Genomic DNA, 55933 nt, shown 5'->3' with positions numbered 1-55933 from the left:
TTTTTGAGATTGCTATAAATGCAGAAATAAAAGCGAAGGAAGCGTATGAGAAAATGGCATCTCTTGTAAAGAGTGACATAATAAAAGATGAACTTCTTTTTTTGGCAAAGGAGGAAGATAAACATAGGCAGATAGTAGAAAAAATGGCTGAAAAGTTTAAGGAAAGTGGAGGGAGACCAAAGAAGATTGAAATTGAAGTTATGGGCGAGTTTAAGGTTATTGCTGAGAAAATGGCCGAAGCGATTGAAAAACCAGAAATAAATCTTGATGAAGTTTATGAAATAGCCATGCAGGCTGAATTGGTGAGTGAGAAGCTTTACACCCAGCTTGCTGAGTATGCTGCGAATGAAAGAACGAGAGTCATTTTGAACATGCTAGCAGATATGGAGAAGCACCACTTTAACATTATCAAAAAGCAGTATGAGTATCTCATGCAGTATCCTGATGTATATAAGGAAGAGCTCTACGATCAGCTTATGAAGGATATAAACTTCAACTTTTGATATTATTTAGGTGAATCCTTACTTTTTTATCTTTTAGGTAAGACATGCTCTATAGCATGGAGGGATTTGGATGAAAAAGTTTGTTGTATTGACCGTTTGGTTGATTTTTGTAGTTTTTGTCAGCGGATGCACTGGAGGGTATGAAACAACTTCCACGTCTTCTGAAACCTCAAGCAGATCTCCTACGGAACTTGAAGAGTGGAAGGCAGATGGAGTTATTGGAGAAAAAGAATATGCGCATAATGTTTCCCTTGCGGGCGGGAAATTAGTGGTATACTGGAGGAATGATGAAGAATTTCTTTATGTAGCCCTAAAGGGACAAACCCTTGGGTGGGTTGCTATAGGATTTGAGCCAACAGATAAAATGAAAGATGCTGACATGGTTTTTGGGTGGGTCGAAAATGGAGAAGTGAAACTAATTGATGCCTATTCTACAGGTACTACTGGGCCTCATCCCCCAGATGAACAATTAGGTGGAAGTAATGATATTTTAGAGTTCGGGGGAAGAGAAGAAAATGGATACACAGTAATTGAGTTTAAACGAAAGCTCAATACCAATGATGAGTATGATAAAGTCCTCACTCCGGGACAAAAGGTTAAATTTATCTTTGCACTTGCCGATGTTGATGAGTTCACAACTAGGCACAACATAGCAAGAGGGTACGGTGAATTAATCCTTGATTGAGAGGGATAGGTATGGAGCCATTTCAGTTGCATGCGATAGTCCAGATATCTGCATTGCTTAGTTTTATACTAGCCATTTATTATGCTAGAATGCATAGACTACAAACGCATCATCGATTTATTTACATGGGAGTTGCTCTCCTAACTGTAGGCATTGCTTACATGGTATACAACGTGAGAGGATTTCCTTCGATCCATGGGAAAGTAGGCTTTTTTGTTTACTTTTATGTTCTTTTTACAGCATTAAGTGGGAGGCTTTTCTTTGCAAAGAAAATAACTAGAAACCAGCACAAATTCTTGGCTATCACAGCAGTGACCTTGCTTGTACTTCAAATCCTCTTTGCGCTTTACAATTTTGTTTTTTGATTGCTCTTTTTATATCTAATTTTGGGATAAAGTTTATCAAATTAGAGAACGTAGTTATTTTGAGGGACGTCAATGCCAGAGGTTAAACATATAAAGATTGGGGAGGATAAATTTAAAATTACAGAAGAGGAAATTGCCAGAAGAGAGCTTAAGGTGACAAAGATAGGTGATGAGGTTATTCAAGTACAAGAAGAGGTTCATGGTATAATAGCAGTAGTTGGAGCAGTTAGTAGTGTGAACATAAAGAAAGATGAACTGAAAGAACTGATAAAGGTGGTAAAAGAGGAATTTGGGTGGACTGATATCTGTTGAATCCTTTTATTTTTAGTTAAAGTGGTATCATTCGGAGTGATATATTTTACAGTAGTAAAATTTTATAAGCTCGAAAATGAACGTATTATTGGTGATGAGATATGGCGATTGGTGAAAAAATAACCATTAGTGTGATAAAAGCAGACATTGGAGGATGGCCAGGCCATTGCAAGGTTCATCCAGACCTTATAGAGAAGGCTAACGAACTTTTAAAACAGGCAAAAGAAGAAGGCATAATACTCGATTTCTATGCAACTTATTGTGGAGACGATCTTCAGCTTATTATGACACATAACCATGGAGTAGATAGTGAGAAAATTCATAGCTTGGCTTGGCACATCTTTAAAGAAGCTACAGAGATAGCTAAAGAACTTGGCCTTTATGGTGCTGGGCAGGATCTACTTAAGGACGCATTTAGTGGGAACATCAGAGGAATGGGTCCTGGAGTGGCTGAGATGGAAATCACCCTAAGAAAGAGCGAACCGATAGTCACATTCCATATGGACAAAACTGAACCTGGAGCATTTAATTTACCAATCTTCAGGATGTTTGGGGATCCTTTCAACACAGCAGGCCTTGTTATTGATCCTAACATGCACATGGGCTTTAGGTTTGAGGTTTGGGATATCAAAGAACATAAAAAAGTTATACTCAATTCACCTGAGGAGCTGTATGATATCTTAGCATTAATTGGTGCGAAATCAAGATACGTTATAAAGCGTGTTTATCCAAAGAAAGGTCACAAACTTCCAGAAGATGAGCCGGTTGCAGTTATAAGCACTGAGAAGCTTTATGAAATTGCGGGAGAATACGTAGGAAAAGATGATCCAGTGGCAATAGTTAGAGCCCAAAGTGGCCTACCAGCTCTTGGAGAAGTTTTGGAGCCGTTTGCATTCCCACATCTCGTGAGTGGCTGGATGAGAGGAAGTCACAACGGTCCAATAATGCCTGTTCCCCTTAAGTATGCAACCCCATCAAGATTTGATGGGCCTCCAAGAGTTGTAGCTTTAGGATGGCAGATCAACAAAGATGGTAAGTTAATAGGTCCTGTTGACCTATTTGAAGACGTGGCCTTTGAACATGCAAGGAACAAGGCTTTAGAAGTTGCTGATTACTTAAGAAGGCATGGACCATTTGAACCACACCGTCTCCCACTAGAGGATATGGAATACACAACCTTACCCAGTGTTCTAGAAAAGCTTAGGGATAGATTTGAGCCAGTGTGAAATTCTTTCTTCCTTTTTTAAGAAATCTTCTTTTTTGAGTAAGTAGTTTGTAGTCTTTTCAGCCTAAAGGACGAAGCTTGAGAAAAAGTCACATTTCTGTACCCAAAAATCTTAAATAATTTGCCCTTTTACATAACACTCAGAGTGGTATGGAGGGGGGTTAGCATGGAATTTTCAGTCCTTAAGATCAACCTAGACGGAAAAAATGTAGAAATTGAAAAGTTCGAGCGAGAAGATGTTTATGGTATCATTGATTACGCACTATATCTTCATGATGAGGTTTATAGAACTTATAAATTCGATGATCCATACGACCCTAATAATGTCATGGTCTTTGGAAAGGGCCCATTCGCTGGATCTATTCTTCCTGGGACTCATAGACTAGTTTTCGTTTATAAATCACCTCTCTATGGGGGTTTATTTCCATCTACAATGGGTGGAGCTGCTTATCAGTTCCAAAAAGTAGGAGTTGATTTTGTAGTTATTGAAGGAAAGGGAGAAAAGCCTACAGTAATACTCCTTACCAATGATGGGGAAAGGTTGGGAGTTGAGTTTCATGAAATAGAACTTGAGAAACTCATTGAAATTTGGAGAGGTTACAAAGAGGAAGAAGGGGTTTATGCATTCACTCAATATTTGATTGATAATTTTGCGGATAAGTTTAATGGGATGGAATATAGAATCGCCTGTGTTGGACCTGCTTCTCTAAATAGCAATATGGGGGCTGTGTTCTCTCAAACTCTCAGAAAAGGGGAAAGAGTCGTAGGTAGTGATGATTGGGCAGCTAGAGGAGGTACAGGCAGTGTTTTAATGAGGGCGCATAATGTAGCTGCTATAATGTTTGGAGGAAAAGCTAAGAAAAAATTTCCAAAGGAAGATATAGGAAGTATAAAAGTCACAAAACAAATAGTTGAGGGCGTACATAAAAAACCCATGAATGAAGTTATATCGGAGAAAACAGTCAAGTACAAGTATAATCCAAAACTTAAGACTGGTGGGACTTTTGGAGGAAACTATCCAGCAGAGGGGGATTTTGTCCCCGTTTTAAACTGGCAGATGCCGTATATTCCAAAAGAGGACCGTATTAAGATACATGAGAATATTATGAAGTACTATTGGGAACCCTTTAACAAAGAAGCCATTGAAACTAAAAACTGGACCAATTGTGGAGAACCATGTCCTGTAGTATGTAAGAAGTTTAGAAAAGGCCATCATGTAGAATATGAGCCTTATGAGGCTAATGGTCCACTAAGCGGAAGCATAGCTATTTATGCAAGTGATATAAGTGTTCACGCGGTTGATGCTATGGGATTTGATGCTATAAGCTTTGGAGGTACTGCGGCTTGGGTCTTAGAGCTTGTTTACAAAGGCTTGTTACAGCCTGAAGAGGTTGGATTGAGTGATAAGCCAGATTTTGACAAAGAATCCTTACTGCTAAAACCAGTTGAAGCTAGTGAAAAGAACGCAAAGCTTGTAGCAGAGCTGGCTCATAGAGTGGCTTTTGCTGAGACAGAGGTGGCAAAGATAATTGGAGAAGGAATAAGAAGAGCCGGCGAAGTGTTTGATGAAAGATTCAAAGACCGACTTGGCTATGGAGAGAGCTTTAAGGATTATGGGGTTTATACTCCACTTGGATCTAATGGAGAAATTGTGCCAACCATGTACTGGGCCATAGGAAACTATATACCACTGCCAATTCAAGGTAGATACTGGACGTTTTATCAATTTGGAGTTTTCCTTGAACCAGAGGAACTGGCAAATAAAATTGTGGCAAGTGCTCTTTATGAATACTGGTATGACAATATAGGCTGGTGTAGATTCCACCGTGGTTGGGCAAAGCCAGTATTAAAAGCCCTTTTTATGGAAGCTTACGGAAAAAATGTCGAAATGGAGGAGCATGCTAAGAAAATGATACGAAAGCTCATAAACTTTGCAAAGAAGGCTGGATATGAACCAGTTTTCTGGGATTCAATGAGGGTTATAGACTTGATTGCAAAGGGTGCAGAGGAGTTTGGAAACGAAAGATGGGCCGAACGCTTCAAGAAAGAGAAAGTCGCAACGGCAAAAGAGTACCTAAGAAGAGTTCTTAGAGAATACAGCAGACTCTTAAGTGTTGATTGGGTGGTTTGATTTTTTAATTATCTGATTTAGAATTTAAGAGGTGGTTGTAGATGTTGAAGGAACCAATTATTGCCATAAATTTTAAGACTTATATTGAGGCCACGGGCGAAAGGGCATTAAAAATAGCTAAGGCAGCTGAGAAAGTTTATAAAGAAACTGGAATAACAATCGTAGTTGCCCCCCAATTGGCTGATCTATATAGGATTGCTCAAGAGGTTGAAATTCCTGTTTTTGCCCAACATATAGATCCTGTGAAACCAGGTAGTCACACTGGGCATGTTTTACCGGAATCCATTAAAGAAGCTGGGGCTGTTGGAACTCTATTGAACCATTCGGAGAATAGGATGATCTTAGCCGATCTTGAAGCAGCAATAAGGAGAGCTGAAGAAGTTGGTCTTCTCACAATGGTGTGTAGCAATAATCCAAAGGTTTCTGCAGCAGTTGCAGCTTTAGATCCCCATTATGTTGCAGTAGAGCCTCCTGAACTTATAGGAACTGGGATTCCAGTAAGTAAAGCTAAGCCTGAAGTTATCACTGACACTGTGGAGCTTGTGAAAAAAGTTAATCCCAGTGTTAAGGTTCTAACTGGAGCAGGAATTTCAACAGGAGAAGATGTAAAGAAAGCTTTGGAACTTGGAACAGTCGGGGTTCTTCTAGCTAGTGGTGTCACAAAGGCTAAAGATCCAGAAAGAGCAGTAAGAGACTTAGTTTCGTTAATAATTTAGCCTTTAAGGATCATTAAATCTGCTTCGATATCCTCAAGGGAGGCGTTCCATCCTCCAATTACATACCTTTCCCCATTTTCTGTTTCAATAGTAATATTTGAGATAACTTTTCCTTCGCTTTCAAAGAAATCTACTATTCTTCCAGTTAGTTCAACTGGTTTTCTACTTTTTACAAATTTTCCTACTATCTTGATTTCCCTACCGAGGAGATTATATTCCCTTATGTCCTCTACGACGGAACGAATATGTATGTAACTTTTTGGGAATTTTACTTTTCCCCGTTTTTTGTAAATTGGATTTCCAGTGGGCCAAAGGGCATGGTAAAAATACCTGTCTAACATAAAAAGGAGATTTTTGTCTCGTATTATTAGGGCATATCCCTTTATAGTCTGCACTTTTGATTTGAAGGCTTCTGGGGGAGCGTAAATACCAAGGTTCTTATCTTGTATCACAATTATTGGATCTTCGACTTCTCTGCTTCTTATTTTATCAGCTACTTTGGGGATTTGACCTGTGCCATAAACAAAAAGATCGATTGTGGCTTCTTTACTTTTTGTCTTTAGCATGGTGGCTATTTTTTTCACTAACAAACTGGGGATAGCTAGGGAAAGATGATATTTTGTATTTGTTATTGCTTCTTTTATATAATTTTCTAATGTCGTTTTGTTTTTTACAACGACAACTTCTCTATGGCTTTCATAGGGGGTATACATTGCTTTAAGCTCTTTTTTTGCCATCTCTACTTTTTTTAGGTAGTTTTGCTCCATAGCTCCGAGAACTTCTTCTGGATCAATGGGGACCACTTTTTTCGGGCGTTCGCTTGTAATTGCGACGAATCCTTTACTCATAAGACTTCTCACAATATCGTATATTCGAGGTTGAGGGACTTTGGAGAGGGAGGCGAGCTCACCTGCCGTGAGAGGCCCTTGTTTGATTAGAGTAATGTAAGCATTTACCTCGTATTTGTTAAGTCCCAGCTCCTTTAATAGCGCTTTGAGCTCGCCTTCCTCCATCTTAACGTCCCTCAAATTATGGCTTTTTCAGTATTTTTATCAAACACATGAATGTTTTCTAAATCAATTACTATTTTAACTTTGCTACCAATCTCTAATGGTATATGGCCAGGAAGTTTTACTTTTATGAGATTCCCTTCTCCTATGTTGGCGTGAACTATGGTGTCAGTTCCTAATGCCTCAACAAAGTCTACAAGACCTTCTATTGTAGTGATCTTTTTAACATGTTCAAGGGTTGAAACACCTTCAACTGTCATGTGCTCGGGCCTTATCCCAAAGAGAACGGTTTTGTCTATATAATCTTTAAGAAGTTCTCTAAAGTCCTCAGAAAGAGGTATTTCAAACCCTTCTCCTTCAAGGACGAGGTTTCTATCTTTTTCCTTAATACTTACTTCAAGTAGATTCATTTCTGGGGCTCCTATAAAAGTGCCCACAAATACTGAATTTGGTTTCAGATAAACTTCTGTTGGAGGTCCTACTTGTAAAATCTTGCCCTGATTCATTACTGCTATCCTGTCTCCCATTGTCATTGCCTCTACCTGGTCATGAGTGACGTATATTGTTGTTACCTTGAGTTTTGTTTGGAGTTTTTTAATTTCAGCTCTCATAGCAACTCTAAGCTTTGCATCTAAATTTGAGAGGGGCTCATCCATTAGTAAAACGGCTGGTTCAACTACTATTGCCCTGGCAACAGCTACTCTCTGTCTCTGTCCACCACTAAGCTGGGCTGGGTACCTATCGAGAAGAGTTTCTATTTGAAGCAGTTCTGCAACCCATTTTACTTTCTTATCTATCTCTGCTTTGGGATATTTCTTGATTTTTAATGGGAATGCTATGTTGTCATAAACTGTCATATGGGGCCATACTGCATAACTCTGAAAAACCATAGAGATGTTTCTGTCTTTGGGGGAGAAATAAGTCACATCCTTGTCTCCAAACCAGATTTTGCCACCAGTTGGGATTTCCAGACCAGCTATCATTCTAAGTGTCGTAGTTTTTCCACATCCACTTGGGCCAAGGAGTACAAGGAATTCTCCATCCTTTATAGTTAGGTCAATACCATCAACTGCTTTAACTTTCCCATTATCAAAATATTTCTTGAGATTTTCAAGCCTAACTTCCACCATCTTTCACACCTCATTTGAGTGTTATACCCCACATGGTGACCAAGTACTTTCTTGCAAAGAATATGAATGTGATAGCTGGGAGTATCATGATGAATGCAGCTGCGAACTTATAATAATCTGGTGCTGCTCCTCCGCTTGCTCCAGCCATTATGGATAATATCTGTGCGGGGAGAGTTCTCTGGGAGAGTGTTAAGATTGAAGCTACGAATACTTCATTCCAAGACATAACAAAGGTAAACATTGCTGCAGCAGCCAGTCCTGGTAAAGCTAAGGGTAAAGTAATCTTGAAAAATGAGCCCAGTCTTGTTAGTCCAAACACCATAGCGGCCTCTTCAAGTTCTTTTGACACTCCAGCAAAGATGCTTGAGGTTATCAATACTACAAATGGGAGTGCCATTGCTGTATGAGCTAAGGCTACTCCAAATAGTGTATCGATAAGGTTAAGCCGTATGTATAAAATCACCAGAGGGATTGCCATTACAGGAATTGGGAACATCCTTAGAGCTACTATTGAGAGTTTTATTGTATCTTTTCCTGGGAAGATGAACTTTGCAACTGCATATCCAGCGGGAATCCCAAGGATAAAGCTTATAGCGATCGTCATAACTGCCACAATAACGCTATTTTTTATGCCCTCCAGAGCCCCTAGTGTTATGAGGAGGGTTTTAACGTATTTAACTGTGAAGGTTGTTGGGAGTATCTTTTCAGGATTGTAGTAATCTTCCTTAATGGAAAATCCGTAGAGAGTCGAGATTATTATTGGAATAATTATCCATGCCACTACCGTGAAAATAAATGTATAAAATGTTATCCTTTTGAGCATAAATTTGGTTTCCTCGTTCATCTTTTCACCTCCAAGTATTCAGCTTTCATGAACTTAATATATAGTGCTCCAAGGAGAATTGACAGCCCGGCAATTACTAGGGCATAGATTGATGCTACATCATACTCTTTGAGCTCTGTTAGCCTATAAAATCCCTCTCCAGCCAGTATGGGGATATCCCTTCCTGCAAGTATCCATACAATACCAAAAATCTGCATTGCAAAAAGTGTTCTGATTATTAAAGCACTTTGAATGCTTGGTTTTAGGAGGGGTATTACTATCTTCTTTAGCCGTGTCCAATAGTCTGCTCCAAATACTTCTGCTGCTTCTAGGTACTCTCGACTTATCATTTGAAGTCCGGCAAGGATTATAACAAAGACTATTGAAGTTGCTCTCCAGAGTTCAGCTAAAACAATAGCCAGAAACTCCATATGTCTGTATTGATAACCGAAAAAATATATTGGGTTGTTGATAATGCCAATATTTAGAAGAAGTTTGTTTAAAAATCCGCTTGGAGAGAGCATAGAATACCATATCAAACCGGCAGCAACATCACTTATAGTAAGAGGGATTGTAAGAGCGTAGATTGTAAAATCCTTACCTTTAAACACTCTATTAACACCTAAAGCTAAAATTAAGGCCAATCCAACTTGGCTTGGGACAATCACACCCGCAAGAGCAATAGTATATTTTAGGGCCTCCCAGAAGTAGGGATCGGCAAAAGTTTTTCTAACAGTTGCAAGAGAAAGTTGTCCGTTTTGGGTAAATGCAATATACAAAGCTTGAACAAGAGGATACCCTACAAAAAACAATAGGTATGCAAATGCCGGTAAAACTAAAAAATAAGGAAGGTAGGATGATTTTATCTTCATGGCACCTCCCTCATGGTATTTCTTGTCCCATTTCTTCGAAGAGCTTGCGGACTTGTGGACCAAGTTCCTTCACGACCGCTTCTGGATCTTCGCCTTTAAGTACGATCCTCTCAAAGGCGGTTCTATAGGCGTTTGTGAACTGTCCTCCCTTTTCACCGAGGTTAGGTATCATAGCCACAACGGCATCGGGTGTGGCTGATTGTGCTGCAACACCCTCTGCGAGAATCTTAAGGGGTCCTGATGGGATCGCCCCAGTGGCTTCTTGAACTGTTGGGAAGAATCCAACGTTCTCGAGGATCTTCACCTGGGTTTCTGGTTTTGTGAGATAATCAATAAGCTTCCAAGCTTCATCAGCGTTTGGAGCACCTTTTGGAATTGCTAATCCAGCGACTACAAGGATAAATCCTCTTCCTTTTGGTCCCCTTGGAACTGGAACCACTACAAATTGGTCTGGATTAGTCTCGATTGCGTTCTTAATTCTTGCAGTGTGGTCCCATGCAATTAAAACTTCTCCTCTAAGGAGTGGTTCACCCATGGCATCCCATGTGGTGCTTGCTGGATTAACGTATTGCCAAAGATCTCTGAGATACTTCCACATTTCCACAGCCTCTGGACTGTCAAAGTTCTTTGCTTGGTATCCAGTAAAGCTTGGATAGATATATCCATGAAGGAATCTGTGTAAGAGCCCCTTTGGCCCAGCAGGGAAGCCAAGTTGTGGTTGTCCAGTGGCTTCTTTTAGGTTCTTAGCCCATTCAAGAAGAGCATCATATGTCCATTTCTCGGTTCCTTTCATTACATCTTCCTGGGTAAGGCCGTCTGGGAGGTATTCAAAAGCCTTTTTATTAACAACCATAACATAGGTAGCGCTCATCCATGGTATGTAAACCTTCTTTCCTCCAATTGTTGCATATTTCTCAAAGGTGCTTATGAAGGTTCTTCCTTCGAGAGTTTTTCCACTTAGGTCTTCAAGCCAACCTTTTGATGCAAAGAAGTCGAGTCCACCGTGGAGATCAGCGATAAGATTAATTGTGACTTCTCCAGTCTGTTCTTCAGCCTCAAGTCTTGTGGCCATATCGGAATAACTTATGGGTATAAAGTTTACCTCAATTCCAGTTTGATCTTTAAATTCTGTGAGCAACTGCTCTTGCACAAAAGCTCTCTCTTCTGGGGGGTTCAGTTGTGTTGAAAGCCAAGTTAATGTAACTTGCTCAGTAGTTGTTGGTGTAGTGGTCTTTTCTCCCCCAATGCATCCACTTACTATTGCTCCCAAAAGAACTAAAATTAAAACTCCTCCAAAACTCATCTTTCGGCTCATGGCCTATCACCTCTGAAGTGTTCACCATATTGTTGCTAACTCAAAATATATAAATCTTATGATATAAACCACTTTTTGTAGTTGCATCTAAAAAAGTTTGAATAGAGAAGTTATAATTTAATTGTTTTGCCGGTTCTTGATGATTCATATGCTGCTAAAACTATTTCTAAGTTTTTCTTGGCCATTTCTCCCGTTATGGGGGGCTCCTTATCCTTTATTATAGATTCCAAAAAGGAATCCACGATGGTGTTAACATCTGCTCTTTCCCAATAAATTTTCTCTGCTCTGTCTTGGTAGACTGTAAAATCTGGATAGGCGGTTCTAATATCTAGAAATCCTTCCTTTCCTAAGATATAATATTTAATTTCCAAGCCATAAGAATACCCTCTGGGGTTACCCCACCCAGCGTTGAGGACCGAAATAACTCCATTCTTGAATTCTAGGACTACAGTACCTATATCGTCCACAGGGAAACCATATATTTTTGAACCTATCTCGGCATATACTCTTTTTGGCTCACTTCTTGTGAGCCATAACAGGGAGTCTATCCCATGGGGTGCAGTGTCCATAAAGCCACCGCCACCAGCTTTATTTACATCTAGGAACCAGCTCATATCAAGTCCCTCTAAGAATGTTGGTGGTTTAACGTATTCTGAAATTGCATATATGTATTCAAGATCACCGATTTCCCCTGCCTCTATCATGTTTTTGGCTTTTCTAAGGGGAATTGTAAATCTCGGGTTAAAAGGTACCATTAGCTTTACATCCGCTTTCTTCGTTGCTTTAATGATATCATCGGCATCTTTCAAGGTCAAAGCAATGGGTTTTTCAAGAAGTATGTGTTTGCCTTCTTCTGCAGCCTTTATGGCAATTTCTTTGTGCCTGTAGGTCTCAATTGCTATATAAACTGCGTCAACTTTCTTATCTCTTAGGAGTTGTTCATGATTTGAGTAGAACTTTGCCTTGAGCTTCTCTGATTCGGCTTTTGCTACATCACTGTTCGAACCATCTCCAGAAATTGCATAAAGTCTTGACTTGGGATTAGAGGCAAATGTAGTGCCATATCTTAATGCGTGGGGGTGAGCATAACTAATTATCCCGATATTTATCATTCTACCACCCCCTTAAACTCTAAAGAGTCTCCTTTTTTTGCAGATTCTATTGCAGTTTCTGCCATTTGAAGTGCTATTAACGCATCATTTGCTGTTATCACGGGTTCTTCTTGGCCTATTATTACTCTAAAGAAATGCCTTAATTCTGTTTCAAATGCCTCTGGAAAAGCTGAGAGTAATGGTGAGAATCGTGGCATTTCAAAGTGACTTTTTACAACCCCTACTACAGGAGTGTCTAAAGGAGTATATCTTATCCTTCCGTTTTTTCCTAATACGTCTAGATGATGGTAGAAAACTCCATATCGAGCTGGATAAGAATATGCCCAGCTTACTTCTGCCAGTCCGGTCTTATTCCCTTCGAATTGTATCATCATCAGAAAGTGATCATATGTATTGTTTATTTTAGCTTCTTTTCTTATGGCTTTTCCAATTCCAAGAATCTTAATGGGTTCACTTTCAAAATACCAGCGGAGGAAATCTGTAACATGAACCCCTAAATCTATTGCCACCCCTCCACCTTTGTTGGGTTTCCAGTACCATGCAGTCTCAGGAAAAGGTAATCTCTGAACCTCTGCTTTCCTTATTTGCATTGGAAGAACGTTCCTTTTTTTAATGACTTCTTTTATTTGTATCCACCGTTTGTCGAAACGTCTTGTGTGTCCAACTAAAAGGTGTAGGTCTTCTTTTTCAGCAGTTTTAATCATCTTTTTTGCCTGTTTACTTGTGAGAGCAATTGGCTTTTCAACTATAACATGTTTTCCGCTTTTTAAGGCCTTTATAGCCAATTCTGCATGTGTATAAGTTGGGGTCAATATTTCAACTACATCCAAATTCAGATCAAGAAACTCATCTAGATTAGTATAAAACTTTGTGTTAAACTCTTTTGCAGCCTCTTTGGCTTTTTTCTCTTTGATATCCATGCATGCGGTTACTTTTATCTCTTTTAGATTTTTTAATGCATTTTTGTGGGCCAAATTAAAAATGTTCCCACATCCTATTATCCCGACTTTTAACTTTCCCATGGGGGACCCCTCATATCCATTACATACCAAAAGATATTTAAGCATTTTTCATTTTAAACCACTGTAAATGGTTGTATTTTGGTGATGAAATATGAAGGTCATCGTAGGAATCCCAAGTTATAACAACGCCGACACGATCCAGTATGTAGTTAAACAGGCCGCGGAAGGGTTAAAAAAGTACTTTGGTGGGGGTTTGATTGTCAATTCGGATGGTGGCAGTACTGATGGAACCAGAGAAGTTGTTATGAAGACTAGGGTTCCTGAGGGAGTAGAGGTAAGAAGTACTATTTATAAGTGGCCAATTCCCGGAAAAGGTAGTGCGATGAAGGAAGTACTTGAAATAGCAAAGGATGAGGGAGCAGATGCTATAGTATTTGTAGATAGTGATTTAAGAAGTATTACTCCAGAGTGGATTTATAAATTTGCTAAACCTCTGGAGGAGGGCTATCATTTTGTTGCTCCCCTTTATCTAAGGCATAAGTACGATGGGACAATCACAAACAATATAGCTTACCCAATGACAGCATCTCTCTATGGTTATAACGTTAGGCAACCAATAGGAGGAGACTTTGGAATCAGTGCGGAGATTATCGATGTTTATCTCAAAGATGAAGAAGTCTGGAAGAGGGATGTGGCAAAATTTGGAGTGGATATATTCTTAACAACTACCGCAATAGCAGAGGGATTTAGAATAATCCAAACTGCCTTGGGTGTTAAGATACATGATCCTAAAGATCCGGCAGCCTCTCTAGGCCCAATGTTTAATCAAGTTGTTGGGACACTTTTCATGTTGATGCAGAAGTATGAAGAGAAGTGGAAAAACGTAAAAGAGCTAAAGGAGGTCCCAGTTTTTGGTAAAATGGAGATTGTAGAGCCAGAACATGTTAACGTTACACTTGAACTTCTAGAAAAGAAATCAAGGGAACTTTTCGTGGAGAATGAGGAAATTCTAAAGAAGGCCCTTTCAGAGGAAACATTTAAAGAGGTTAAAAAGGCATTAGAGACCTTTGATTTCGATGATATTCTCTGGAGCCATGTTCTTTTTGATGGAGCAATAGCCTATAAAAATGGCATTCTACAAAATGTGGAGCCTTTAATGCCACTGTATTTTGCTAAAACTGCAGATTTCGTTAAGAAAACCAAAGACATGACAACGGAAGAAGCAGAAAAGCTTGTATTGAAGAGAGCAGAAATCTTCCTAAGAGAAAAGGACTATCTCCTAGAAAGATGGGGTCTGTCCGTCGTGAGTTTTTAGGGGGGAACGTGAGTGAACGTCCTCCCCCTTAAATCCACCCTCACGATGGACTTGGGCTTCATCAGCCTCAACTCCCCTCCGAGTTCATTGGAGAGTAAATCATCGACCTCACCCCCGCTTAGGGCGACCCCAAGTCCCGCACAAAAACATTGAACGCTCCGAGAAACTGCCTATCTGATTTAAAACCACACCTGCAAACCACCAGCCCGTTTCGGGACTCTAACTTACTCCCACACGTCGGGCAGGTGGAGGAAGTGTTAGCAGGATTCACAAACTCGATTGGAACACGGTAAGAGAGTTTTTGAGCGATTTTACTCCAAGTCGAGCGGGATAACTTTCGGTTGAACTTCCTGCCATTCCCGTTGAACATTTTAAACTTGTTCAAATCCTCGAAGACGAAAAGCGCATCGGGAAACTCTCTCGATAATTGGACTGTCAGCTTGTTGAGAAAATCCTCAATCCGGTTCCTCCTGCGGGTGTAGTATTTCTTTAAGAGTATTCCAATCCTCTTCGGAGCCTTCCGTTGAATACTCTTGAGTTTATCAATAATCCCATCGTAGGTTTCCGCAATCTTGTGGAGTTCGCTCAAGTCCACCTTAATCCAGCCACGTTCAGGGTGGTAAACGTCGAGACTCATCAGGTTACTATCAATCCCGATTTTAACCCGCCCGTTAAACTCCACTTCCTTTGAAAAGGTAAGGTAAACGTCATTCTCCCTTATTATCAACTCTCCAACTTTCCAGTCCTTAATCCTCTCATAGAACCACTCGCCAGAATAATCGAGTTTGAGGTATTCTTCCCTTGGTCTAACCGTTATTCTGATTTTTGAACCTTCAACTCTCATCAGGGTAGTTTTAACTCGCACGAACTTCCTCTTAACTACTGGTTTCCTTCTCTTCCTCCTTCCCTTGAGATAATTCTGCCTCCAGCTCTCAAGGATTGAGTAGGCTGCTTTTATCGCCGAATCAGCATAGTGTTTGGCGAAAGACCAGTTCTTGAGAAGTTCGTCCCTTAATTTCTTCTTGAACTCTTTTGTATTTGGGAAGTAAGGGATTAAGCGAGTTGTTTCGTAATACTTGTATCTTCTCTTTCCTATAGAGTAGCAGTGTTTGACTTTCTTTTCCTTCCAAGTTGTGTTCGCCCAAATCTCGTCAATCGCCCGCTGAAGGAGTTTTTGGTACTCGGTGAGGAGTTCCTGAACGTTCCACTCGTGCGTCATCTTGTATGTGAGGACGACTTTCAACCCTCAACCTCCTCGATTAGTTTTTTCACGCCTTCCTTGAGTTTTTTGTACTTGTGTGAACGCATTCCGTAGAGTTTTCCAGCAAAGTGGCTGATTATGGTTATTAAATCCTCAATGAGTTCTTCTCTTGGTGTTTTATCCTTCTCGTGAATCGTGATTACTTCTGCACCGTATTGCTGGAGGAAGAATTCAAGTGTTTTAAACCCAAAACGGGTGAGCCTGTCGGGGTAAGGGATGATGATTTTGGAGACTTCTCCTTTGGCGACTAATTCGAGGAGTTTGCGGTAGTTTTTCCTGTTCTCGTTCAATCCTGAGCCAATGTCTTTGAGGACTTGGATTTGCCACCCTCTTTCTCTTGCATACTCCTCTATCGTCTTAATTTGTCGTTCTAAATCGTCCTTTTGTGTGTGGCTGGAGACTCTTGCATAGCCGATGATGAGGCCTTCTTGGGTTTTTATTCCGAGGAGTCGTTTTATCTCGCTCTCTGGTATTCTTCTCCGCCCACCGGGCGTTCTGATGACTTTGATTTTCCCTTCTCTATCCCATTTCTGGATTGTTTTGGGATGAACTCCGAGTATTTCGCTCGCCTGTTTGACCGTGTAGAGTTTCTCCTTTACTACCATACACTCACATTTAATCACAAAAACTTTTAAACGTTTTGCTCAAAAAGAACAGTTGGCGAAGGCAATAAGGCCTTCATATTTTCATAAAGCCCACTCTTCTTTAACACTTTTTCAACTTTCCACCTAGGAGTTCTCATTATGCTCATCTCGTAGAATCCTTCGAGATTTCCCCAGAACTTTTTTGCAGCCATTGTAAGATAAATAACTTCCTTTGGCTTTAATTTTCGTTTTAAGTCTATGCATAGTATATTAATTGCTCTTTCCAGTTTTTTGAAAGTCTGGTCCTCTTCAAGAATCGCTAACATAAAATCTTCAACAGCAGGTTTTTGCCACTCCACACATGGCCCAAGGTCTATTTTTGCCCCGATTAAGAGGGGGATTATTAATGTTTTCTCAACTTTAAAGCCTTCTTGAGTGGCTTCATAACCAAAAGTAGAAAGTTTCCCTTTTATTGATTCCAGCACTGCTTTTTCACTTTCGTCTATATCTATTGCTACCCCTATTTTTTCCACATGGAAATTGAAAACATCCATTGCTCTGAGAAAGTTTCCTAAATTTCTGATTACGCCAGCGTTGCCTTCACTTGGGATGATTCCTAGATAACTGTTTTCTTTCTTAATAAGTTCATAGTTATCTCGTTCAAAGAGTTTTTCAATAAACTTAAGGTTTTCTGGGACTTTTCGACTTTCTCGGAATCCAAAAATCTTTTTGTAGCTTGCTTTGAAGAATTTTGAATCAGTTTTACCCTCACACAAGAGAATACTTACTCGTTCATTTTCTTTTATTTCCCCTCCTCTCAAGTCGAAGTCTAGGTATTTTCTCAATTGGTAAGCTATTTTAAAGTTGAGGGCCTTTTCACTGTTGGAGTGTATTAGAATGTGTTCTTCTCCTCTAAACCTTCTTAGAATGAGGTCAATAAGTTCCAAGCTTGCGGTTACTATTATTTCATCTCCTTTAAGACTTGCAACAAAGGCTTGGAGAGTGTCTCTATTTTTTCCGTATTCGGGAAAGAGTATTTTTTCAGAGTTTTTCTCTCTTAGAATGTTTTCATACTTGTTTCCAGTTATTATTATCATTCACTTCACCATACATGCTCCAAATTCTCACGCTCAGCTATTTGGGGTCAATCATCCTTTCAGCATTGGATTCATTCATCATCGCTTTATGTGAATTAGTGGTACTCATATAAATCTTTTTATCCTCCTAGCAAAATAAAGACAATGGCGAGTTTGAATGAAGGAAATAGTATTCTTATTGCTTGCACTTTTTGGAGGCTTTGTGGGATCTTTGATGAGCGGTGGGAGTTTAATCACGCTATTTATTCTTACTCTTTTAGAAGTGCCTATTAAAATGGCTGTGGGGACATTAAAAATGGCGATAGCTATCTTAACTCTTGTTTCTTCGATAATTTACCTCAAGAATGGAGTATTAAAAAATATGAGGTCTGTTTACATATTGACATTCTCTTCCATTTTGGGCTCTTATTTAGGAAGTTTCTTTTTGCTTGCTATCCCAGAGGAACCTGCTAAGATCGTTGTAGCAGGATTCCTCTTGATTGGTGCGTATTTTACCTTAAGTAGAGAAGAAGAGAAAGGTCCGAGACTTAAGGGCAATCTGTGGCAGGCAGTAGTGGGATTAACAATTGGGTTTTATATTGGGGTCTTGGGAATAGCATCTACCCTTATACTAATTTCTGCAATTCACTTATTTTTCTCTCTGGATATGCTAGAGGCAAATGCTGTCGCTAAGATTATCATTTTCGTCAATAATTTCATTGCGTTTTTGAATTATGCTTCCCAAGACAGTGTTAACTATTCCTTTGGTATTCTGCTATCTTTTCCCATCATTATAGGGTCATGGGTTGGTGCTAAAACTGCAATAAAAATTGGCCCAAAGAAGCTCAAAGTAGTATTTTTCATAACGGTTTTATTAACTGTTTTTAAGATTTTACAAGAATTACTGCTGCTTTAGAAATAGTGAAGGAAATAAAAGACTTGAGGACTTATTTTAGCCCCTCTGATTGGACCTCTATGGGGGTATTTATCAACTGATTTTAACCATTAAAAGCATTTTAAGAGAGTATTTAAATCTTCCGAATCCCATTTCGATAAATTTATAAACGCTACGATTTATAATTCAACCATGCTTGGAGGGTACAACAGAGACGCAAAGCTCCTAATAGCTGCTAATGCAGCAGGCCAGTTGTTTCTTCAATTCTCGATTTTCATAATGCCATTTTATCTCAGCGCTTTGGGATATGGGATGGATCAGATGGGAATCTTCTTCTCAATTCAGACTTTTGTTGGTGGGGTCTTCTTTTTGTTTGCTGGTCAAGTCTCTCTAAAATTGGGATATAAGAAGACTCTGATCCTTGGAGCATTTCTGGGTCTTTTAGGAAGAGTACTTCAAGTTTTGGCTATTAATTTCTACGTTCTTGCATTAGGGTTTTTCTTGGTTGGTGCTAATATGGGGATAAGGCAACCTAATTTCTATGCTTTATTAAGTGAAGAGGTAGGAGAAAAACTTAGACACCATGCATTTTCAATAAGTTTTGGCATTGGGACAATCTTGAATGCTGTGGGAGTTCTTATTGCAGGCTTTGCTCCTAATTTTCTTATAGAAACTTTTGGCATAACCTCGGAACTCGCATATAGGCTTGTTATAGCTCTGGCATTGCTTCAATTTGCTCTTGTAATTCCAGTTCTTATAATAATTAGTGATGTTCCAGTAAAAAATCCGCATATAAATTGGAGAAAAGAACTTGTAGTAAAAATTCTCAAATTCTCACTCCCTTCGGCTATGATTGGTTTGGGTGCAGGGATAACAATTCCTTATATGAGTCTCTATTTTAATCTTCGTTTTGGGCAAACATTAGCCGTTATAAGTGGAGTCTTCTTTGCTCAGCAACTTGTTATGGGTTTTGGTTCCTTTGTTCTCCCAAAACTTGTGGACAGAATTGGGCCGGTAAAAACAATTGCAGTTTTTCAAAGCATTGCAGCCCTCCTATTTGGGGTTTTCCCATCGATAGGTCTTTTCTTGCTCGCTGCTGCTATCTATATCATAAGATCAATTCTAATGAATATAGTCTGGCCAATAAATGATGCTTTTATGATGGGTTTCTTCACAACAGAAGAAAAAGCAACAGCTGCAGGTATTAGACGGGCATTTTCAACATTTATGAGGGGATTGGGGAACTACATTGGAGGCATTCTTTTCTCCCTCTCTCTAAGTTATCCTTTCTATACAACAGCAACTCTTTACGTTACTGCCACCCTAATCTTTTATCTCTTCTTTGCTAGGTATAACAAAGTTTGAGCGTTTCGATAGATTTATAAACGGATAAATAGGAGCAATCATGATGTCGATTCAGAACTATCGTGGTTTTAGCAGAGATGCAAAACTTGTCATAGTTTATTCCTTTATGGGCTGGTTAGGTGGGAATATAGCGTGGTTTATACTCCCTTTTTATTACTCCTCCCTTGGAATGAACTTCTCTAAAATTGGTGTTCTCTTCTCCATTTCAACAATATTCCAGGCCTCCTTGCTTTTAGCTTCGGGACAAATAAGTGTTAAGTTGGGGTATAGAAGGACAATTTTAGTAGCAGTGGGTCTATTCTTTATTGGTAGGCTCCTCCAGGTTTTTGTGCCTCAATTTTGGGCTTTTGCCCTTGCGTCGGCAATATTTGGTATTGGCATGGCATTAGAAGGCCCTGCATTAATGTCTCTCTTAAGCGAAGAGGTAAGTGAAGAGAAAAGACATTATCTTTTTAGCTTGAATGCTGCGCTGGGAACAATTGGGGCAGCACTAGGTATGTATCTAGGTGGCTTGTTACCAAAGCTCCTAGATGGTTCGAACCCCTATAAGATGACTCTTTTATTTGTTGCTTTATTAATCCCAATCCAAGGGATCTTTATTTTCCTTGTTTCACCAGTTTTGGGAAGAGAGGAGAAGAAACTTAAGCTTGAGAGAGAACTCATGGTCAAGATCCTTAAATTCTCCCTTCCATCGGCTTTAATAGGTCTTGGTGCTGGAGTTACGATTCCTTACATGGGTTTATGGTTCAACAAGCGATTTGGGACTAGCTTGGAAAGTATTGGTGGACTTTTTGCACTTCAACAGTTTATAATGGGAATTGGAACATTTACCCTTCCAATGATCGCGGATAAGTTTGGAAGTGTGAAGACAATAGTGGGCTTCAATGGCAGCGCAACTGCTTTGATATTGATGATGCCTTTGTCTCCAACTTTCCCTGTGGCCGCGGTCATATATACTATTAGAACGATCTTTATGAACATTGTTAATCCAATATGGGATGCCTTTATGATGCGTTTCTTTACCAAAGAAGAGAGAGCAACAGCTTTGGCCTTGAGGAACCTATCTTGGACAGCTACTTTCGGTATAGGCCAACTTATTGGGGGGAGAATATTCGATCTCTCTTTAACAGTGCCGTTTTTCATAACTGGGGGGCTCTATGCGCTTTCCATGGTAACTTTCTGGGTATTGTTTGCCAAGGAAGATTAAGGAAAGAGTTATAAGTTTTGGTTGGTCTCATTGAATAGTCCCTTCTAAGTTTGTGAGAGGTGTGAGAGATGGTGGTTAAAGATTGTCCCGAATGCCATGGAAGCGGGAAGGTAAAGAGCGGTGAGAAAGAGTGTGAAATTTGTAATGGGTGGGGATATGTATCTGCGGATTTCAAAGTGGGGGATAAGCTTAAAGGTTATCGTAATCTTGAGTACTTCGGAGTAGAGGATGAAGTGGATGAAATTCCATGTCCTGAATGTCATGGAAAAGGTGTTGTACCTGTCTATGATACATGCCCTACATGCGGGGGAACAGGAAGAGTTTTAGCGTGTGACATCTGTGGGAAAATCAAAGAGCCTTGGGAACCTGGTATGGAGTCTTCTTGGGTATGTTCTGAGTGTGAAAGGAGATATAAAGTAGTTTATATTCTAGACAAGACCTGTGATTATGAAGATGTAGAAGTTGGGAAGGTCTACAAAGGTGTTATTGAGAGAGTGGAACGTTTTGGAGTCTTTGTAGGCCTTAATCCACATGTAACAGGTTTAATAAAGAAAAAAGATCTCCTCGGCAGACGAGAGTACAAACCAGGAGAGGAGATACTAATCCAAGTTTTGGACGTAAGGCCAGAGAAAAAAGAGGTGGATCTCATAGAGTCTGCTTTAAGACACTATAAAGAGGTCTACGTAAGAAAAGAGCTTCCAATTACAGAGATTGGAGAGTTAACCAAGGAAATGGCCGGAAAAACTATCAGGATTAGAGGGAAAGTGACTCAAATTCAGGTTACTGGAGGTCCAACAGTTTTCACGATAACCGATGGAACGGGTGTAACGTGGGCGGCTGCCTTCGAGGCTCCTGGAGTGAGAGCGTATCCAAATATTGAAGTGGGAGACATAGTTGAAATAATTGGGAAGGTTTCCTTCCATGCAGGAGAAATTCAAATAGAAACTAGCGATATGTCCCGCCTTTGGGGTCCTGATGCAGCAGAGGTTAAGAAGAAGATTGAAGAAGAGCTTAACAAAAGAGCACAACCTGCAGATGTTGGCTTTCTTATTAAAAGTGAAGTTTTAGAGAAGTTAAAGCCCAAGATTATGGAAGCCGCGTTTATAATCAGAAAGGCCGTTTTTGAAGGGAGGCCAATAATTGTGAGACATCATGCTGACACAGATGGATATACCGCTGGCCTTGCACTTGAATATGCCATCGTACCTCTTCTGGAGGAATTTTCGCCAGATCCGCAGGCAAAATGGAAGTTCTTTAAGAGAAGACCGAGCAGGGCCCCCTTTTATGAACTTGAGGACGTGCTTAAAGACATAATTTTCATGATTGAGGACCATGAGAGGTTTGGCGATCCACTTCCACTTCTTGTTATAGTAGATAACGGAGGAACAGTAGAGGATATTCCGGCATACAAGCGTATAAAGGCTTATGGGGTCCCAATAGTTGTCGTTGATCATCATGATCCGAGAGAATTCATAAGTGAAGATAAGGCGGCTGTTGATGAATATGTAGATGTTCATGTGAACCCCCACCTAGTGAAGAGGGGTTATTATGAACTAACAGCTGGTATGCTTGCTACTGAATTAGCACGCTTTATATATCCTCCAGTTGAGGAGAAAATCCGTCATCTTCCAGCAATAGCTGGAACTGGAGATAGGAGTGATGCTCCAGAGTTTGAACAATACTTGAAAATTGCGAAAGAGGTAAAAGGTCTCGAAGAAGAGGACCTCAAGAAGATAGCAGAAGTCATTGATCATGAATCATACTACTGGAAATTTATGGATGGACACGGTATCATAGATGAAATACTTCTTCTCACAGGCAATCTACAAAGGCATAGAAAGTTAATAGACTCTATCTACCCCGAGGTAGTGGAAAAGCAAGAAAAAGCATTGAAAGCGTCATTACCTCATGTTAAGAGCATTGTGCTACCAAATGGAATAAGGTTTAACACAATAGATATTGAGCTGTACGCTCCGAAGTTTGAGTATCCTGCTCCAGGAAAGCTCAGTGGACTAATCCATGACTATTTCAAAGAGCAGCATGGTGAGGATAGCCCGATTTTAACCCTTGCATATGGGCCAGACTTTGCAGTAGTTAGGGCAAGTGACGGGATGCAGGTTTATAATTTTGATTTAAATCTCATAATAAAAGTACTTCAGGAAAAACTACCTGATGCTGGGGTTGAAGGTGGTGGTCACAGCTTTGCAGGTTCAATAAAGTTCTTTGAGGGCAAAAGAAAGGAGGTTCTTGAGGAATTTGCAAAACAAGTGGTGAAATTAAAAAAGGGTTTATGATATAGTTTCTGTTTTTTTCTGTTTATCATGGTCTGATTGATAGAACAACAAAATATTTTTATATTACTTCTCTTCATTATAATCATGAGGATTATTATTGGGGGGGGCGGATGCAAAAGTGTATAATGGTGTTCGTGATTGAGATAATGTTTTTGAGTGTGTTTGTTACTGCTCAGGAACTCGGGGATTTGCAAGTTGGGAGTGAAGAGTGTGAGAGTTGCTCTTGTCGAGGCTTTGACTTTGATAGGGCTTTAAATGAGGTAAATGCAAAAATTGCAAATTTGAGCAGTGTGATTAACCAGAAAGAAGTGGAATTGTACACGCTCTATAATGAATTTAATAGGACTGGGAATATTGAGACTCTTGAAGAAATAATTAAGTTTGAGGAGGAAGTTCAGCTTTTGAGGAGTGAACTTGAGCTTTACAAGCGTCAAAGGCTTAATTTGGTATTGATTAAAAAGTATACTCGTAAAACAGCCTATTGTATTGAGGTTCTATATTACAGACTTCCTAGGGAGAGTAAACTAGTAGAGAAGTATGTTAGGGAACTCAATCCGGTTAAGAGGGATGTTAACTTGGATTGGCTTATTGCGTTTTATAGGCAAGCTAGTGAGTTGACTTTTGATGACTACATTGAGGTTGATATGAGGCTTAGGGATATACTTAAGGAGATTAAAGCTGGCAATGGTACAATCGAGGATGCATTAAGGCTTATTCGAGAGAAAAGAAAACTTTGGAGTGAAATTTACAGATACTTGGAGGAGAGAGATAAACTCCAAACAATAAAGACTCTTAGAGAACTAGGAAGACGGCAAACAATCATGAAGGCATGGGGAATAGTATCATATAGAGAGGATGAAGTTATTTATCATAGTGAGCTTGGACTCAGGTACCCTTGTACAGAAACGAATATTGATGGTACTCCATATTGTGGAGTTAACTCGCTGAAACAAGTTCTTCCGTCATATAATTATCCCGGAACACCATTTTTTGAAGATCTGACTCCAATTGCAGTGTGGGTTGGAGTGTACTCTTCAAGTGAACCAAACAGAGACTATTACTTGGGGGAATTTTGCACTTATACATTCAAAGAAGAAAGTAGATTACATGAATATTGGGAATTAGCAAGATACTACGATACCAGAGCAAAGTCTGTTCAGATAAAATACTTCTACGATGGAATGGCGTACAACCCATCCACAGGAGAATACCAAATCGCGAACTTAATATGGCAGTTTGAATGTAACTCTGCCACCAACTGCTGGGTAACAAGTTATCGACCCAGACTCCCATATCCTAACAATCCACTCACAATCCCCAATGGAGAATACGTAATTAGAGTTTTTTCAAGAGCTTTAAGGTCTAACTGTTGCAGAAGTAGCAGTTCTCATGATAATCCTTATGGATGTCATTGGTCTAATAGACATTGTGAGGCATGTTTTGCTCCAGATGACTCAGCTTCCCAAAACTTTCCACATGAAGATAGGTCTGGTTGGATCTATATTCCCCAAGAAAACAGCTGAGGGAGGTAGATGAAGCGTCTAATCTTGTTTTTATTTTCCATGCTTTTCTTCACTGGTAATTCATTTGCTTATTTAGGTTTTTGGTGGGGTTACACGTTTACTCGCAATGTTTCTGGAATTTCTGGGAATGGAAGTTTTGTGGTAGTTGGAATTAATGCCAAATGTTATTATGAATCTGAGGTAAATAGGGGAATGTATGAGGTATGTGATGGAAATGCGAGTGTATACTTCTTTAGAAATGGGGAGATTTTATGGAGTAAGGAGATGTTAGGGGATTTTATACTTTCAATTTCGTATCACAACACTACAATAGCGCTCGCCGTTCAAGAAAATTCAACTGGATATGTATATCTCATTAGGAATGATGGCAAAATACTCTGGAAAAAAGAGTGCCCATGGGTCAATAATGTTTTTGTGATGAGAAGATATGTAATTGCTGGGGATTCTAGGGGTTATGTTTATCTCTTCAATAGAGAAGGGAGATTATTATGGAAATTAAAACTTGGAGATAGATTGTTTGTAAATGGTGAATACATGATAACTGGAAGTTCAAGTAATGGTACAGTTTATTTTATTAGACTCATAGATGACAATACTAAAATGTTATGGGAGTACCAGACTAATTATGTCTACAAAGTTTTGATAGGTGGAAACAGTTCACTTGTTGTAAGCTTTGATACTTATCAAGAACTCTATTTTAAGAAAAATGCAAGTATTTTACTTTTTAGTAGAAATGGTACTCTCTTTTGGAAAAGAAAATTCAGATCACTTGTGGATGTTGAGATATCAAATAATGGTAAATACATTGGTGTCATAACTCCCTCTGAATTATACTTTTTGAATATGAACGGAAAGCTTCTGTGGAGTAAAAATATTAAAGATATCGCTGATGTTTCACTGTTTGATAAAAGTTTAATAGTTGCAACAAAGAGGGGGAAGATATATGTTTTTAATGAGAGCGGAAAGAGAGATCTCGCGTTTGAAACTGGAAAAACTATTAGGCATACCATCTATGTAGATAATCATGTAATTGCAAGTGGGAACGGGTTTTATGTTTTTAAAGCATTGTCATATGAGCCCTCAACTCTCATGATACTTGCACCCTATGGGGAAATTCATTTGAATGGTACATATATTGCAGACGCCCCTAACAACATTACTCTAGTTCCTGGAAGATATGAAGTTAGAGTGACTAGGGATGGGTGCATTAATCATGTTGAGAACATCTCTCTTGGGTCTGGAGAAGTTAAAATTGTTAAGATTAAAGGAATAGGCTATTTGAATGTATTTTCAAATGTCTCTAATGCAGAAGTTTATGTAAATGGAACAAGTGTAGGAATAGTACCTCTTTTGCAATATGAACTGCCAGAAGGTAAATATTATATTGAGGTTGTAGCTAAAGGATACAAAAATTATACTCAAGAGGTTCTCGTAGCTTCGTGTGAACACGAGGTTATTAACGCCACTCTTTATCCCCTATTTTCGAAAAACTCAGAACCAAAAATAGATAATACTTCGAACGTCCCAGAAATGGAGTCGAGTATAAGTAATAACCTACTATTTTTGGTTCCTTTATTAGTTGTTGTTATATTAATAATCATCTTAATGCACAAAAGATAGTCTTTAAATAACAAAATAATCACTGGAACGCAGAGGCGTCATCCATATGATCAACAGGAAGAGATGTCATCTTTTACCTTTTGAAAGTCCCGTCCGTGGCGAGGGGTTAACTCGTTGGAACCCTCGCCGTTCACGGCAGGGAGGGGGTCAGTCTTCATTGGACTTAAACCTTTTATATTCTTAAAGTTAACTTCTTATGGGTGGTAACCATGTACATGGCCGAGTTTAAACTTAGATATGGTTCAAGAAAATGGTATGTAAGAAGGGTCATTGAGGCTGATTCTCTTGAGAAAGCTCAAGAGCTTGCAGAGCGCTATGTTAAAGCAATTAACAAAGGGGATGTTATCTGGGAAGTTGCAGACGTATATGAGGTGAAAAAACCTCTCACGATAACCCCAGAAATGGTGGAGATGCTAGAAAAGGTTTAACCTTCTATTTCATTTACGTAGTTCGTGTGCATTATTTTTCTTACCTCTTCCACGTCTTTTGTGTGTCCAAGTGCCCACATAAGTTTTGTAACAGTTGCTTCCTTTGTCATATCTTTTGCAGGGATGATTCCAGTCTCTAATGCCTTTCGTCCTACTTCGTATTTTGTCATATCAACCCCATCGTGGATGGCTTGAGTTGTCATCACCACTGGGATTTTTGGAGCAATTTCTTTTATTTTATCCAGTAGGTTTCTCTTTCTATATGGAATACCTCCAGCCCCGTATCCTTCTAGAACTATCCCTCTATATCCTGTGTTAATGATAGCCTCTATAACCTCCTCGCCTAGTCCAGGAATGATTCTTAAAAACACAACGCGTGGATCGTATTTTATATCCAGTTGAGGCTCACCATTTGGTCTGAATTTTTCCTTGGAAATGTTATACAAAATCTTTTCACCCTTTACATAGGCAACATCGGGATAGTTTATACTCATGAAAGCGTTTAGTCCCAAAGCCCTAACTTTAGAAGCTCTGCATCCAAGCATTATTTTGTCCATGAAAGCAACGAAAACTCCTGCAACCTCCTCCATTGCAAACTTTATGGCAGCCTTGAGATTCCTGGGGGCGTCACTCCCCTTTTCTGTGATCGGTAGCATAGAACCGGTTAACACAACTGGCTTGTTAACGTTTCTTAACATGAAACTTAGCATTGAAGCCGTATATCCTAGAGTATCAGTCCCGTGGGTTATAACTATTCCGTCGTATTCGTCAAGAGCTTTGAAAACTTCCTTAGCTATAATTTCCCAGTCTTCAGGTTGTATTAAAGTGCTGTCTAGGTTCAGAACATTGGCTCTGTCTATTTTATATCCATTTCTTAGTTTTATTCCGGCTAGATTGAGAATCTCGTCCACACTAAGGACACTTTTATAGCCTGCTTCAGTCTTTGTACTTGCAATTGTACCACCGGTGCCAATGATTAAAATTCTTTTCATTCTTTGACCTCCCATTTTTGTTTGTGTACTCCTTTTTTAGTCTTTCTGACAATAGTCTTTTGAAGATGAGATGTGTTATTGTCATTTGTTTTTACTACAAATGGAAATAATAGAGAAGTGACAGGCTTAGTCCCGTACAAAGCTCACCATCAATATCATGGCAAGGGTATTAATGATTGCTGCATAGAGAAAGCCTATCTTAAGGGAATACTCTTGCCAAAGATAACCCACTATTATTGATGCAGGGAATACGAAGATCCCGAAAATGGTATGATACGCTCCAATCACAGTTCCTTTTTCAAAATCCTTTGCAAGATCTGCCATATAAGCCCTTGGGATTGTGTCTTCAATGGCTATATAAACGCCATAAAATATGAATGCCGCCAAAAGCATAGGTAGGTTTTTTGAATACGCAAATAAAAGTGAAGCTAGGGCTGCTACTCCGAAGCCAAGAGTTATGATACTTTTTTTACTGACCTTATCTGAGTAGTATCCTATGGGATATGCTGAGAAAGCATAAATTGCATTGAAAATTGCATAAAACCCGAGACCTTGGACGACAGAATAGCCAAGTTCCTTAGCCTTCCAAAGTGTAAATGCATAGCTGTATCTCCCAAGAGCCCCAAGAGCGACTATCCCTAAGAACATCCGCAAATTTCGGCTTTTAAGAGCAGATATTCCCTTTATCTTTTTCTTAACCTCTTCACCCTTGTCTTTAACCAAAAACACCACTAGTAAGATGCCTACAATACCTGGAATGGCTGAAAGCAAAAATACATATTGGTATGCTACTCGTATTGGGTAATTCTTTAGGAGAGCTAACAAACCTATTGCAACTAATGGTCCAGCCACGGCTCCAAGAGTATCCATCATTCTGTGAAAACCAAATGATCTTCCGCTTTTTCCCTTTTCACTTGATTCAGCTATAAGGGCATCCCTAGGGGCCGTTCTTATGCCTTTTCCAACTCTATCAAGAACTCTGAGAGTTAAAAAATCCCACCATGAGCGTGTAAACGCTAAAGCACCTTTTGATATTGTTGATAGTAGGTAACCAAGAGCAACAAATACTTTTCTTTTCCTAAAAACATCACTTATGTAACCAAAAAGAACTTTAAATAGTGAACTTAAACTCTCTATGAGTCCCATTATTGAACCACTTATGGCCTTTCCAATCCCAAGAACGTCTGTCAAATATGTAGGGACTATTGGTGCTATCATTTCACTGCTCATGTCATTTAAAAAACTTACAAGACCAAGGAGGAATACGTTCCAGCTTATTCCAAAGATCTTCTTTTGTTCATTGCTCATGTGGATCACCCAAGATCTCCATACAGAGCTCTTTTATTCTCTTTTTTCCTTCTTCAAGCATTTGAAGACCTTTGGGGGTTATTTCGTAGAACCTAACACGCCTGCCATTTCGTATTTCCCAGTGGCTTTTTAAGAGGCCTAATCTCTCCATTTTTTGGAGTAAGGGATACATTGTCCCAGGACTGACATTATAATCATGTTTTTTGAGTTCTTCCATCATAAAACTTCCACTTATAGGCTCTTTGCTTGCATGGTGGAGAATATGTAGACCCATAAAGCCGAGAATGAGACGTCTCATCATATCGGATCACGATATCGAGTTTCGATATTATCATATAAAAAAGTTTTGTAAGATGGAAGTTCACGTCTCCTATGGGCTGGAAGCTTCACTCTTTAGAGCGAAAGTAGGTCAGTCGAGGACATGCTTCTCTAAAACGTAGCAGTAAAACGTCCCCTCGAAAACTTTATCATTCTCTTGGTTAAAAACCTCAACGAATACTATTTTTCTCCTTCCTTGGTCTTCCGTTATTTTTGCCTTTGCTAAGAGTTTGTCTCCAATCTTAACGGGTTTGGTAAACTTTACCTCTGCCCTTCCCAGTACTACAGTGGGCTCGTTAACTGCAAGCATCGCTGCGTAGTCTGCAAGGCCAAATGTAAAACCTCCATGAATTAATCCGTATTCATCTACTCTCATTTCTTCTATGGCCTTAAGCTCAACTTCTGCGTATCCCTCTCCAATCTTTCTCACTTTTCCAACGAGATCTTTTGAAGTTAAACGGTGGGTTCTTTGTTCCATTTGTATCACCCCAGTCCATTTTAATCCACTGAAATATAAACTTTTACATTGTTGAAAAAGTTTTTAAATTTTATAGGATTTTATTATCTGAGGTGGGAAAAATGGTGTACCTTGAGCATGGTCCGGAATATGGGGCTTATCTTATCACGATAGCATTTTATTATATTGGTGGCTTGGGAATAATACTCTATGGCGCTTATCTTAATAGAAATTATTTACTCAAAAAGGAGTTTAAATTTACTGATATAAGAGGTGGCCTTTGGCCATTTTTTAAGCGTTTTCTCCCTTGGCTTTTCATAGGCCTTTTGGTTTGGTCCGTTTCAGCGTTTAAGGCAACGGACTACTATCTCTCTCTGTATTCATTCACCATGACTGAAACCCATCTAACTTCTACAGAAGTTTTTGAAGATATGAAAGTTGATGAATTTTACAGGTTTGATATCGAAGGAATTCAAAAGCTTGGTACTCCTTCAACTGGACTGTTAAAAGGTTACAAACTATTAGATTCAAAAAAGGAGGGCCTAATAGTCAGAAGAGTTGATCAGGTTGTAATCGCTCAGGGATATCCGTTTTTGCCAGTGGTAAAACTCTATATTTATGAAATGGAAGGAAAACGCGTAAAAGAGCTTAAAACAGCCTACCTTTTCTATCCCCAGTCCCCTGGCGGGAGACTCTCAGAACTCTTTGATTTCCCATTTGAAATGTTTTTCTGGGGTGGAGGTGGAGTTGGTCCGTGATATATAATCAGACTTCGTCCATTAGGGCAGGAAGGAGGTCAATTTGCAAAACTTTTTATTTTTTGAGTTCTTATTTATAATTGGTGGAATCCGTGGAAGCTTTGAGACATGCTATTCTCTATAAGGGTTCAAATGAATTCTCAAAGCCTGAGTTAATCGGCACGCTCGTGCTCAAGCTTGGTCTTATGGATTACATTGAGGCTAAAAACCTCGTTGATGAGGCGATAAAAAGAGGGATAATTGAGCAAAGAGGAGAGAAACTTATAATTAATGAAGAGGCTCTTAAAAAAGTAGAGACTCATGAAGATGTATTTGGTGAGATGATAAATTACATTGCTCAACAGTTAGGGTGGAGTCACCTTGAGGTTCTTGAGGATTTAGAGAAATTCTCTGAGAGGTACGGAGAGTTAGACAAAAAGATTCTTGGATATCTTTATGGGATTGATAAGGGAATTGATATGTCTAGATTTAAAGATAAACTGGAGGGATAGAGATGGAGGCTTTGATAATAGTTGATATGCAGAGGGATTTTATGCCTGGAGGAGCATTAGCAGTGCCAGAAGGGGACAAGATAATCCCAAAGATTGAAGATCTTGTTAAAACGTTTAAGAAAAGGGGATCACTAATAGTTGCCACCAGAGATTGGCATCCACCCAATCACGTGAGTTTCAAGGAGAGAGGGGGACCATGGCCTAGGCACTGTGTCCAAAACACTGAAGGGGCAGAGATAGTAGTTGAACTTCCCGAGGATGCGATAATAATCTCGAAAGCAGATGAGCCAGATAAAGAGGCCTATTCAGGCTTTGAAGGAACGAACTTAGCTGAAATCCTCAACGAGAGAGGAGTTAAAAAAGTCTATCTCTGTGGGGTTGCAACTGAGTACTGTGTTAGAGCAACGGCCTTAGATGCATTGAAAGAGGGCTTTGAAGTTTATCTTCTTCAAGACGCAATAAAAGGTATAAATGCGGAAGACGAAAAAAGAGCCCTAAGAGAGTTAAGAGAAAGAGGGGCAAATATTATTGATTCTACAGAGCTTTGAGTCTTTTCCACTCTTTTAATAGAGCTACTACTAAATTTAGTACTATGGGGCCGATTATTAGTCCCTTTATTCCAAAACTCCATGCTCCGCCAATCATTCCTACAAGTACCATTGTTTCATCTAGTTTTGCCTCTTTAGCCACCAATCTGGGTCTTATAGTAAAGTCAGGGAGAGGTGATACTAAAACTGCACCGTAGATTGAAAGTACTATGCCTTTAAGAAGCATCCCGCTTTTAAAGAGGTATAACGCCCCAACAAGCCATATCATCCACCCTTCGAATAGGGGAATAAAGCTGAAGAGCATGGTTAGTAATCCTAGTAGCAGGGCGGTTGAGAAGTCTGTAATCCCAAATACCCAAAACCCTAGGGTCATGAAAATCCCTTTAGCAATGTTAAGGAGGAGCCACGCTCGGATGAGGGCTTGTAAAGTAACGTCAGCTCTTTTTAAGAGCTTCTTTCCTAAGTCTTCATGCCCCCCAGGGATTAGGGCATGTATTTGTTGTTTTATCTCTTCAGAGTTTGAGAGGAAAGCGTAGAACGTTGCCAAGAAAACCACAAGCTGGAGGAGATATTTGGGAACTGAAAAGGCGTAGTTCTGAACATATTCAGTCAGTTTTGGCGTAATCTGGCTGTACAGTTTCTGGAGAACATCGTGTGTTCCGAAGGGAAGTTCAAGTTCCAGGCTCCATGAGACAAAGGTCATTATGTCCTCGTAAAAAGATATGATAAGATTTTTTATAATCAGGACAAGCTCGGCTGTTATCAAAGCAGAGATCCCAATAACGAATGCTATTAGCAGTAAAGCAGAGTTTTTTGGTGTTGTCTTCTGTATAAGACGCCTGTGAAGGGGCAGCACCGCATAGGCTAAAACTCCAGCGAAGAATATTGCTGACAGCAGAGGGCCTATTGTTTTCCATGCAAGGTAGAGGATTATAAGGGCAACAGCTCCCCATATAACTTCTTCTGTCTTCATGTGCTCTCCCTTTAATTAGATTGGGCGGAGGGGATATATTTAGGTTTCTGCTGTGTCCTTATTTTTACTATTCTAGATTTAGTTTGGATTGTTATTGTGTAATTAATGGATATTATGAAGGCAAAATGTTTTTATACTACTTTTGTTTATAGTATTATTGAGTGGTCTGTTTGAGGAGGGGGCGAATGCAAAGGTGGGTAGTGTTGTTCGTGGTTGGAGTGTTGTTTTTGAGTAGTTTTGCTTTTGCTGAAGAATTTCAGGAGGTTGAAAGAGTTCCGGTTCGCTCTGGGATTTGCAGTGCTTGCAGTTCTTGTCAGGGTTTTGATGTTGACAAGGCTTTGAGTGAGATTAACTTAAAAATTGAGAATTTGACAAGGTTGATTAATCAGAATGAAGCAGAGTTGCAAAAGCTTTATACAGAACTCAACAGAACTAAAAGCGTTGAAACCCTTGAGAAAATCGTCAAGCTTGAGGATGAGGTACAGCTTTTGAAGAGTGAACTTGAGGCTTATAAAAGGCAAAAGCTAAGCTTAGAGTTAGTTAAAAAGTATACGAGGAAAACGCCTTATGGTGTTGAGGTTCTTTATTACAGGCTTCCTAGGGAGGATGTGTTGGTTAGGCAATACATAGAGAAGGTTCATCCTGTTAGGAAAGACGTTGACTTGGATTGGCTTATTGCTTTTTACAGGCAGGGTGGTGAGCTGACTTTTGACGAGCATATTGAGACTGATATGGAGCTTAAGGAAACAATTAAGGAAATAAAAGCTGGTAATGCTACAGTTGAAGATGCTTTAGGGCTAATAGAAAAGAAGAAGCAGATTTGGGATAGAATTTATGCTTACTTAGAGGAGAGGGATAAACTGCAAACACTCAAAAAGCTTAAAGAACTTGGAAGAAAACAAATAATCATGAAAACAGCAGGAATACAGTCACTTGCCTACAACTTCGGGGGAATAAACGAGGGAAGTTCATGTTTGAGTGTAACATGTTATTTTGATTATGGAGATAAAGACACATTACCAGGAGTCAATGATCCAAGCAACGCTGAATCAGCACCGTTAGTGTATTACTCATTCTTCTACCCAGTAGCAGTTTGGGTCGGGCTTTATGATTCTAGTTCCCCTAATGCTACTAAATTCTGGGGAGAGTATTGTACTTATGAGTTTCCCTCTACTAGTACAGATGTAAAGAAGTATTGGGACTGGGCTGTAGAAAAAGCGAATTCTAGGGGGTTCTATAGCTTTAAAGATGCGGGGTCAATACAAGTAAAGCTATTCTACGATGGGTCCGCCTATAATCCAAAAGAAGGCACATATCAAGAAAGCAATATTATTTGGCAATTTGAATGCAACAAAACTGGATGTTGGGTAATAAATTATCGGTTGAAACTACTTTCAGAACCCGATTTAGGTCACTATGCCGAATACTATAAGCTTTATGTCTATGCTGGGGTATTATCCTGTTGTAAAAATGGAGATGTTGGAAGTTTTTGTAAATGGGCAAATAAACACTGTGGAGGATGTTTCGCTCCGGATGAGTCGAAATCTCAAAATTTTGTAATATGTACAAGAGATGAATATGGGAGTCAGTGTGGGTGGGATTGGATAATCAAGTTTGGTTAAACCGGGTGATTTTGATGAATAAAAAAGGATTTTTAATTTTTGTATTTTTATTTTCTCTAATTTTTTATCTTTCTCCTAAAGGCTTAATAATAGAGTCAAAAGACGCATCAAATCGTAGTTTTGAGGACTATAACGCTCTCTTTAAACAGTGCCCGTTTGAAGTGAAAGTCAGTTCCTACCAGTATCGTCTTGCCCACTACGTGAGTTTCACTATAGTTGGGGGCAATACAATTTTGGCTAATTTTACATTGGAGGGTGTTACTGGTGAGTATCTTTGTCTTTCGGATGGAATCCTGCTGTACGCTTATTATCCGGGTGATCCTCTTGGAGATACTTCGATGTTGTTTTTGGACTACAACCTTACTAAGGTATGGGAGAGAAAATTTAGTGGCATGACTTTACCTCAATACTACGAAAATGACACTCTTTTCTTCATTAAGCATGGAAGTTATGAGCAAGGAGTTAAATCCTGTATCTATGTGGTAAATGCTACTACTGGAGGGGTTATCACTGAAATATGTCCCAGCATTCCGGGAGGATTCGTAATATCCAATGTCAAAATTATTGAGGATGGGCTTTATTTTGTAGCAACATATGTTGAAACTAAATTTTTATGGGTTAGAACCAATGGAGACTTGTATCTTATCGAAGAAAGTAATGTTAGAAAAGCTCGTGTTGCAAGCATTGATGGTAGTGCCCTTGGCGCAGGCTTTTGGGTTGATGCGAATGATAAATACGTTGCTGTTGCCTACTTCCTTGCGAATGAAGGGGGAAAGCAGAAAAATGGGCTTTGTGTCTTTACAAGCAAACATTTGGTTAAGATAGCATGCAAAAGGCTTGACAAGACTCCAGATGCCATGAAGCTTGAAGATAGAATGGTTTACATAAAATTTAGAAATGGAAGCGTTGGAACATATAAAATAATCGCCCCTTAAAATAATTGAGGTTATAGCAGTGTTTTCGTTTCAAAAAGGTAGTTAGGATGTGAAGGTTTCAAGCTCAAAATAATTGCTTCAAATCCTAAATATTCAAACATTTGTAAATCTTCCTTTCAATTTCTTCAGGAACTTCTGGTTTGCTGATCTTTTTTAGAGCTTTTTCCTTACTGATCAATCCGTACCTCACCAGTGCTGCTATCCTCCGCATCTCAAAGCTGTAGCCGTGTTTCTCATAATATTTCTTGAGAGCAGGTCCTAGAACAAGGCAATTTGTTGTATAGCCCGCTAACTCTGGAAACTTGAAGGGGAGTTTTTCAAGAATCTTAAACCTTTCTTTCTCTGTCATAAGGCTTAACAGCCGGATCTGAATAATTCCATCACTCATTAATCTGTAGGGGTGATGACCAAAGGGAAGTTCATGCCCTGTGATTATATACTTGATTCCCTTTTTTAGAGCATATTTTCTAAGTCTTCTCATAGTTCTGGATGAACATTTCCTACATGGGGACTTAGCTTTGAGGAATGCTTCTTTAAAGATATCAGAGTAATCATATCGGAGAATGGTTAAAGGAACATCTAAGTACTGGGCTATTCTTTTAGCATTTGCTATAGCCTCTTTTGCTATGAAGCCATGATCAACCATCACAGCCTCAGCTTCAATGTTATAAAATTCTTTTGCAAGATAAAGAGCAACAGTGCTGTCTTTTCCTCCAGAAAAAGCGACTATTGCCCTATCTACATTTGCCATTAGTGCTTCTAGTTCTCCCCTTATCTTATTCTTATCAGGCTTATGGGCGAGATAGTGTATGCATTCTTTGCATAGAGGCTTTCCATCTACAATTCTGATCTTTGCTGTTCTTTCATCATATATGCAAAGTGAACATTTGAGCATGGTTAAAGAGAGATTTAGAAGTTTAAAAATTTCTGGGATGTTCAGATTTTAAGAATGTCTCTAATCCTGTATCTTCTGAGAAGTAATGTTAAACTGACTACGAGACCTACTGCATTTGCCTTTATAAGTGATATTGCAAAGTTATTGTAATCGTAGGGGGTGTGAATATCGTATTCAAGGCGTAGGTATGTCATGTTGCCTGTTTTATTTAAGACTGGTCTTAGGGATTTCTGTGAAGTTTCAATTGGCCAAGTAATGAGACCTCCCGCTTCTTTTACAAACTCTTTGTATTCCTTACTCTTCACAAAGATTTCAAACACTCCTCTTTTCTCGTTGCATGAAGCATCCTCTGCTATTAGGGGCCTATACTTTTGGAATGCTTTTGTTAGTCTCTCTGCATCCTTATAATCCTGAATAAAGACATGTGCATAATAACTCCCATTTGGTTTATAGAAATACGATTCATTTAGTCTGATGTATTTAAGAGCTTCGCATGCTTTATTAACTGTTCTTGTATGAAAATGATAATCTACAATAAATCCAATGTTTATCATCCCAAGCAACATCAGAATGATGATAACGATTCTTGCCAAAACTTCATGTTTTACTATCGTCATGAGTTCCCATTAAGCAATTTTTAGACCTCAAGTATTTATATTTTTTGAAAATCTCGTCCTTCAGGGCAGGGTAGGCCACCAAACTGCTGAAAATTAAAAAGATATTTGTTTCTGAAACTCTCGTTCTTTAGGAAGAAAGATCAACAAAGTACTTAGTATAAAGTTCTCTTGCTTCTTTCTCCGTAGTGCCCTTTATTAGTATTTTTCCACTTTTAAAGACGATTATCTCAGCTCTACCATCCGAGAAGCGCACATGATCCTTTCTGAATTTATAGGGAATATTTAAACGTTTTAGCTTCAAAACAAGTTCTTTAAGGCTTATCTTGCTTAAATTCATTCTAAACGCTCCATCACAGGTCTCTTCAAGCTCAACTCTTTTCCTCTTTACTATTGGGGCAACATCTCTTCCGATTCTCTTTGCGCTGAAGAGTGTAAGGGGATCCATAGTTCTGTAAATGGCCAGTTGGCAACCACTTATTCTAACGTCAATATATTTCTTTGCTTCCATGGCAGTTTTTAGATATTCCTTTATGCTTTCTGCTTTTTCAAAGTCAAGCCCTGCTTTTTTTAATCTTTCTTCGTTAAGTTCATGAATTGTCAAAGGTTGAAGCATCATTTCATCTATGCCTAGAGAAGCTGCTAATTCTGCTATTTTTGGAATATCTTCATCGTTTATACCTGGCATAAAGATAGTTCTTACGATAGAACGAACGCTCTTATCCCTTCCCACTATCCTAAGGGCATTCACGACTTTATCAAAGGTATCAGAATTGGTTATCATTTTATGCTTCTCCCTTGAAGCAGCATCCAAACTAATCATCACCAAATCAAAATCAAGCTTTTCCCACAGTTCTTCCGTTAAAAGTGAGCCATTTGTTTGTAAATCCAATCTCGCATTTGGAAATCTTTCACGGAGCATCCGGTTAACTTCTATTATTTTCGGACTTATGAGGGGTTCTCCATACTGGGAAACTGTAATTGCATATGGGTTTTCCCATCCATAATAACCTGACTTTGGTGCTTTCCCCAGCTTTAGGGCCACATTTGAGTAACAAAAGATACAGTCGTGATTGCATGCTGGAGTAAGCTCATAACTCGGATGGTGAACGGGATTTTCTATACTCAAATCTAGCCCTTGGCACCCTATACAATGAGTGGGAGGTACTAAATCATCCACGAATTTTTTTAATAACCTAGCCTCTCTATTTTCCAAAATTTGGGGTTCTACACCCATTTTTCTCGCAAATTCTTCCCAGCTATATTTCATTCTCTCACCGAAGAAACCTTATAGAAAAGCATTAAAAAGTTGACGTTTTTGATGAGATGGTGGTTTTATTTTGGGTGGGAAAACTTCTTCCGAGAGGGAGGGGGATGTAAACACTTTAAAGGGGGGGGCACTGAAAAGTTTAAATGCTCTTGCTGGTAGTAATGAGTGGTTTGACAATTTGAAAAGTAGCCGGCGATTCACCCGTTGGAACCCTCGCCATTCAAGGCGGGGAGGAGGTCAGAATAGAAGAGGATGAAAAAGGGTGTTATACTATCTTTGCCACTTGTGAAAGCTCTATTTCTTAAACACTTTAACGTCTAAAACAACATGCCAAACTCCTGGAGCATAACGCTTTAGTATTCTACTTTCTAAGAGCTCTGTTTCATATCCCTGTTCATTGGCTATTTTTTGAAAAGTTGCAAAGGGTTCTCTTGGCATCAATCTCTCTGGGATTGTGTTATGGTAGTGGATTATTGCTTCATTTTTTGCTATCTCTAAAGCCTTTGGAATAAATTCGTGAGTTTTAACAACGTATCCCATGAGGATTCTATCCGCTATATTCTCTCCTTTAAATTCACGGTTATCTATGTTATATGCGGTCATTCTGTCCTGAACTCTGTTAAGTTCAATGTTCTCAACTAAAAACTGGAATGTGTAGGGGCTTTTTTCAATGGCTATTACCCTGGCTCTACAGTGTTTTGCTATTGGTAAGCTTAAATGGCCAATTCCTGCGAACATGTCGACCACTAATTCATTTGAATTGGCTATGCTTGCCATTCTAACCCGTTCTTTTACATTGGCTGGAGAAAACATAACTTTGGAAGCGTCGAACTTATATAGAATACCGTTTTCCTTGTGTATTGTTACAGGATCATTTCCATAGATTATCTCGTAGTTTGTCTCTCTAAACTCTCCACCTATCCTTCCTTTTCTTAAGACGGTTTTAACACCTAGGACCTCTGCATAGACTTTTGCTATCTCCTTCTTGTACGGGAGGAGTTCTTCCCTGAGAGGGAGAATTAAAACGTCTCCTAGCTGGACCCAATGTTTTGGGAGGAGGTTAACTAGCTCTGAAGGGAGTTTTCTACTTAGTATCTCTCGTATCCTAGGTTTTATAAGCTGGGTTCTCTTTGGCATCAGAGGGAATTTGAAAGGGGGTTTATATTGTTTTCTTTATTTTGTTCTCTGGCAGGGAAGAAAAACAAAACTTGGATATAAATTGGTCATTTCGGCAAAAAACGATAGAAAAAGCTTAAAAAGAAGGGTTCCTCATAATCATTTGAGAACCTCACCGGAGGTAGAGTTTAACAATGGATGATGAATCTTCGAGTAGTTTTTGGTTGAGCAAGATTTTAAAATCGAAAAGAAAAGAAAGCATCATTGAGCAGAGGATAACAGAGGACGCATATAGAGATTTGAGGGCTCTTTTAATGAGGGCCAAACCAGAGGTAGTTGGGAATAGAGTTATTCTGAAGTTACCAAACGGTACAGTCGAATTAACAAAGGATAAACTTAAAGTAATTTCAGACAGTAGAGAACATGCAGAAAAGATTCTTAGAAACCTTCACCACTACTCAATGCCACCTGGCCTTTGGCCTGCATATGGACTGAGCTACTCAATAAGGAAGGGCTCTCTGTTAAAAAGTAGAAGTTAATTTTTCTTTTTACCTCAAATATTTTAAACCTCTAAGTCTTATTTTGATTAGCGGATGATGGGCCTTGCCCAGTCTGAGTTAATGATGACGTCGGTATTAGCTGACGCGTTTAACAAGGCCCTTTAAAATTTAGGGGGAGCTTGAATGAGTGAACTGCTAGAATTTTATGCTAGCGAAGCGATGACATGCCCTAGAAGAATATATTTCCGTCTTAAAGGATATAAAGAAAAATGGCCCGAGTTTGTCAGGGTCAGGCTTGAACAGGGAGTTAATACTCACAATGTTCTTGGGGAAGTCCTTAAGCGGAGGTTTGGTTTTGAACTTGAAAAGCACATTGTCTTGAAGTCTCCTAGGCTTGGACTTGAGATCCATGGAAGGATAGATGCTTATAGGAATTTTCCCATTGAGATAAAGGGGAAAACTTCTCTTCCTCGAATCCCATATGAGTATCACTTGGCCCAGTTGAATGTCTACTTAAGATGGGCCGAGAGTGAATATGGGTATCTTTATTATGTTAAACTCCATGAAGAGCCCAAAAGAATTTTAGGAGGGATTGATTTTTCGAGATTTCCGATAGTTAAGGGAAGAAACTTCAAAGCCTTTGAAGTACCATATGACGAAAAACTCTTCAAAGAGACAGTAAAGCAATTCTATAAAATAAAAATGTATTATGAAAGGGACATTCCACCAGAGGGCTGGAGAGACTATACGTGCAAGTTCTGTCCTTATTATTACCTTTGCTCCACTAATGGGGACTAGGATTTGGTTTTCCACTTAAGATCCTTTTCTACTACAGGTTCTATGAGATCTCTGTTGTAGAGACTTGCTATCATTGCCCTTATAGGAACTTGGTTTAAGGCCAATATTTGTGGAGTTATCTTTGCTTCAAACTCTTTTGCAAGGGCATAACTAAGCTCGCTTACACTTCTTGCTTCTCTTAAGAGTTCAAGAATCTTTTCTTCTCCCTCTTCAACTCGTTTGAGATTCAGCTCAAGAAGGTTTGTGGCATTTTCTCCCTTTACAGCTTTTCCATGTGAGGGAATCAGGAGGAGGCCCTCTTCAGCGTACTCCATAAGTCTTTTTATGGACTCTTTGAAGAGGTCTGGCTCTACTAGGTAGGGTAAGCCAACAGATTGGATTACTCTCTCTCCAAAGAAACTATCTCCAGCATAGAGAACCGCGTTTTCCTCATCAAAGAAACCGGTCATTCCTGGAGAATGTCCCGGAAGTTCGATTGTCCTGAGTCCAAAGAGTTCATCTCCCCATTCAAAAACACCATAAACTTTAACCTCTTGAGGAAACTGGTACACTAAAAAGCCCTTGGGTGCTTTTGAGCCAAAAGTTAGTAGTTCTCTATTAAGAGGGCTCTCAGCGATTGAGAATTCATACCTATGAATGAAGAGGGGTTTTTTGAGTTTTGGGGCAATTGCTAGATGATCTGCGTGTCCATGGGTGGCGAGCATGTATCCAATCTCTACACCAAGTTTTCTAAGTTCTCTTCTAAGTTCCTTGTGTCTCTTGCTTCCATGACCGGGGTCGGCTATTACAGTTCGATCGCCAATTTTTATCAGTGTAGAGGGACTCCCGGGATAAAGATATAAATTTTCCCCAAGCTTTTCAAGTGCCATAACAACCACCACGAAAAATAGCTTTTGAGATTAATAACCTTTCAGTTCCTTGAGTTCTTCAATTAGTTCTCCAAAATATTTGTGGAATTCGTTCTGTTCTAGATATTCTAAGGCATTCCAGAATTCATCTAACCCTTTAATTCCGGCCTTTTCATATTCCCAAGCCTGGAGAATCATTTCTAATTTATCAGCAAACTTTACAAGCCTTCCCTCAAGGCTTTTTTCTTCTTCATATTCCCGAAAGAGTTCGAAATATTCTACTTTCTCGGCCCCAAGGATGTCTATCATTGCTTTTCTTTCAGCTTTTTTCTTATCCACGTAGTTTTGGGCCTCTAGGGGTAGGTCTGTTATTTTCGCCTCCGCAAGGTCGTGAAGAAGGGCTATCTTAAGGGCCCTTTCTGTGTTAATTGAGACCCCTCCTTTTTTAAGTTCATCTGCTAAGAATAGTGTTATAAGCGCGACACGAAAGCAGTGTTCTGCAACACTCTCTGGATGCGGAACCCCTCTAAGTAGCCATCCCATTCTTGGAAGTTTTTTCAATTTTCCCGCCTCGATGAACGTATCGAGCATTATTACTCCTCCGTTATGTATAGGGCCTTTTCTGTTTCAATGGCTCTAGCGATTATTCCATCGCCTATGAACCGTCCATAAACCTTAACAAGCTCTCCCTTCCCTATATTTGGTGTCCCAGAGAATTCTATTTTGAGACCATCTATATGAAAAGTGGTTCGATAACTTGGAAGCTCCATTGGGAGAAATTCTATAGTTGCTTTATCCTCTATAATGCCTTCTATCATAATATTCTTCCCGCGAAATTTGCCATCTTTCAATTCATCGATGCTGAGGATATAATAATAGTTATGACCGAACTTAACTCGTTTGGGCATTTTTCCATCACCCTTATAATATAGTCATCGTGAGGATAATTTGGTGGTGAGATATGATAAAGGTTGCGATTATTGGTGCTGAGAATGTTGGGAAGTCTACTCTCATGAATGCCCTTCTTGGCAGAAAAATTTCTGAGACTATGCCAATCCCTGGAACAACTAAGGGCGTTATTAGAAGGGCTTTTGGGAAGGTTAAGATACCAAAAAGCATGAAAAATCCATTTGGTGGAGTGGATGAATTGGTTTTAATAGATACAGCTGGACTATATGACCCCCAGCATGAATTGAGAGGAAAAGTCTTGAGCGAAGAGAAATTCAAAGAACTTTTGAGTGAGATTATTTCAGCTGATGTAGTTATACATATGATAGACGCTCAATACGGCTTGCATAGAGGGATGGAAAAGCTTCATCACCTCTTAAAGTTTAGATATGAAAAACCAATTATTGTGGTAGTAAACAAAATAGACTTGATTCCAAGGGAACAGGTAGAAGAACTTGGGGAGCTCATCAAGAAAAGACTCGAACAAAAACCAATAATGCTCTCTTTGGTCACATATGAGGGGTTTAACGAGCTTTTGGAGGCTTTGGCATATTATGCTCAATATGCCAGGAAGTAGTGGTCTTTGCAATTTTTAGAAGTCTTTTAGTGTTTAATAACTCGTCCATAACTGCATAGTCCTTTACAAACTCTTCTGCAAGTTCTTTGGGAATCCCATTCTTAATTAGGCTTTTTTTGAATTTTCTTTTGCCTTTATTAATTGCTCTTTTCATTCCTGCAAACTGCCACAGCATTTTAGGTAGAAGCAACATTAGCCTTAGAGAGGATAAAAAGAGCGAAAGAACCATCAGAGCTCCTCCTCAAACTCCTCCTCAACTTCTATCTCTCTTCTTTTTTTCTTTCCAAGGTTTTGGAGCTCTTTGAGCCCTTCGAGTTTACCCATCTTTTCTTTCATGAATGCCCCTACTAGGGTTTTAATCACATTCATACTATCCATATATTCTTTTGTAAGTTCAAAGGCCTTATCTGGGTCCATTCCCGCACCCACAAGTTCTTTGTAAAAGTTGGCCACATTCTTTCCAAACTTTTCTGCCTTCTCTGGATCATATACATCGTTTAGAAGTCCTTTTATGGGGCCAAAAATTGAGTCCATTATTTTTGGTAAATGCTCTGAGACTGTACTGAGAACTTCTTCTAGTTCTTCTGCATCTTCTTTTCCCTTTTTGCCCTTCATTTCACGTAGCATCTCATCTAAAACCTCGATTTTTCTTTCAATAAGTTCTATATCTTCTTCACTTTTTGCTTCTTTAAGTTCTCGTGTGAGTTCTCTGATGGTTTGTTCAATAAATTTCTTTGCTCCTATCTCACTTTCCATGGCTTCTTCAATTTTTTTCTTTATTTCTTCTCCAAATTTTTCATCAAATTCCATATCAATCACCTCAATAATTATTCTGTTTGGTCAAACTTAATGGGGATTCCGATCAAATCAAACCACTTATTGAGCACTTCTTTCTTAAGGGCATAAGTGTTTCCTCTCTCTCCCTTAGCTTCCTCGACAATGTTGAGCTCAATCAAGTGGTGGAGTTTCTCCCTAACAGTATTTCTTGATGCTTTCCCTCTTCTTTTCTTTAATTCTTGGGCTATCTGGCTTATATTGGCACTTTTTAGATCAAAAAGAATCTTTACAATTTCTCTTGCAATGGGATCATGTCGTAGTTGGGGGACGACCACATCTATTCCTAGTCCTCCGTATTGAGCGTATATGTTTATTAGGCGAAGATAGTTCTCAGCCAGACTAGAAACTAGTTCAAAACTCTTCATAAGTTCATTAAGGGCTTTCCTTAATGTTTTGACCTCTTCTGATAGCTTCTCCACATCTTGGTCTTCTGGCATCTTCATCCCACTACTATCTATTATTGCTCAAACCATATAGGGTTTCTGATTAGAAATGATCAGTAACCAGAGGGACATAATTTATTAGAGTGATATTATCTTATATTCTGTTCAATTTTTGACATAATAAAACTTTCGTTCGTTATTTTGGATTAGACATGATGAATTGGGGGATTTCCGGCTAGTTGACAGATAATTGAGGTGCCGTCCCTAAATATCTTCTTTGGGGCCCTTTGAGATAAATAAAAAAATGAGGTCATGCCAGAGTCTTTTCTCTGGCTTAATTTTTTAATGAGCGCTAAAGCATTCTTCTTTGGAAGTTCATTGCCTCGTATTTCGCATGCTCTCTCTGAAGTTCAGGTCTTCTCTCTTGCTCCCAAAACTTTCTCAAATTCTCGAAACTAACCATCTCACATCACCAATTATTAATAGAATGCTCAAACTACAAGGATATACTGGTCAAAAATGGTCATTTTTAATAATTAAAAAAGAAAGGGATTTATTCTTTCATCATGTCTTCTATCTCTTTAAGGCGTTTTGCAGGCTCTCTCTTGCAGTTTCCATATCTCCTCTGGCGACAGCTTTATCAAACTCCTTCTTTGTTTTTTCAAATTCACTTAACAATGGACCGGATAAATCAACTGGCATTTCATCCAGCCTCCAAACGAGTTTCAGTCCTTCCAAGGCTAAGGCTTTCTTTAACATCATCAATTCTCATTAACAAACCTTCTCTGTCGAATGGAAGGCCGACATACTCCATAATAATAGATGTAACATCCATAAGCTCCCTGCTTTCCTTTGAAAAGAACATTTCAAGGTGCTCAAATGAGAACGGCTTAACCTTGTAGAGATTTTCAAAAACTTTGGTCTTCAAGCTGGGAGCATCCATAAAGAGGGAATATATGTCAACCATGTCCTTCCAGTGCTTTTCTCTCTTCTCCTCAGGATATGTCGGGTTGGAGTATATATCGAGCTTTAGTACCATAAGAGCCTCAGGGAGGACAACTCTGACTTTTCCAGAGAGCCCCTCAAACTCAAACCTTTCAATGGAATAGTATTCTTCCTCAAATATTGCTCTCACATAGGGACTCTCAAAGCTCAGCTTGGTGGGTTTCCTGTCAAAGAGCAAATCAACATTCAACCTCTCCTCAAGGAATGGAAGTTCCTCATCTTTAACCACTTTAAAGTATCTGAAGCCTGAACTTTGATAGCCCAGTTCCCTCAGCTTTAAATGCACCTCCTCAAAAGACTCCCGTCTAACAAGGAAATCCACATCAACCGAGGGGACACCGTTTAGATCCCACTTACTCAACCAGTGATAAACCGCCCATCCTCCCGCAAGTATTACATCTAAATCTTTGGCTATTCTGAGCATGTCTTCTATTGAAGCTTTGATGATTGGGTTATCTGGGTTCTCAGGGTTTTAATCTCCTCCATTTCTTACAACCTCCTCGAAGACTTCCTCAAAAAGCCTCGTATACATCCCCTGAGCCAGTAAATCTGCCAATACCATTCCCCATGGTGGGATTCTAAAGCCCCTCAACTCCTTTGCAAAACGAAAGACAAAGTCATCATAAGTGTAGATGGAAAACGTGTGCCCTCTTCCTGACCTTAGCTTTGAAATATCGCCTGGCTTTTCAAGATACACTATGCCTCCCGTGGGGCTTACCACTTTTCCAATAACCCACAATGCCCCAGAGCCGGAAAGTAAAACCTCGGTTGATGGCATCATTTTGACTCTCGCGGGCCTTACTCTTTCGAATATGGCCCTCTTGTCTTCACTCCAGAGCATAACGAAAGCCTTTCTGTCAATGATTTCAACAGTTCCGGCGTTGTTTATAATAACCCCCTCTTTTTCAAGCCTTCTAACTTCCCGATGAACATACGGGTACTTGAGTTCTGTAATCTCTGCGAGTTGGGCTATTCTTGATTTTCCAATTTCCCAAAGTGCTATGTACACCCTTTCTCTTCTCGTTGGTGGACGCATTTCAATCACCATATAATAAATATAACTAAACTTTTTAAAGGATTTGTTAGTTTTGTCATACATCTCTCCTATACTGCATCTCCATCTCGATTCTGTGAAGCAGGACTTTGAGCATCTCAACCAGATCGTCACTAACGGGAATACCCTCCTTGATCAGGATTTCTATTTGGCTTATTGTGTTCAACAGCTCGTCAAGGTTCTCTCTCGTATAGAACTTTAGATCCTCCAAGGCGTTCAGGGGTTCAGCCTTATCGTTGAGCTTCGCGCTTAGAATGGCTATCTTTGCAGTTTTCCCAACGGCCTCTATTGTGAGCCTTTGTATCTCCTCCCTTGAGTGGCTTCTCTTGAGTGTTTGCTTCGTTTCCACAAGGCTCTTTTTCAATTCCTCGCGTTTCTCATCAAGCTGTTCTGGAGCAGCATAAAGGGGAGAATACCCACTTTTTGTGATAGTGAGCTTCTTGCACTTATCTTTGCTAACCCCCAGTCAGTAATTTTGGGAGTTAAATCAGGCTTGAGGAGAATATTGAGGGGCTTTAGGTCGAGGTACCTACTTCCCTACTTGGTCTTTGGATAATTAAAAGAGAGGAAAAGTTTCTTAGTTAGCACTTACAGATCTTCACAAAGATCTTCCTTCTTCGTGGACCATCCAACTCTGCAAAGATAACACTCTGCCATGTTCCTAGCAAAAGTCTTCCGTCCTTTATGGGGATTGCAATGCTCGGGTTTAAGATTATGCTCCTCAGGTGAGAATGGGCGTTATTGTCTATTCTATCATGGTGATAACCTTCTCCCTTTGGAACTAGCTTTTCAAAAAACTCTTTAACATCAGCAACTAAGCCACTTTCGTTTTCGTTAATGAAGAGTGCCGTGGTCGTATGTCTAGTAAAAATAACTGCAATTCCTTCCTTAACCTTTGCTTCCTTTACTTTTTCATTTATCATGGAGGTTATATCAATAAGTTCAAACTCTTTCCTTGTTGGAATTTCTATCTCGAAAAGCATTTAACCTTCCTCCAGCTCCGTTGCTATTTTCTTTCTGGGGGCTTTTAAGTATATTATGTTAGAGACTCCTGTTATACCATGTTCCATTTTGGAAATAAGACGGTGTTCTCTAAAGAAGATGCTTCCAAGTGCAAGTTGAGAGGCAATGTCCCAGAGTCTATGTTCTTGTTCTGTTACTTTTTCAAACCCGGGAAGCTTGTAGTAAGTTCTTTTGAAAACACCTCTAATTGGATCGTAACCTTCGTGAACTGATATAAGGGCATATTCTTCCGTTTTGGTTTCAATTAGCATATCTTTATACCCAACTTGATAGAATATCCCATAAACTCTGTCAGTTTCCTCGAGAAGAAAGACTCCATTCTCACTTAACGTCAAGGCGACATTTGTGAACAATTTTACGGCATCAAAGGCATCAAAATGAGGCATTGTTAGGCCCCAGAGAAGGGCTATGTCATGCTCACCAACGAGTTTTGAGACCTCTCTTGCATCTCCAACGATGACTTCAGGTTTTAAGTCTAAATCTGCTATTTCAACCCATTTTTCGACTTTTTTGAGGTCTTCTTCTCTTGCATCAAGAACAGTCAGGGCTTTTGCGTTCATTGCTTTTGCCATGGCGACTCCCGCTATTCCTGTGCCAGCACAGATGTCTAAGACTCTTGGATTGGCGGGGAGTAAATTCTTCTCTTTCAAAACTTCAAAAGCTTTAACTATTCTCCAAAACCTCATTACTGCCCTTTCATCCTCTGGGTCCATCCTCCATCGGAGGTAGCGATAGAGCTCTTCAAGGCTCATGAAAATTCACCAGAGAGCAATTAATGGCAGCTTAATTTAAGAATTTTGTGTTTTAATCTCCAAACATTTTTAAATACGGTGGGGAATTCCCCATCATGTATGCGATCATCTATGGGAAAAACCCGAGGCTTAGCGAAGCCGAATTCTTGGCGTTTACAAAGAGATTTGGATTAAAGATTAAAATCATTGAGAGTTCTAAACATTGGATGGTTTTTGATGGTGATAAAAGCGTAGAACGGCTTTTTCATAAACTTGGAGGCTCTTTAAAGCTTGTGAAGATTGTTGGAGAGGAGGAAGAAGCGATACGGGGTCTGGAATATACCAAGCATTTTACCGTGAGCATTTACGGAAAAGATGATTGGAAGCTTTGGAGAAAGCTTGGGAGTGGGATAAAGAAACATTTTAAATCTCAAGGTTCTTCCAAGTTCTTTAAACCTGCTAAGGTCTATGCAATGCCCTCAGAACTTGTTTTAAAAGGTTTTCCAGAAGTTAAGGACTTTGTCTTTATCTTTGGGAGAAATCTCTATGTGGGAGAGACAATTGCTGTAGCAGATCCCTTTGAGCTTAAAAAGCTCGATGTTGAAAGGCCTGTGCAGAGGGCGATTCTTTCAATACCCCCACGTTTGGCTAGAATAATGGTAAATCTAACCGAAATTAGACAAGGTAACTTTCTTGATCCATTTTGTGGTATAGGCACAATAGTGCAGGAGTTCTTGCTTCAAGGTCTTAATGCTTATGGGAGTGATTCCAATCCCAAAGCTATCAATGGGGCCAAAGAGAACTTAAAGTGGTTGAAAAAGGAATTTAGGGTTAGAAAGAGCGCCCATCTCGAAGTTTGTGATGCAAGAAAACTCAAACGTTGCTTCAGAGTCAAATTTGATGCAATAGTTACAGAGCCTTATATGGGCAAGCCTTTGAAATATCACCCTACTAAAGGAGAAGCAATAAAACTTGCAAATGAGCTTGATAGATTCTATTACACTGTTTTTGATAGGTTTAGGGATGTTTTGAAGAGGCATGGAAGGGTTGTTTTTGTCTTTCCAGCCTATAAGCTCAATGATGGCAGGATTTATAGAAAAGAGAGAAAATGGCTTGAAAAGCTTGGTTTTGAAGTCATGGCAAGATACACAGACTTTGAAGAGAGACATCGGGTGGTTAGGGATATCCATGTGCTGAGGTATAATAAATAAATTTCTATTCTTATGTGGCTGAGAGCACATAAAAGTGCATGCTCGTACGTTTGTTAGCGCTCAATCTTTATAACCCTCTAGAAAGCTTGTCTTTAAGGCGGAATGCGAGCATCTAGGACCGGTATGTAAAATACGAGGTGGTTAAAATGTTTGAAACTATGTTAAAATGCACAAAATGTGATAGGGAATATTCTCTGGCAAGTGGTGTCTATAAATGTAAGGAGTGTGGAGCTCCACTTGATGTTCAATACGATTATGAAGGAATAAGGGAGCTTATAGAGGATAACGATGCATGGTTTAGGGAAGCTCCAAGGTTATGGAAATATTGGATGTTCTACCCAGTTTCAAATCTAAGAAAGATCGTTAGCTTAAATGAGGGGGGCACACGGCTTTACAGGGTAAAAAACCTTGAGAAAAAACTTGATTTTGGAAGGCTTTACATAAAGAACGAAGGAGAGAACCCAACGGGTGCCTTTAAGGACAGGGGTTCAAGCGTTGAAATAACAAAGGCTTTGGAATTTCATGCAAGAAAAGTTGTGGTTGCTTCCACAGGCAACATGGCTGCTAGTATCTCTGCTTATGGTTCTAAAGCGGGACTTGAGGTGACGATAGTAGTTCCAGAAGGAACCCCAGTAGGTAAATTAGTTCAGGCTGTGGTTTATGGGGCAAAAATAAAGATTCATGGAAGCACATATGATGAGGCACTAGCCGAAAGTGAAAGGATGGCCCGGGAAGAAGAGTATTACTTAACGGGCAATTATCATTACAGGGTTGAGGGTCAAAAGAGTACGGCATTTGAAATCTTTGATCAACTTCGTTTTGACCCTCCCGATTGGATTGTCGTTCCAATTGGGGCGGGAACTCACCTAAGGGCTATCTGGAAAGCTGCAAAGGAGTTCTACAAAGTGGGTCTTATTGAAAGGTTGCCAAAGATTGCTGGAGTTCAAGTGGAAGGCTACGATGCCATAGTAAGGGCCTGGAAAGAGAAAATGCCTATTAAGCCAAGGAAGGAAAAGAGGCCTACAGTAGCATCGGCAATAGCTGTTAAAGCACCTGTAGATGGAGAAAATGTTCTAAGGGCTATAGAGGAGAGTAGAGGACACCTAGGTATCGTAACAAATGAAGAAGCTATGAATGCTGGTTTATTGCTTGGAAAGGAAGGTCTTTTTGTTGAGCCATCCTCTTCAACTGCCCTTGCTCTTGCAAGGCAGATGAGGGAAGAAGGAATAATCGATAAAGACGAAAGAGTTGTTGTAGTAGCTACCGGACACGGTCTTAAGGACACTAAGACATGGGAAAGTTTTATTAAATTTTAACCCCTCTTTCTTTTTGATGCCCTATGCTTTATGAAGAAAGACGATTTAGCAAGCTCATGCTCTTTTTACCTCGTGAAAGTCTCGTCTTTTATGGCGGGGAGGAGGTCAGCTACTCTTGGGGTTCCACGAGAAGCTTAGTGCCTTTTACTTTGACTATTTTCACCCTCTCGTTTTTCCTTGCCATTCCATTTATGCACTCTGCCATCCACAGCTCATTTCCTACTTTTACTATACCCTTCGGGTTTAGCTCTTCTATAACCACAGCCTCTTTGCCAACTAGGGCTTCAGGGCCGACCTCAATCCTCTTCTCAAAAATCTCCCATAGAAACTTGACAGCGATGACATCTTTAAAAATGAGAAATCCTATTACAGCCAGTGCCGGTTTTAAGGGCACTTTAATTCCAGCTCTAGGTAGAATTAGAAATAGAAAAATTCCCACAACTATCTCATCTGCAAGTATACTGAGTATTTTCAAAGTGTTTTTAATGTAGGTTTTCACAACTTTCACACCCCTAAGTTTGGTAGCCCTCCGTAAAGTAGGAATAGCAATCCCACGAACACTGGCTGGTGAAGAATGTAAATCTTTAGGGTGTTCCTTCCGATGAAGCATATGAAGTCTATAAGGGGATTATCTGGCGTCTTTATCTCAGTTTTTCTATATCCACTTGGATAGAACAAGGCCCCTATCCCAGTGCCAATCAAAAAAACACCAAACCAGGGGAAGATTGGGAAGTAATCGAGAGTAAAAAAGTTTTGGGGCATTATCCCCAGGGGTAGCAATAATAGTGTTGTTGTGGTTATACTCTGGGTGATTTCTTTTCCCAGTATAAATATCGGTGCTATGAGAAGGTTTTTCCACCCTAAGCGGTAGAATGGAATTACTAGCAAACTCGCAATCCCAAGGAAATGAAGAATACCAAAGTATATTGTTCCTCTATTTAAAAGAATATACGTAGTAATGGTTATCAAGGCCCCAAGGCCAAAGAGCTTTCCGAATCTTAGTAAGTACTTTTTATAGCTTTTTCGTCCTCTCGCATAGCTTATCCACAAGGAGAGACCGGAGATTGACACAAATAGAACTGCAGTTGCATATGCGAAAAATTTCCAGAAAATCCTATGTTCTGAATAACCAAGAAAGAACTGCAAATCGGTAACAAAATTCGATACAAGCATCATCACTAATGCTATACCTCTAGCAAAGTCAACTTCCCAAAACCGTTTTGAGTAGATTTCACTTCCGAACATCAAAGGATATAAACCCGAAGGCTTATTTAAGTTTGGGGTTGTCATGGAGAGAAAAGAGTTAAGGCTCGTGTTTTTCACTTTGGCAATTTTAATGGCGACACAGCCTGGGGCCATAGCTTTTGCCAACTTTGATGCCCCGTATGGGTTCTATAAAGATCTAAGCACGTGGATTTTATCATATCTTGGGGGAGCAGTGCTTCTATTTGTATATGGAGTGATAACAAGAGGAGGAATTAGTGGAAAGTTTCTTGGGTTTTATGGAATGCATATTTTGGTGCTTCTTCTTATCACGTACTTCATGATTGTTGGAGAAGTTAATCCTTCGCTTTCAATCTTAAATCTTCCACCCTTAATTTTCCTTGGCCTTTTCCTCAGCATACTGTTATTCATTCCATCGGTTTTTTCACCTCCCTACTATTCCTACGATCTTCCTCTTCTTCTTGCCCAAATAGGCCTTTGGATATGGGCGTTCTGGATGTTGCTTAAACTCAGAAAATTTGAGGAAGAAGAGAAGTTTTTTACCATTTATAGGATCTTTCTTGGACTGATGCTTTTTTCAATATTCTTTGGAGTTCTCAAATTGATAGAGGTGTTCAGATGAAAGTTATCAAAACAAGAGCAAAGAACATCTATACCAAAAGTAGAATTCCTGGAGTAGAGTATGCTATAAATCAATACGTTGGCTGTCAATTTGCTTGTAAATACTGTTATGCCAAGTTCATCTGCAAATGGAAACCTTATGGGGAGTGGGGCACTTGGGTGGAGGCAAAGATTAACGCACCAGAACTTGCAAGAAAGAGAGTTTATGGGGAGGTAATGATGTCAAGTATAAGTGACCCGTATCAACCATTAGAAAAAGAGCTAAAGCTCACACGAAAAACGCTTGAGGCAATGAATAAGAGAAATAAGCTCAGCATTCTCACGAAATCTCCCCTTGCTATAAGGGATATCGATCTCTTTAAGCTTTTTAATGAAATTGAAGTTGGATTAACAGTAAATAGCTTTGAAGGAAGGGAAAAACATTTCATAGAACCACTTACGCCTTCACAGAAGCTTAGAATTGATGCCCTTAAGAAGCTTAAAGATGAGGGGATTAAGAATTATGCCTTTGTGAGTCCAATAATCCCCAAACTTACAGATATAGAAGCCATAGTTAGGGAAACAAGAGGTTTTGTGGATTATTACTTCTTTGAAGTCCTTAATCTTGGCGCCGCTGGAAGAGAATTTAGAGAGATGTTAAAGAACGCTTTCCCTGAAAGTTACAGGGTCATGGTTAATGACGAAAAATTCTGGAGATTTGTGAAAGAGCTTATGGAAATTATAAAGGGGCTAAACATAAAAACAGAGGGTATCGAAATCCATAAGGGAGGATGGGAATTTATAGAGGTGAAATAAATGGAAATAGCTCGGGTAAATGGTCTTTCATTTGAAATCCCGAATGTGAGGTATTCTTTTTTCGATACTCCATATATCCCGCATAAACTGGGTACTGCCGTAGATGTCTACTTTGAAGAGAAGGCCCTTTTCCCATTGGAGGAGGGCAGGCTTGTTGAGATAAAAAAGATAAGGACTCCAAGGCATATTCCTGTTGGTGAGGATTATCTCTTGATATTCGAAGTGGAAAATTTTTGTCTGAAGGTTCTCCATGTGAATCCAAATGTTAAACTTGGTGAAAAGGTTTTTCTTGGTGATGAGATTGGAGAATTAAGACTTTCCGGATTCTTTTCACCTTGGAGTGATAAACATGTGCATTTTGAATTTAGGTCATGTCAAGACAGATATAGGGCTAGAGGAGGGATTATGATCTTTCCTAAGATAAGAAGATTGGTTCCAATGGTCAAAGGGAAGGAGTTTAAGGTTATTGAAAAGAGAGAACACTATGTCTGGCTGAAGCCACTTAGGAGAGGAAGAAAGAAAATGACTCCATTTGGAGATATTGAAGGAGGCATGCCCCATTATCATTATGGAGCCATATTTGGAGATTTAGAAGGAGATTTTTTAGGAAAGAAAGTGAGAGCTAATATCCTTCTTGAAAATGATGTAGGAATTTTTACCACGGATTTTAGAGTATTTGCCAATGAAAGGGAGATTAAGGGCATAGGTGTTTATTGCAATGAGGATAGGGTCAAATTAATTGGTGGAGAGTTGGATGTTGGAGATCTTGTGAAGTTGGAGGTTATTTAGAAAATTTATCTCGATATTTGTAAACTTTTTTGCACCGTAAATTATATATTTATCAAATGAATTCTATATAACTGATTTGTTTGTTTTGTGTTTTTTGTTAGTGTATACAGGGGTGTGTGAGATGGCGAAATTAGAGGAGATTCCTAAAGAAACCTTGCTGGAGATATACAAAAGAATGCACAAGATCAGAACTTACGAGGAAACGCTTGCAGAGTGGTATTATAAAGAGAAAAGCCCTCGATTTGACATTTCTGCAGGGCCGATACCAGGAGAACTCCATCTTTCTTCAGGCCAAGAGTCTGCCGCTGTGGGAGTCTGCATGCATCTAAAGCCAGAAGACGCACTTATAGGGACCCATAGGGCCCACCACTTTGCGATAGCTAAAGGAGTGGACCTAAAGAAGATGACAGCTGAGATTTTTGGAAAAGCTACTGGTCTATCAGGTGGCAAAGGAGGCCATATGCATCTCTTTGATGCGAAATACAACTTTAGCTGTAGTGGGATTGTTGGGGCAAGCTTTCCACAGGCGGTCGGTGTAGGAATAGCCGCAAAGCTGAAAGGCGAGGATTACGTTGCGGTTGCGGTAGGTGGAGATGGAGCTGCTAACCAAGGAACTTTTCATGAGGCCCTTAACCTAGCGGCAATCTGGAAACTTCCTGTGATCTTTGTAATAGAGGACAACAGCTGGGCAATATCAGTTCCAAAAGAAAAGTCCACAGCAGTTTCAAAGAACAGTGAAAGAGCAGCGGCCTATGGAATTCCAGGAGTTAGTGTAGATGGAATGGATGTTATAGCGGTGTATGAGGTAGCTAAAGAGGCCATTGAAAGAGCCAGAAGAGGAGAAGGGCCAAGTCTAATTGAGATAAAAGTCTATAGACTGAGGGGCCACTTTGAAGGAGATCCTCAGCACTACAGGCCCAAAGAAGATTTAGAGCTGGCTAAGCAAAAAGACCCTCTTTTGAACTTTGAGAAAATGCTTTTGGAGAAAGGTATTGTCACAGAGGAGGAACTCAACAAGATCAAAGAAGAGAATATTAAGGAAGTTCAAGAGGCTATTGATTTTGCTGTAAACAGCCCATATCCCGAACCAGAAGAAGCTTTAAAGGGCGTTTTTGCGGGAGGTGAGTGAAATGCCAAGAAAACTCCCCATGTATAAGGCCATATCTGAGGCTATAGCCCAAGAAATGGAGAGAGATGAAAACGTATTTGTCATGGGCGAGGATATTGGAGCATATGGGGGCATTTTTGGTGCAACAAGCGGTCTTCTTGAGAAGTTTGGACCTGAAAGAGTTAAAGATACGCCAATAAGTGAATCTGCCTTTATAGGAGCAGCCTTAGGAGCTGCATCCAAGGGAATGAGACCAATAGTTGAGTTGATGTTCGTTGACTTCTTTGGAGTTGCCATGGATCAGATTTACAACCATATAGCCAAAGCTCACTACATGTCTGGCGGTCAAGTGAAAATGCCAGTAGTAATAATGACTGCAATGGGTGGCGGATACAGTGATGCTGCACAGCATTCACAATGCCTTTACGGACTTTTTGCTCACGTGCCGGGCTTGAAAATAGTAATTCCCTCAAACTCTTACGATGCAAAAGGACTAATGATTTCTGCCATTAGGGATGACAATCCTGTAATGTATTTCTTCCACAAAGGACTTATGGGCCTTGGATGGATGCCCTCTCCACCAGAGGCGGCAGTTGAAGTTCCAGAGGAGCCCTATACGGTGCCTATTGGGGAAGCAAAGATAGTTAGAGAAGGAGATGACGTTACCATTGTGGCAGTTGCAAAGATGGTTTATGAGGCATTATGGGCTGCAGAAGAGCTTGAAAAGGAGGGTATAAGTGCTGAGGTAATCGATCTTAGGACGTTGGTTCCCTTAGACAGGAAAGCTATTTTGGATTCAGTAAAGAAGACCGGGCGCTTAGTTGTGGTAGACGAGGATTACAGGAGCTATGGAATGAGCGGGGAGGTTATTGCAACAGTTGTTGAAAATGGCGTATCTCTAGAAGTTCCTCCTGTGAGAATAGCTTATCCAGACGTCCCAGTTCCTTACAGCAGAGTTTTGGAGAGATATGTCCTTCCAGACAAGGAGAAGATAATCAATGCTGTGAAGACCATAATCTGATTTGACATTGGAGGAGAGACGATGGAAGTAGAGGTGAAAGTTCCTCGGATTAGCCAGGAGGATAAAACGGGTGTGATAAATCAGTGGTATAAACATGATGGAGATCACGTTGAGGAAG

Annotated in this window: 63 protein-coding genes and 1 pseudogene (2 of these 64 running past the window's edge); 31 read left to right on the top strand and 33 right to left on the bottom strand. The window is 39.6% G+C overall.

Annotation, left to right across the window (positions count from 1 at the left end):
* The 7 genes from K1720_RS01165 to tpiA form a co-directional block, all read left to right on the top strand.
* On the top strand, window positions 1–503 hold the 3' portion of the coding sequence (locus K1720_RS01165; RefSeq protein WP_251949410.1) for a ferritin-like domain-containing protein. Its footprint begins 22 nt before the window's first position; the window shows 503 of its 525 coding nt (coding positions 23–525); the start codon falls outside the window, past its left edge; it ends in the stop codon at window positions 501–503.
* A gap of 70 nt (window positions 504–573) precedes the next feature.
* Entirely contained in the window at window positions 574–1188 is a 615-nt protein-coding gene (locus tag K1720_RS01160) for a DOMON domain-containing protein (RefSeq protein ID WP_251949409.1), read from the top strand.
* A gap of 11 nt (window positions 1189–1199) precedes the next feature.
* Window positions 1200–1553: a hypothetical protein gene (locus tag K1720_RS01155; RefSeq protein WP_251949408.1), complete on the top strand. Its 354-nt coding sequence runs from the start codon at window positions 1200–1202 to the stop codon at window positions 1551–1553.
* Window positions 1554–1625: 72 nt separating this feature from the next.
* The gene (locus K1720_RS01150; RefSeq protein ID WP_251949407.1) at window positions 1626–1865 is read left to right on the top strand and encodes a hypothetical protein; all 240 of its coding nucleotides are present in this window, start codon (window positions 1626–1628) and stop codon (window positions 1863–1865) included.
* 101 nt (window positions 1866–1966) lie between these two features.
* Complete coding sequence (fbp, locus tag K1720_RS01145) at window positions 1967–3091, top strand: fructose-1,6-bisphosphate aldolase/phosphatase (protein ID WP_251949406.1); 1125 nt, start codon at window positions 1967–1969, stop codon at window positions 3089–3091.
* 165 nt (window positions 3092–3256) lie between these two features.
* Window positions 3257–5221 (top strand): glyceraldehyde-3-phosphate:ferredoxin oxidoreductase, encoded by a 1965-nt coding sequence (gene gor / locus K1720_RS01140; protein ID WP_251949405.1) that lies wholly within the window; start codon window positions 3257–3259, stop codon window positions 5219–5221.
* Window positions 5222–5262: 41 nt separating this feature from the next.
* Entirely contained in the window at window positions 5263–5937 is a 675-nt protein-coding gene (gene tpiA / locus K1720_RS01135) for a triose-phosphate isomerase (protein WP_251949404.1), read from the top strand.
* Here tpiA and K1720_RS01130 read toward each other — a convergent pair.
* From K1720_RS01130 to K1720_RS01100, 7 genes are all read right to left on the bottom strand, one after another.
* The gene (locus tag K1720_RS01130; RefSeq protein WP_251949403.1) at window positions 5934–6950 is read right to left on the bottom strand and encodes a TrmB family transcriptional regulator; all 1017 of its coding nucleotides are present in this window, start codon (window positions 6948–6950) and stop codon (window positions 5934–5936) included. The two genes, tpiA and K1720_RS01130, sit on opposite strands and share 4 nt — an antisense overlap.
* A gap of 11 nt (window positions 6951–6961) precedes the next feature.
* Window positions 6962–8077, bottom strand: a complete 1116-nt coding sequence (locus K1720_RS01125; protein WP_251949402.1) for an ABC transporter ATP-binding protein — start codon at window positions 8075–8077, stop codon at window positions 6962–6964.
* A gap of 10 nt (window positions 8078–8087) precedes the next feature.
* Complete coding sequence (locus K1720_RS01120; protein WP_251949401.1) at window positions 8088–8921, bottom strand: carbohydrate ABC transporter permease; 834 nt, start codon at window positions 8919–8921, stop codon at window positions 8088–8090.
* Window positions 8918–9772, bottom strand: coding sequence for a carbohydrate ABC transporter permease (locus K1720_RS01115; protein ID WP_251949400.1), 855 nt, complete (start codon window positions 9770–9772; stop codon window positions 8918–8920). The genes K1720_RS01120 and K1720_RS01115 overlap by 4 nt, the downstream gene beginning before the upstream one ends.
* Window positions 9773–9782: 10 nt before the next feature.
* Window positions 9783–11087: an ABC transporter substrate-binding protein gene (locus tag K1720_RS01110; protein WP_251949399.1), complete on the bottom strand. Its 1305-nt coding sequence runs from the start codon at window positions 11085–11087 to the stop codon at window positions 9783–9785.
* A 110-nt stretch (window positions 11088–11197) separates the two neighbouring features.
* Window positions 11198–12199 (bottom strand): Gfo/Idh/MocA family protein, encoded by a 1002-nt coding sequence (locus K1720_RS01105; RefSeq protein ID WP_251949398.1) that lies wholly within the window; start codon window positions 12197–12199, stop codon window positions 11198–11200.
* Window positions 12196–13221 carry a Gfo/Idh/MocA family protein gene (locus tag K1720_RS01100; protein ID WP_251949397.1) on the bottom strand — a complete coding sequence of 342 codons (1026 nt, stop codon included), beginning with the start codon at window positions 13219–13221 and terminating at the stop codon, window positions 12196–12198. The genes K1720_RS01105 and K1720_RS01100 overlap by 4 nt, the downstream gene beginning before the upstream one ends.
* A 91-nt stretch (window positions 13222–13312) precedes the next feature.
* Here K1720_RS01100 and K1720_RS01095 point away from each other — a divergent pair, with 91 nt between their 5' ends.
* Window positions 13313–14476, top strand: a complete 1164-nt coding sequence (locus K1720_RS01095) for a glycosyltransferase (protein ID WP_251949396.1) — start codon at window positions 13313–13315, stop codon at window positions 14474–14476.
* 118 nt (window positions 14477–14594) lie between these two features.
* Here K1720_RS01095 and K1720_RS01090 read toward each other — a convergent pair whose 3' ends face one another.
* From K1720_RS01090 to K1720_RS01080, 3 genes are read right to left on the bottom strand one after another with little or no spacing between them, the layout of a single operon-like run.
* On the bottom strand, window positions 14595–15719 hold the full coding sequence (locus K1720_RS01090; RefSeq protein ID WP_251949395.1) for a transposase: 1125 nt from the start codon (window positions 15717–15719) through the stop codon (window positions 14595–14597).
* On the bottom strand, window positions 15716–16342 hold the full coding sequence (locus tag K1720_RS01085) for an IS607 family transposase (protein ID WP_251949394.1): 627 nt from the start codon (window positions 16340–16342) through the stop codon (window positions 15716–15718). The genes K1720_RS01090 and K1720_RS01085 overlap by 4 nt, the downstream gene beginning before the upstream one ends.
* A gap of 26 nt (window positions 16343–16368) precedes the next feature.
* Window positions 16369–17418 (bottom strand): DUF3226 domain-containing protein, encoded by a 1050-nt coding sequence (locus K1720_RS01080; RefSeq protein ID WP_251949393.1) that lies wholly within the window; start codon window positions 17416–17418, stop codon window positions 16369–16371.
* 157 nt (window positions 17419–17575) lie between these two features.
* Between K1720_RS01080 and K1720_RS01075 the strand changes: the two genes are divergently transcribed.
* The 7 genes from K1720_RS01075 to K1720_RS01045 all read left to right on the top strand — a co-directional run bounded on the left by K1720_RS01075 (window position 17576) and on the right by K1720_RS01045 (window position 26729).
* Complete coding sequence (locus K1720_RS01075; RefSeq protein ID WP_251949392.1) at window positions 17576–18313, top strand: sulfite exporter TauE/SafE family protein; 738 nt, start codon at window positions 17576–17578, stop codon at window positions 18311–18313.
* A 171-nt stretch (window positions 18314–18484) separates the two neighbouring features.
* Window positions 18485–19657, top strand: coding sequence for an MFS transporter (locus tag K1720_RS01070; protein ID WP_251949391.1), 1173 nt, complete (start codon window positions 18485–18487; stop codon window positions 19655–19657).
* Between the two features lie 43 nt (window positions 19658–19700).
* Window positions 19701–20864 carry an MFS transporter gene (locus tag K1720_RS01065; RefSeq protein WP_251949390.1) on the top strand — a complete coding sequence of 388 codons (1164 nt, stop codon included), beginning with the start codon at window positions 19701–19703 and terminating at the stop codon, window positions 20862–20864.
* A gap of 68 nt (window positions 20865–20932) precedes the next feature.
* Window positions 20933–23158, top strand: coding sequence for a DHH family phosphoesterase (locus K1720_RS01060; protein ID WP_251949389.1), 2226 nt, complete (start codon window positions 20933–20935; stop codon window positions 23156–23158).
* A gap of 110 nt (window positions 23159–23268) precedes the next feature.
* Window positions 23269–24681, top strand: a complete 1413-nt coding sequence (locus tag K1720_RS01055) for a V-type ATP synthase subunit I domain-containing protein (protein WP_251949388.1) — start codon at window positions 23269–23271, stop codon at window positions 24679–24681.
* A gap of 9 nt (window positions 24682–24690) precedes the next feature.
* Window positions 24691–26301: a PEGA domain-containing protein gene (locus K1720_RS01050; RefSeq protein ID WP_251949386.1), complete on the top strand. Its 1611-nt coding sequence runs from the start codon at window positions 24691–24693 to the stop codon at window positions 26299–26301.
* A gap of 209 nt (window positions 26302–26510) precedes the next feature.
* Window positions 26511–26729, top strand: a complete 219-nt coding sequence (locus tag K1720_RS01045) for a hypothetical protein (RefSeq protein ID WP_251950433.1) — start codon at window positions 26511–26513, stop codon at window positions 26727–26729.
* Here K1720_RS01045 and K1720_RS01040 read toward each other — a convergent pair.
* The 4 genes from K1720_RS01040 to K1720_RS01025 all read right to left on the bottom strand — a co-directional run bounded on the left by K1720_RS01040 (window position 26726) and on the right by K1720_RS01025 (window position 29825).
* Entirely contained in the window at window positions 26726–27721 is a 996-nt protein-coding gene (locus K1720_RS01040) for an asparaginase (RefSeq protein ID WP_251949384.1), read from the bottom strand. The genes K1720_RS01045 and K1720_RS01040 overlap by 4 nt on opposite strands.
* Window positions 27722–27847: 126 nt before the next feature.
* The gene (locus K1720_RS01035; RefSeq protein ID WP_251949383.1) at window positions 27848–29029 is read right to left on the bottom strand and encodes an MFS transporter; all 1182 of its coding nucleotides are present in this window, start codon (window positions 29027–29029) and stop codon (window positions 27848–27850) included.
* Window positions 29019–29330 (bottom strand): PadR family transcriptional regulator, encoded by a 312-nt coding sequence (locus K1720_RS01030; RefSeq protein WP_251949381.1) that lies wholly within the window; start codon window positions 29328–29330, stop codon window positions 29019–29021. The genes K1720_RS01035 and K1720_RS01030 overlap by 11 nt, the downstream gene beginning before the upstream one ends.
* A gap of 108 nt (window positions 29331–29438) precedes the next feature.
* Window positions 29439–29825, bottom strand: a complete 387-nt coding sequence (locus tag K1720_RS01025) for a PaaI family thioesterase (protein ID WP_251949380.1) — start codon at window positions 29823–29825, stop codon at window positions 29439–29441.
* Between the two features lie 101 nt (window positions 29826–29926).
* On the opposite strand from K1720_RS01025, the gene K1720_RS01020 reads away from it, so the two are divergent.
* The 3 genes from K1720_RS01020 to K1720_RS01010 all read left to right on the top strand — a co-directional run bounded on the left by K1720_RS01020 (window position 29927) and on the right by K1720_RS01010 (window position 31601).
* Complete coding sequence (locus K1720_RS01020) at window positions 29927–30562, top strand: hypothetical protein (RefSeq protein ID WP_251949379.1); 636 nt, start codon at window positions 29927–29929, stop codon at window positions 30560–30562.
* An 83-nt stretch (window positions 30563–30645) separates the two neighbouring features.
* Window positions 30646–31053 (top strand): hypothetical protein, encoded by a 408-nt coding sequence (locus tag K1720_RS01015; RefSeq protein WP_423837314.1) that lies wholly within the window; start codon window positions 30646–30648, stop codon window positions 31051–31053.
* A gap of 2 nt (window positions 31054–31055) precedes the next feature.
* A complete protein-coding gene (locus K1720_RS01010; protein ID WP_251949378.1) occupies window positions 31056–31601 on the top strand; it encodes a nicotinamidase in 546 nt (181 codons plus the stop codon).
* Here the strand turns inward: K1720_RS01010 and K1720_RS01005 are convergent.
* The gene (locus tag K1720_RS01005) at window positions 31588–32574 is read right to left on the bottom strand and encodes an AI-2E family transporter (RefSeq protein WP_251949377.1); all 987 of its coding nucleotides are present in this window, start codon (window positions 32572–32574) and stop codon (window positions 31588–31590) included. The two genes, K1720_RS01010 and K1720_RS01005, sit on opposite strands and share 14 nt — an antisense overlap.
* Window positions 32575–32759: 185 nt before the next feature.
* On the opposite strand from K1720_RS01005, the gene K1720_RS01000 reads away from it, so the two are divergent.
* Both K1720_RS01000 and K1720_RS00995 read left to right on the top strand, forming a co-directional pair.
* Window positions 32760–34196, top strand: coding sequence for a hypothetical protein (locus tag K1720_RS01000; RefSeq protein WP_251949376.1), 1437 nt, complete (start codon window positions 32760–32762; stop codon window positions 34194–34196).
* 14 nt (window positions 34197–34210) lie between these two features.
* A complete protein-coding gene (locus K1720_RS00995; RefSeq protein ID WP_251949375.1) occupies window positions 34211–35131 on the top strand; it encodes a hypothetical protein in 921 nt (306 codons plus the stop codon).
* Window positions 35132–35216: 85 nt separating this feature from the next.
* On the opposite strand, the gene K1720_RS00990 is transcribed toward K1720_RS00995, so the two are convergent.
* From K1720_RS00990 to K1720_RS00975, 4 genes and pseudogenes are all read right to left on the bottom strand, one after another.
* A complete protein-coding gene (locus tag K1720_RS00990) occupies window positions 35217–36026 on the bottom strand; it encodes a 7-cyano-7-deazaguanine synthase (RefSeq protein WP_251949374.1) in 810 nt (269 codons plus the stop codon).
* A 41-nt stretch (window positions 36027–36067) separates the two neighbouring features.
* On the bottom strand, window positions 36068–36643 hold the full coding sequence (locus K1720_RS00985) for a hypothetical protein (protein ID WP_251949373.1): 576 nt from the start codon (window positions 36641–36643) through the stop codon (window positions 36068–36070).
* Between the two features lie 370 nt (window positions 36644–37013).
* Window positions 37014–37910 (bottom strand): annotated as a pseudogene (locus tag K1720_RS00980) (radical SAM protein); the annotation flags it as partial.
* Window positions 37911–38204: 294 nt separating this feature from the next.
* Window positions 38205–39047 carry a class I SAM-dependent methyltransferase gene (locus K1720_RS00975; RefSeq protein ID WP_251949372.1) on the bottom strand — a complete coding sequence of 281 codons (843 nt, stop codon included), beginning with the start codon at window positions 39045–39047 and terminating at the stop codon, window positions 38205–38207.
* Window positions 39048–39220: 173 nt separating this feature from the next.
* Between K1720_RS00975 and K1720_RS00970 the strand changes: the two genes are divergently transcribed.
* Both K1720_RS00970 and cas4 read left to right on the top strand, forming a co-directional pair.
* Entirely contained in the window at window positions 39221–39565 is a 345-nt protein-coding gene (locus K1720_RS00970) for a hypothetical protein (RefSeq protein ID WP_251949371.1), read from the top strand.
* A 144-nt stretch (window positions 39566–39709) separates the two neighbouring features.
* Entirely contained in the window at window positions 39710–40324 is a 615-nt protein-coding gene (gene cas4 / locus K1720_RS00965) for a CRISPR-associated protein Cas4 (protein WP_251949370.1), read from the top strand.
* On the opposite strand, the gene K1720_RS00960 is transcribed toward cas4, so the two are convergent.
* Genes K1720_RS00960 through K1720_RS00950 form a run of 3 tightly spaced genes read right to left on the bottom strand, consistent with a single transcriptional unit; the run spans window position 40321 to window position 42080 of the window.
* Window positions 40321–41193, bottom strand: a complete 873-nt coding sequence (locus tag K1720_RS00960) for an MBL fold metallo-hydrolase (RefSeq protein ID WP_251949369.1) — start codon at window positions 41191–41193, stop codon at window positions 40321–40323. The genes cas4 and K1720_RS00960 overlap by 4 nt on opposite strands.
* A 30-nt stretch (window positions 41194–41223) precedes the next feature.
* Entirely contained in the window at window positions 41224–41763 is a 540-nt protein-coding gene (locus K1720_RS00955; protein WP_251949368.1) for an HD domain-containing protein, read from the bottom strand.
* 2 nt (window positions 41764–41765) lie between these two features.
* Window positions 41766–42080, bottom strand: coding sequence for a GTP-binding protein (locus tag K1720_RS00950; RefSeq protein WP_251949367.1), 315 nt, complete (start codon window positions 42078–42080; stop codon window positions 41766–41768).
* A gap of 53 nt (window positions 42081–42133) precedes the next feature.
* Between K1720_RS00950 and K1720_RS00945 the strand changes: the two genes are divergently transcribed.
* A complete protein-coding gene (locus tag K1720_RS00945) occupies window positions 42134–42697 on the top strand; it encodes an Era-like GTP-binding protein (RefSeq protein WP_251949366.1) in 564 nt (187 codons plus the stop codon).
* Here K1720_RS00945 and K1720_RS00940 read toward each other — a convergent pair.
* The 9 genes from K1720_RS00940 to K1720_RS00905 all read right to left on the bottom strand — a co-directional run bounded on the left by K1720_RS00940 (window position 42645) and on the right by K1720_RS00905 (window position 47751).
* Window positions 42645–42926 (bottom strand): hypothetical protein, encoded by a 282-nt coding sequence (locus K1720_RS00940; protein ID WP_251949365.1) that lies wholly within the window; start codon window positions 42924–42926, stop codon window positions 42645–42647. The two genes, K1720_RS00945 and K1720_RS00940, sit on opposite strands and share 53 nt — an antisense overlap.
* On the bottom strand, window positions 42926–43507 hold the full coding sequence (locus tag K1720_RS00935; protein WP_251949364.1) for a hypothetical protein: 582 nt from the start codon (window positions 43505–43507) through the stop codon (window positions 42926–42928). The genes K1720_RS00940 and K1720_RS00935 overlap by 1 nt, the downstream gene beginning before the upstream one ends.
* Window positions 43508–43524: 17 nt before the next feature.
* Window positions 43525–43971, bottom strand: coding sequence for a BlaI/MecI/CopY family transcriptional regulator (locus K1720_RS00930; RefSeq protein ID WP_251950429.1), 447 nt, complete (start codon window positions 43969–43971; stop codon window positions 43525–43527).
* Between the two features lie 519 nt (window positions 43972–44490).
* Window positions 44491–44619, bottom strand: a complete 129-nt coding sequence (locus K1720_RS10665; RefSeq protein ID WP_256468523.1) for a hypothetical protein — start codon at window positions 44617–44619, stop codon at window positions 44491–44493.
* A 1-nt stretch (window position 44620) separates the two neighbouring features.
* The gene (locus K1720_RS00925) at window positions 44621–45346 is read right to left on the bottom strand and encodes a nucleotidyl transferase AbiEii/AbiGii toxin family protein (protein WP_251949362.1); all 726 of its coding nucleotides are present in this window, start codon (window positions 45344–45346) and stop codon (window positions 44621–44623) included.
* Window positions 45347–45394: 48 nt separating this feature from the next.
* Window positions 45395–45970, bottom strand: a complete 576-nt coding sequence (locus K1720_RS00920) for a DeoR/GlpR family DNA-binding transcription regulator (protein ID WP_251949361.1) — start codon at window positions 45968–45970, stop codon at window positions 45395–45397.
* A 43-nt stretch (window positions 45971–46013) separates the two neighbouring features.
* The gene (locus K1720_RS00915; protein ID WP_251949360.1) at window positions 46014–46325 is read right to left on the bottom strand and encodes a hypothetical protein; all 312 of its coding nucleotides are present in this window, start codon (window positions 46323–46325) and stop codon (window positions 46014–46016) included.
* A gap of 232 nt (window positions 46326–46557) precedes the next feature.
* Window positions 46558–46959 carry a secondary thiamine-phosphate synthase enzyme YjbQ gene (locus K1720_RS00910; RefSeq protein WP_251949359.1) on the bottom strand — a complete coding sequence of 134 codons (402 nt, stop codon included), beginning with the start codon at window positions 46957–46959 and terminating at the stop codon, window positions 46558–46560.
* Window positions 46960–47751 carry a class I SAM-dependent methyltransferase gene (locus K1720_RS00905; protein ID WP_251949357.1) on the bottom strand — a complete coding sequence of 264 codons (792 nt, stop codon included), beginning with the start codon at window positions 47749–47751 and terminating at the stop codon, window positions 46960–46962.
* 95 nt (window positions 47752–47846) lie between these two features.
* Between K1720_RS00905 and K1720_RS00900 the strand changes: the two genes are divergently transcribed.
* The gene (locus K1720_RS00900) at window positions 47847–48941 is read left to right on the top strand and encodes a TRM11 family SAM-dependent methyltransferase (RefSeq protein ID WP_251949356.1); all 1095 of its coding nucleotides are present in this window, start codon (window positions 47847–47849) and stop codon (window positions 48939–48941) included.
* A gap of 146 nt (window positions 48942–49087) precedes the next feature.
* Window positions 49088–50257 (top strand): threonine synthase, encoded by a 1170-nt coding sequence (gene thrC / locus K1720_RS00895; protein ID WP_251949355.1) that lies wholly within the window; start codon window positions 49088–49090, stop codon window positions 50255–50257.
* 109 nt (window positions 50258–50366) lie between these two features.
* On the opposite strand, the gene K1720_RS00890 is transcribed toward thrC, so the two are convergent.
* Window positions 50367–50756: an NfeD family protein gene (locus K1720_RS00890; RefSeq protein ID WP_251949353.1), complete on the bottom strand. Its 390-nt coding sequence runs from the start codon at window positions 50754–50756 to the stop codon at window positions 50367–50369.
* A 5-nt stretch (window positions 50757–50761) separates the two neighbouring features.
* On the bottom strand, window positions 50762–51502 hold the full coding sequence (locus K1720_RS00885; RefSeq protein WP_251949352.1) for a heparan-alpha-glucosaminide N-acetyltransferase: 741 nt from the start codon (window positions 51500–51502) through the stop codon (window positions 50762–50764).
* A 43-nt stretch (window positions 51503–51545) separates the two neighbouring features.
* Here K1720_RS00885 and K1720_RS00880 point away from each other — a divergent pair, with 43 nt between their 5' ends.
* The 6 genes from K1720_RS00880 to K1720_RS00855 all read left to right on the top strand — a co-directional run.
* A complete protein-coding gene (locus K1720_RS00880) occupies window positions 51546–52103 on the top strand; it encodes a hypothetical protein (RefSeq protein ID WP_251949350.1) in 558 nt (185 codons plus the stop codon).
* A complete protein-coding gene (locus K1720_RS00875) occupies window positions 52100–52897 on the top strand; it encodes an SPL family radical SAM protein (RefSeq protein ID WP_251949349.1) in 798 nt (265 codons plus the stop codon). Before K1720_RS00880 ends, K1720_RS00875 begins: the two co-directional genes overlap by 4 nt.
* The gene (locus K1720_RS00870) at window positions 52898–53686 is read left to right on the top strand and encodes a DUF8155 domain-containing protein (RefSeq protein WP_251949347.1); all 789 of its coding nucleotides are present in this window, start codon (window positions 52898–52900) and stop codon (window positions 53684–53686) included.
* Window positions 53687–53807: 121 nt separating this feature from the next.
* Window positions 53808–54815: a thiamine pyrophosphate-dependent dehydrogenase E1 component subunit alpha gene (locus K1720_RS00865; RefSeq protein ID WP_251949346.1), complete on the top strand. Its 1008-nt coding sequence runs from the start codon at window positions 53808–53810 to the stop codon at window positions 54813–54815.
* 1 nt (window position 54816) lies between these two features.
* Window positions 54817–55815, top strand: a complete 999-nt coding sequence (locus K1720_RS00860) for an alpha-ketoacid dehydrogenase subunit beta (RefSeq protein WP_251949344.1) — start codon at window positions 54817–54819, stop codon at window positions 55813–55815.
* Window positions 55816–55836: 21 nt separating this feature from the next.
* Window positions 55837–55933: the 5' portion of a lipoyl domain-containing protein gene (locus tag K1720_RS00855; RefSeq protein WP_251949343.1), read on the top strand. Its footprint extends 137 nt past the window's final position; the window shows 97 of its 234 coding nt (coding positions 1–97); it begins with the start codon at window positions 55837–55839; its stop codon lies beyond the right edge, outside the window.

The organism is Thermococcus argininiproducens (genome assembly GCF_023746595.1).
Classification (GTDB): domain Archaea; phylum Methanobacteriota_B; class Thermococci; order Thermococcales; family Thermococcaceae; genus Thermococcus_A; species Thermococcus_A argininiproducens.
The sequence above is the reverse complement of the archived record's forward strand: the minus strand, read 5'-3'. Positions and strand labels throughout refer to the sequence as shown.

Excerpts from the sequence above, each read along its gene's own strand:
- K1720_RS01160 (WP_251949409.1), top strand. The coding sequence starts at position 574 with ATGAAAAAGTTTGTTGTATTGACCGTTTGGTTGATTTTTGTAGTTTTT.
- K1720_RS01155 (WP_251949408.1), top strand. The coding sequence starts at position 1,200 with ATGGAGCCATTTCAGTTGCATGCGATAGTCCAGATATCTGCATTGCTT.
- K1720_RS01150 (WP_251949407.1), top strand. The coding sequence starts at position 1,626 with ATGCCAGAGGTTAAACATATAAAGATTGGGGAGGATAAATTTAAAATT.
- fbp (WP_251949406.1), top strand. The coding sequence starts at position 1,967 with ATGGCGATTGGTGAAAAAATAACCATTAGTGTGATAAAAGCAGACATT.
- gor (WP_251949405.1), top strand. The coding sequence starts at position 3,257 with ATGGAATTTTCAGTCCTTAAGATCAACCTAGACGGAAAAAATGTAGAA.
- tpiA (WP_251949404.1), top strand. The coding sequence starts at position 5,263 with ATGTTGAAGGAACCAATTATTGCCATAAATTTTAAGACTTATATTGAG.
- K1720_RS01130 (WP_251949403.1), bottom strand. The coding sequence starts at position 6,950 with ATGGAGGAAGGCGAGCTCAAAGCGCTATTAAAGGAGCTGGGACTTAAC.
- K1720_RS01125 (WP_251949402.1), bottom strand. The coding sequence starts at position 8,077 with ATGGTGGAAGTTAGGCTTGAAAATCTCAAGAAATATTTTGATAATGGG.
- K1720_RS01120 (WP_251949401.1), bottom strand. The coding sequence starts at position 8,921 with ATGAACGAGGAAACCAAATTTATGCTCAAAAGGATAACATTTTATACA.
- K1720_RS01115 (WP_251949400.1), bottom strand. The coding sequence starts at position 9,772 with ATGAAGATAAAATCATCCTACCTTCCTTATTTTTTAGTTTTACCGGCA.
- K1720_RS01110 (WP_251949399.1), bottom strand. The coding sequence starts at position 11,087 with ATGAGCCGAAAGATGAGTTTTGGAGGAGTTTTAATTTTAGTTCTTTTG.
- K1720_RS01105 (WP_251949398.1), bottom strand. The coding sequence starts at position 12,199 with ATGATAAATATCGGGATAATTAGTTATGCTCACCCCCACGCATTAAGA.
- K1720_RS01100 (WP_251949397.1), bottom strand. The coding sequence starts at position 13,221 with ATGGGAAAGTTAAAAGTCGGGATAATAGGATGTGGGAACATTTTTAAT.
- K1720_RS01095 (WP_251949396.1), top strand. The coding sequence starts at position 13,313 with ATGAAGGTCATCGTAGGAATCCCAAGTTATAACAACGCCGACACGATC.
- K1720_RS01085 (WP_251949394.1), bottom strand. The coding sequence starts at position 16,342 with ATGGTAGTAAAGGAGAAACTCTACACGGTCAAACAGGCGAGCGAAATA.
- K1720_RS01080 (WP_251949393.1), bottom strand. The coding sequence starts at position 17,418 with ATGATAATAATAACTGGAAACAAGTATGAAAACATTCTAAGAGAGAAA.
- K1720_RS01075 (WP_251949392.1), top strand. The coding sequence starts at position 17,576 with ATGAAGGAAATAGTATTCTTATTGCTTGCACTTTTTGGAGGCTTTGTG.
- K1720_RS01070 (WP_251949391.1), top strand. The coding sequence starts at position 18,485 with ATGCTTGGAGGGTACAACAGAGACGCAAAGCTCCTAATAGCTGCTAAT.
- K1720_RS01065 (WP_251949390.1), top strand. The coding sequence starts at position 19,701 with ATGTCGATTCAGAACTATCGTGGTTTTAGCAGAGATGCAAAACTTGTC.
- K1720_RS01060 (WP_251949389.1), top strand. The coding sequence starts at position 20,933 with ATGGTGGTTAAAGATTGTCCCGAATGCCATGGAAGCGGGAAGGTAAAG.
- K1720_RS01055 (WP_251949388.1), top strand. The coding sequence starts at position 23,269 with ATGCAAAAGTGTATAATGGTGTTCGTGATTGAGATAATGTTTTTGAGT.
- K1720_RS01050 (WP_251949386.1), top strand. The coding sequence starts at position 24,691 with ATGAAGCGTCTAATCTTGTTTTTATTTTCCATGCTTTTCTTCACTGGT.
- K1720_RS01045 (WP_251950433.1), top strand. The coding sequence starts at position 26,511 with ATGTACATGGCCGAGTTTAAACTTAGATATGGTTCAAGAAAATGGTAT.
- K1720_RS01040 (WP_251949384.1), bottom strand. The coding sequence starts at position 27,721 with ATGAAAAGAATTTTAATCATTGGCACCGGTGGTACAATTGCAAGTACA.
- K1720_RS01035 (WP_251949383.1), bottom strand. The coding sequence starts at position 29,029 with ATGAGCAATGAACAAAAGAAGATCTTTGGAATAAGCTGGAACGTATTC.
- K1720_RS01030 (WP_251949381.1), bottom strand. The coding sequence starts at position 29,330 with ATGATGAGACGTCTCATTCTCGGCTTTATGGGTCTACATATTCTCCAC.
- K1720_RS01025 (WP_251949380.1), bottom strand. The coding sequence starts at position 29,825 with ATGGAACAAAGAACCCACCGTTTAACTTCAAAAGATCTCGTTGGAAAA.
- K1720_RS01020 (WP_251949379.1), top strand. The coding sequence starts at position 29,927 with ATGGTGTACCTTGAGCATGGTCCGGAATATGGGGCTTATCTTATCACG.
- K1720_RS01010 (WP_251949378.1), top strand. The coding sequence starts at position 31,056 with ATGGAGGCTTTGATAATAGTTGATATGCAGAGGGATTTTATGCCTGGA.
- K1720_RS01005 (WP_251949377.1), bottom strand. The coding sequence starts at position 32,574 with ATGAAGACAGAAGAAGTTATATGGGGAGCTGTTGCCCTTATAATCCTC.
- K1720_RS01000 (WP_251949376.1), top strand. The coding sequence starts at position 32,760 with ATGCAAAGGTGGGTAGTGTTGTTCGTGGTTGGAGTGTTGTTTTTGAGT.
- K1720_RS00995 (WP_251949375.1), top strand. The coding sequence starts at position 34,211 with ATGAATAAAAAAGGATTTTTAATTTTTGTATTTTTATTTTCTCTAATT.
- K1720_RS00990 (WP_251949374.1), bottom strand. The coding sequence starts at position 36,026 with ATGCTCAAATGTTCACTTTGCATATATGATGAAAGAACAGCAAAGATC.
- K1720_RS00985 (WP_251949373.1), bottom strand. The coding sequence starts at position 36,643 with ATGACGATAGTAAAACATGAAGTTTTGGCAAGAATCGTTATCATCATT.
- K1720_RS00975 (WP_251949372.1), bottom strand. The coding sequence starts at position 39,047 with ATGCCAAAGAGAACCCAGCTTATAAAACCTAGGATACGAGAGATACTA.
- K1720_RS00970 (WP_251949371.1), top strand. The coding sequence starts at position 39,221 with ATGGATGATGAATCTTCGAGTAGTTTTTGGTTGAGCAAGATTTTAAAA.
- cas4 (WP_251949370.1), top strand. The coding sequence starts at position 39,710 with ATGAGTGAACTGCTAGAATTTTATGCTAGCGAAGCGATGACATGCCCT.
- K1720_RS00960 (WP_251949369.1), bottom strand. The coding sequence starts at position 41,193 with ATGGCACTTGAAAAGCTTGGGGAAAATTTATATCTTTATCCCGGGAGT.
- K1720_RS00955 (WP_251949368.1), bottom strand. The coding sequence starts at position 41,763 with ATGCTCGATACGTTCATCGAGGCGGGAAAATTGAAAAAACTTCCAAGA.
- K1720_RS00950 (WP_251949367.1), bottom strand. The coding sequence starts at position 42,080 with ATGCCCAAACGAGTTAAGTTCGGTCATAACTATTATTATATCCTCAGC.
- K1720_RS00945 (WP_251949366.1), top strand. The coding sequence starts at position 42,134 with ATGATAAAGGTTGCGATTATTGGTGCTGAGAATGTTGGGAAGTCTACT.
- K1720_RS00940 (WP_251949365.1), bottom strand. The coding sequence starts at position 42,926 with ATGGTTCTTTCGCTCTTTTTATCCTCTCTAAGGCTAATGTTGCTTCTA.
- K1720_RS00935 (WP_251949364.1), bottom strand. The coding sequence starts at position 43,507 with ATGGAATTTGATGAAAAATTTGGAGAAGAAATAAAGAAAAAAATTGAA.
- K1720_RS00930 (WP_251950429.1), bottom strand. The coding sequence starts at position 43,971 with ATGCCAGAAGACCAAGATGTGGAGAAGCTATCAGAAGAGGTCAAAACA.
- K1720_RS10665 (WP_256468523.1), bottom strand. The coding sequence starts at position 44,619 with ATGCCAGTTGATTTATCCGGTCCATTGTTAAGTGAATTTGAAAAAACA.
- K1720_RS00925 (WP_251949362.1), bottom strand. The coding sequence starts at position 45,346 with ATGCTCAGAATAGCCAAAGATTTAGATGTAATACTTGCGGGAGGATGG.
- K1720_RS00920 (WP_251949361.1), bottom strand. The coding sequence starts at position 45,970 with ATGGTGATTGAAATGCGTCCACCAACGAGAAGAGAAAGGGTGTACATA.
- K1720_RS00910 (WP_251949359.1), bottom strand. The coding sequence starts at position 46,959 with ATGCTTTTCGAGATAGAAATTCCAACAAGGAAAGAGTTTGAACTTATT.
- K1720_RS00905 (WP_251949357.1), bottom strand. The coding sequence starts at position 47,751 with ATGAGCCTTGAAGAGCTCTATCGCTACCTCCGATGGAGGATGGACCCA.
- K1720_RS00900 (WP_251949356.1), top strand. The coding sequence starts at position 47,847 with ATGTATGCGATCATCTATGGGAAAAACCCGAGGCTTAGCGAAGCCGAA.
- thrC (WP_251949355.1), top strand. The coding sequence starts at position 49,088 with ATGTTTGAAACTATGTTAAAATGCACAAAATGTGATAGGGAATATTCT.
- K1720_RS00885 (WP_251949352.1), bottom strand. The coding sequence starts at position 51,502 with ATGTTCGGAAGTGAAATCTACTCAAAACGGTTTTGGGAAGTTGACTTT.
- K1720_RS00880 (WP_251949350.1), top strand. The coding sequence starts at position 51,546 with ATGGAGAGAAAAGAGTTAAGGCTCGTGTTTTTCACTTTGGCAATTTTA.
- K1720_RS00875 (WP_251949349.1), top strand. The coding sequence starts at position 52,100 with ATGAAAGTTATCAAAACAAGAGCAAAGAACATCTATACCAAAAGTAGA.
- K1720_RS00870 (WP_251949347.1), top strand. The coding sequence starts at position 52,898 with ATGGAAATAGCTCGGGTAAATGGTCTTTCATTTGAAATCCCGAATGTG.
- K1720_RS00865 (WP_251949346.1), top strand. The coding sequence starts at position 53,808 with ATGGCGAAATTAGAGGAGATTCCTAAAGAAACCTTGCTGGAGATATAC.
- K1720_RS00860 (WP_251949344.1), top strand. The coding sequence starts at position 54,817 with ATGCCAAGAAAACTCCCCATGTATAAGGCCATATCTGAGGCTATAGCC.